The sequence below is a fragment of the Streptococcus sp. 517s genome (assembly GCF_054445985.1).
The window spans coordinates 1,242,606-1,300,276 of sequence record NZ_CM136847.1; the positions used below are offsets into that span (position 1 = coordinate 1,242,606).

The window sequence follows — 57,671 nt, forward strand, 5'->3', positions numbered from 1 at the left end:
GTGAACGTTGGGCAAAGGCCAGTAACACACCTATAATGGTCCCTAAGCAGACAACAAAGATGGAAATCAATACGGTAATCAGAGCACCATAGTTAAAATATGGTAAATACTTTGGTAAAAAAGAAAAATTCATATTCAATCAACTTTCTATGTATTGGATTGTATGATTATAACATGAATTGAATTAAAATGCAATCCTTTTTCTCTAATTTTAACAACTAACTTGATAGAATGGAGAAATAGAGAGAAATCACAGTTTTTTTCTAGTCAACTACCTCTTGTTTATGGTAAAATAGAAACGATAAGAAATGGAGGAGAATCAAAATGGAATCACATTTGGTTAGAATCATTAACCGCCTAGAAGCAATGACAAAAGATGGTGGAAATCTAAAACGTAATTTTGAACGTGAAGGTGTTGTTGTCGCAGAAGTTGCATACAGCCATGACGAAGAAAACGGATCACTCTTCACCCTTCGCGATGTAGAAGCTCGTGAAACTTATACCTTTGATAGCATTGATTTGATTGCAATGGAGATCTACGAACTTCTTTACTAATATAAAAACAACGGGCAGTAAGGCCCGATGAATGAGAATCCTTTTTGTCACCACAAATGGGATTTTTTCTTACCTTCAATGTCGCTTGATTCTCCATAAATCCTTCTTTTAAAAACGACCACTTCCCAATCTTTTTACTTGCTTTACACCTTAATCATGCTATAATGAGAGTATAAAACTTTGACTATTCTTGACCTTTTTCTTAGACCAAGAATAAGAATGAAATGAGGTAGATGTATGCTCTGTCAAAACTGTAAAATTAACGACTCAACAATTCATCTGTATACCAATATCAATGGACAGCAAAAGCAAATTGATCTCTGTCAAAACTGCTATAAAATTATCAAAACAGATCCAAATAATACCCTCTTTAAAGGAATGACTGACTTAAACAATCATGACTTTGATCCATTTGGCGACTTTTTCAATGATTTGAACAATTTCAGACCTTCTTCTAATAACATTCCTCCCACTCAATCAGGTGATGGTCACGGTGGAAATGGGGGTTATGGGCCTCAAAACCGTGGTCCACTTCAAACACCTCCTAGCCAAGAAAGAGGACTCCTAGAGGAATATGGTATCAACGTAACTGAGATTGCTCGTCGGGGAGATATTGACCCTGTTATCGGTCGAGATGAGGAGATTATCCGCGTTATCGAAATCCTCAACCGTCGAACCAAGAACAACCCTGTCCTTATCGGAGAACCTGGTGTTGGTAAAACAGCCGTTGTCGAAGGTTTAGCTCAGAAGATTGTCGATGGCGATGTTCCCCATAAACTCCAAGGCAAGCAAGTTATCCGTTTGGATGTGGTTAGTCTAGTTCAAGGAACAGGTATTCGAGGCCAATTTGAAGAACGTATGCAAAAACTCATGGAAGAAATCCGCAAACGAGAGGACATCATCCTCTTTATCGATGAAATCCATGAAATTGTTGGCGCAGGATCAGCAGGTGATGGCAATATGGATGCAGGCAATATCCTCAAACCTGCCCTTGCCCGTGGTGAATTGCAACTGGTCGGTGCCACTACTCTCAATGAATACCGTATCATTGAAAAAGATGCTGCTCTAGAGCGCCGTATGCAGCCTGTCAAGGTAGATGAACCAACTGTCGAAGAAACCATTACCATCCTCAAAGGGGTTCAAAAAAAATACGAAGACTACCATCATGTCAAGTACACAGACGCTGCTATCGAAGCTGCTGCCAATCTTTCCAACCGCTACATCCAAGACCGCTTCTTGCCTGACAAAGCTATTGACCTTTTAGACGAAGCTGGTTCAAAGATGAATCTGACACTGAACTTTGTTGATCCTAAAGTGATTGATCAGCGTTTGATTGAGGCTGAGAATCTCAAAGCTCAGGCTACACGAGAGGAAGACTTTGAAAAGGCTGCTTATTTCCGCGATCAGATTGCCAAGTACAAAGAAATGCAAAAGAACAAGGTGACCGATCAGGATACTCCAATTATCAGCGAGAAAACCATTGAACATATCATTGAGCAGAAAACCAATATTCCTGTTGGAGAACTCAAAGAAAAAGAACAGTCTCAGCTTATCCATCTAGCAGACGACCTCAAAGCTCATGTCATTGGTCAAGATGAAGCTGTCGATAAGATTGCCAAAGCCATCCGTCGTAATCGTGTTGGACTTGGTACTCCCAACCGCCCAATCGGAAGTTTCCTCTTTGTCGGACCAACTGGTGTCGGTAAGACAGAACTTTCCAAACAACTAGCCATTGAGCTCTTTGGTTCTGCTGACAGCATGATTCGCTTTGATATGAGTGAATACATGGAAAAACACAGTGTGGCTAAATTAGTCGGTGCTCCTCCAGGCTATGTAGGCTATGATGAAGCTGGTCAACTGACTGAAAAGGTTCGTCGCAATCCTTACTCACTCATCCTTCTCGATGAAGTTGAAAAAGCCCACCCAGATGTGATGCACATGTTCCTTCAAGTCTTGGACGATGGTCGTTTGACTGATGGGCAAGGACGCACAGTTAGCTTTAAGGATGCTATCATTATCATGACCTCAAATGCGGGTACCGGTAAGGCCGAAGCCAGCGTTGGTTTTGGAGCTGCTCGTGAAGGACGTACCAACTCTGTTCTCGGCGAACTCGGTAACTTCTTTAGCCCAGAGTTTATGAACCGTTTTGACGGCATCATCGAGTTCAAAGCTCTCAGCAAGGACAACCTTCTCCAAATCGTCGAACTCATGCTAGCGGATGTCAACAAACGCCTCTCCAGCAACAATATCCACCTCGATGTGACAGACAAGGTCAAGGAAAAATTGGTTGACTTAGGTTATGATCCAAAAATGGGGGCACGCCCACTCCGCCGTACCATTCAAGACCATATTGAGGATGCCATCACTGACTTCTACCTTGAAAATCCAAGTGAAAAAGACCTCAAAGCAGTTATGACAAGCAATGGTAAGATTCAAATCAAATCTGCCAAAAAAACTGAAAAAATCAAAGAGAATACTTCTGAAAGAGAAGATTAGAACTCATAAAAAAGAACAGGAAATCTTGTTTCCTGTTCTTTTTTAATTCTCTTCTTGAACTTGATAGCGAAGAATTGTTTTTAATTTGCTTGGCTCCGTTCGATGAAGGTTATTGAGATAAATTTCTCGGTGGACTTCCGAAGTTCTTTTGAGCTTATGAAGTTGACAAAAATGCTCCATCTCTGCAAAAGTCTCATTTTCAGTATCAAAAGGTCCTACATGAATCATAGCAAGGCTTTGGCCTTCTTCTATCTTTTCAAAACGAACAGCCTCATAGAGAGGATTTGGCTTCTTGATTTTGACCTCTTCCAGAGCTTCCTCAAATAGTTCTCTCGTAATAAAATCGGGTTGCCCAATCATAATGCTATAAGAAAGCTCACTTTTTACCAGCTCTCCTTTCTTCTCCTTTTTCCATACCCCTTCTAAAGGAAAGACAGTAAAATCAGTGTAAACCTCATCCAGAGGAGCTTTTTTATACTTCATCTTTATCGCATAGGCTAAGGCATATAAGGCCCCTACTCGTTCTGAAAAATCTTCTTGATTTGGATCGCCTTTACCATCAATCACGATATAGGATTGACCTGGCACCTGCAAGATGCTGGGCCTAGCCTTCACTTGATAAAGAGCTTTTGCTTCTTTTCTCCATTCGTATTTCATTTGGTTCTTCTCCTTTCTGTCTCTAGTATAACACCAAAACCCTGACATCTTTTGTCAAGGTTTGTAAAGTTTTTGGATTTTTTCTACTCTAGAAAGTAGTTCCTTCTTCACATAATCGGGTTCGAGTATTTCCACTCCATCTAAATAAGACAGGAGGTAAGTATACATGCTTTCGTGCTCTGGTAAGACTGTCTTGACATAGTAGTAGCCATCTTTCCCCAAGCTAATCGCATCTTCTGAAAAATCTTCATCAACCCGGAAAGCAAGCTTGGGACTAAACTTCAAGGAAACTTCGATTTGATGTGCCACTTGATCTGAACCATCAACCCAATCCTCCACATTTTTCTGCTTCACAGTTTCAGTTGTTAGGTGATAGTTCCTAATTCTGGATAATTTGAAAAAACGCCACTCTTCTTTCAAACAACAGTAGGCATGAAGATACCAATCTCTCTTTTTAAATATGAGTTTAAAAGGTTCAACTGTACGAACCGTTTTCTGACCACTCCCACCCAGATAAGTGACCACCAGTCGCCTCTTCTCTAGAATAGCTTGTTTGATGTTATCAAATAATTCTTTTTGACCTTCTCGCTTTCTCCAGTCAGTCAAGTCTACCTCTATCCAAGGGCTGGTAGAAACTTGAAAAATAGATTCCAATTTTTCAAGCAACAGGTCTTGCCTATCATTGGTCAGGGCTTGAAGCCCTTGCAAAGATGACAGAAGTTCTAATTTTTCATCCTCCGATACGAGAGTACGATCCAGAACAAAGTCTTTCATTAAAAAGATTCCGCCCGCCTTTCCAGGTACTGAATATAGAGGGATTCCCGCCATACTCAACCGCTCAATATCGCGATAAATCGTTCGTACAGATACTTCAAATAATCGGGCTAATTCAGGAGCCGTTGTACTGCCTTTTTCTAAAAGTAGGTATAGGATACGAAATAGTCTTGATTCTGCCATAAAATCACCTCTCTTTTATTATACCAGTTATAGTGCTAGGGTTGGAAAGTTTGACTAGACAAATACTAATCAAGACAAACTAGCTATTTCTGCACAAGTTCGTTGGTTTATTCTTGACAGCTAGCCCCTCGTCCATTATGATAATAATAAAGATACTAGAGAATGAGGAAAATGCAATGGCAAACCCAACTTTTGGTGAAAAAAAAGAGAATGTGACCTACCAGTCCCGCTATGGTGTGTACGCAGTTATTCCGGATGCGGAGAAAAAACAAATTGTCTTAGTCCAAGCTCCCAATGGGGCTTGGTTCTTGCCAGGTGGAGAGATTGAAGCAGGCGAAGATCATCAAGAAGCACTGAAGAGAGAACTAATCGAAGAACTTGGCTTTACAGCTGAGATTGGAACCTATTATGGACAAGCTGATGAGTATTTCTACTCTCGCCACCGTGATACCTACTACTACAATCCAGCTTATCTCTACGAAGCTATTTCTTTCCAAGAAGTACAAAACCCCTTAGAAGATTTTAATCATATTGCTTGGTTTCCTATTAATGAGGCAATTGAAAAACTCAAACGTGGTAGCCATAAATGGGGAATTGAAGCTTGGAAAATCCAGCATGGAATTGGCTAAAATACACGATTTTATCCAAAAAGTGCTATAATAGAGTTAGAAAATCGGAGGAACTGTTATGAAGCTTATCAACACGACTAATTCACACTCGCAACTTGTTAAAAGCCAATTAGAAAGTACTGACGCAACTCTTGTCGAGGTCTATTCGGCCGGAAATACAGATGTGGTTTTCACACAAGCCCCGCTTCACTATGAAATCCTCATTTCCAACAAACACCGTGCTATTCGTGAACCCGAAATTGAAACCATCCAAGACTTCTTCTTGAAACGTAAAATCGACAAGGGAAGCATCGATGAAGCCAATATCAAAACCCTCTATTCGGATAAATTGATTGAGATCTCAATCCCTATAAAATAAGGATACCAGCTTAAAAGCTGGTCTTCACTTACAAAAAAGATTGGTAGTTGTGTACTACCAATCTTTTAATTTTATTTCACAGCTTCTTTCAAAGCCTCTACCTTGTCTAAACGTTCCCATGGAAGGTCAATATCTGTACGTCCCATGTGTCCATAAGCCGCTGTTTGACGGTAAATTGGACGTTTAAGATCCAGCATTTGGATAATTCCTGCAGGGCGAAGATCAAAGATTTGACGCGCTGCTTTTTCAAGTTTGCTTTCAGCTACTGTTCCTGTACCAAAAGTATCGATACGAACAGAAACAGGCTGTGCCACACCGATGGCATAGGCCAATTGCACTTCTACTTTCTTAGCAAGACCTGCTGCAACGATATTCTTAGCAATGTAGCGAGCTGCATAAGAGGCTGAACGGTCCACCTTCGTCGCATCCTTACCAGAGAAGGCACCACCACCATGACGAGAGTAGCCACCATACGTATCCACGATAATCTTACGGCCAGTCAAACCTGAGTCTCCTTGAGGTCCACCGATTACAAAGCGGCCGGTCGGGTTGATGAAGAATTTTGTTTGCTCATCCAAGTAGGAAGCTGGAATAACTTCTTTGATAACCTTGTCAATCACATCTTGATGGATTTGTTCATTGCTAACTTCTGGATCGTGCTGAGTTGAAATAACGACTGTGTCCACACGTACCGGACGATCATTTTCATCATACTCAACTGTAACTTGTGATTTTGCGTCTGGGCGAAGATAGCTGATTTCACCAGACTTACGAAGTTCTGCCAAGCGACGAACCAGTTTGTGGCTGAGTGAAATTGGCAATGGCATGAGTTCTTCTGTCTCATCCACTGCAAATCCAAACATGAGACCTTGGTCACCAGCACCAATCAAGTCAAGCGGATCTTGATCTGCATTTCCACGGACTTCCAAGGCTTCGTTAACACCTTGGGCGATATCCGGTGACTGCTCAACAAGCGATGGATGAACTCCAACTGTTTCCGCAGAAAAACCATATTCTGCATTCGTATAACCAATCTCTGCAATGGTATCACGAACCACACGGTTGATATCCACATAGGCATTTGTAGAAATTTCACCAAAAACATGGACAGAACCAGTGTATACAGCTGTCTCAGCAGCAACGTGCGCCTCTGGATCCTTTGCTAAAATAGCATCCAAAATCGCATCTGAAATTTGGTCTGCAATCTTATCCGGATGCCCCTCAGATACAGATTCAGACGTGAATAATTTACGTTCTGACATAAAAATGTCCCCCCTTAAAAAATATTGTTATAGAGTTACAAAGTACTGATAGGTATTTCTATAGTCTAAGAGTTACGACGCGAAAGAAATAAAAACGATGTTTTTTTATTTCTGAAGCTAGTAAGGCGCATAGGGTGAACGCGTTATAGCGGCAACCGTAGAAGGACGAGCGACTTTGGAGCCATCATTCTTTGCGAGTTACAAAGTACTGATAGAAATTTCTACCATCTTATCGGGACTATATAACTTTATCATTATATCACTTTTTACTCATTTTTGCATTCTTTTCGAAAATTTATAAAACGAAGTTACAAAAAGGAGCCATTCAGCTCCAATTTTGTTCTTAAAATGTTTGGCGTTTGGCTTTCCGCTCTGCACGGCCACGTGCGCGATTTTCAGCACGCTTGGTTTTGCGGCGTTTTTCATCAACCGCCCATTTGATTTTCTTCTTATAACCCGGTTTAACTTTTTTCTTTTTCTTCTTGACCAAGCCAATCATTTCGATATCAAGCTTATCCTGCTTCTTTTCACGATTGGCACGACGATCACGGTCATAGGTGTCTTGAAACTCTCCATCTTTGACCATCTTAGGAGTAAACTTGATCCCTAATTTCTCCAACTCACGGATATCCGAGTCATCACTTGGTTGGTAAAGGGTAATCGCTGTACCAGGCAGACCGTTGCGCCCAGTACGTCCAACTCGGTGAACAAAGAAGGACAAGTCTTGCGGAATGGCGTCATTGATAACATGGCTGACCCCTTCAATGTCAATTCCACGCGCTGCCAAGTCTGTTGCAACAATGTACTCAAAATCCAGATTTTTCACCTGGTTCATGATCCGCTTGCGTTCACGAGGGGCAATATCCCCATGAATCTTTGCTACCTTCAATCCTTGGGCAGTCAAGTAGGCATGCAATTCATCAGCACGCGTTTTTGTGTTAACAAAGATCATTGCCAAATAAGGCTGCATCAACTGAGTCAACTGATAAATTTGAGCGTTCTTGTCACGGCCCTTGGTAGAAATCAACCAATTATCGATCGTATCTGAGATAACTGTCTTGGTCTTGATTTTCTCCATAACAGGATTTGACAAGTATTTTTTCAAGAATGGTTGTAATTTTTGTGGAATAGTTGCTGAAAAGACCATGAATTGCAAGTCTTTTGGAAGGCTCCCTGCAATCTTATCAACGGTTTCCAAGAATCCCATATCCAAGGTCATATCGGCTTCATCGACAACAAAAGTCTTAGCCTTGTGAATGGCCAAATCGCCAGATTTGACCAAGTCATAGATACGACCTGGAGTCCCGATGACAATATGGGGTTGGCTGCTGGCAAGTTTTTCAATCTGACGCGCCTTATCCGTACCACCCACATAATTAACCACACGAACTTCCACTTCAGAGTGGGCTGCAATCTGACGAGCTGCTTGGTAAATCTGAGTAGCTAACTCACGACTTGGAGCCGTAATCACTGCTTGCACACTATCGCTAGTTTCATCTAATTGCTGAAAAATTGGTAATAGGAAAGTATGAGTCTTTCCTGAACCTGTTTTTGACTCGCCCACTAAGTCACGACCTGCCAAGACAATAGGTATTAATTTTTCTTGTACCTCTGTAGGAGTCGTAAACTTCAACTCCTCCAATGCCTTTTCTATATAGTTTTTAAACTGAAATTTCGTAAATGACATACTATCCTCGATTCTATTCATCTAACCATTATACCATATTTTGAACATTTTCAGTAGTCCAACTCATCTGACCTATCACAAGGCTCTCAATTTCTCCAAGTACCACTCTTAGACTAGAAATGCAAAAAGAGAAGACCAAATTGGTCTTCTCTAAGCATTAAAGCTTGCGACCAAGAAGCAACGCTGCTAGACCTGCAAGAAGAGAGCTAGTCATTAGACCAGTGAGTGAAAGCGGTGCAGTGCTACCTGTATTTGGCAATGTAGCTTGTTTTTCCTTTTCTCCTGCTGGATTTTGAGCTGGTGGATTCTCTTCAGGTTTTCTTGGTTGAAGTCTATTTACCTGATTATTATCAGCCCCCTGCTCGTCCCCTGGCTTCACTGGTGGAACTGGATTGGGTTGAGGTACTGGTTGCGGAACCGGTTGTGGTTGTGGCGTTGGTGCAGGCTGTGGTTGTGGACTAGGATCTTGCTTCACTTCAAAGACCCACTTACCGACGAAGGTTGGATTTGCCCCCTCTTCCACTTCTTGGTAACCTAGGAATGTCCATGTACCATTTGCAACAGCAACTTCTACAGGCATCGGTGCTTCTGGAACAAAAGCAATCGCTGCAGAAGAACTTGTAGTATATGTTCCACTTTGTGGAAGTAAGCTCAATACTTCTGCTGGCAAGTTGTTGTCTGCGGTTGCACTCTCGAAGCGGTAAGTCACTTTATAGGTTTCAGTTACCGGTGCAGGCAAAACATTAACTGGTACAGGAACTTCAGTAGAAGAACCATCTGGATAATCAATACGTACTTTACCTGTGTAAGTTCCTGGTTTTGTTGTGTCAATTTGACCTGCAGGTGTAATATCAACTACCTTAGTGCCAGATGGAAGACTTGGCAAGTTCGTCACATTATCGGTCAAGTCAAGTGTTTGTCCAACCTTGATAGTTTCTTCCGTTACTTGAGGCGTATAAGTTTCAGCATTTGTCGGATTCGCCTTGAATTCCCATTTTCCTACAAATTCAACATTGGCCTTGTTGACTACAGCGCTAGCTGCGTCGTAACCCTTGAAGGTCCAAATGCCATCGTTCACAGTATCTGTGTATGTGGTTTGTGATGGTTGCTGAGCGGAAACAGAGGCACCATTCACATAAGTGGCACTGTCGCTTGGAGTCAATGCGGCGATGGCTGCTGGAAGAGCCTTACCTGCTGTTGCACTCTCGAAGCGGTAACTTGCTTGGTACTTATTAGCTTCAAAGGCCCATTTTCCTACAAACTCTACATTAGCTTTATTGACAACGGCGCTAGCTGCGTCATAACCCTTGAAGGTCCAAGTGCCGTCGTTCACTGCGTCGGTGTAAGTGGTTTGAGATGGTTGTTGAGCGGAAACAGTATCCCCATTCACATAAGTTGCACTGTCACTTGGAGTCAATGCGGCGATGGCTGCTGGAAGAGTTTTACCTGCTGTCTCACTCTCGAAGCGGTAAGTTGATTGATACTTGTTGGCTTCAAACTTCCACTTACCTGTGAAAGTCAAATCAGCTTTTTTCACAATCTTACTTTTGGCATCGTAACCAACGAAAGTCCAGGTACCATCGTTCATATCATCTTTGTAAGTCGTTTCAGTCAACTCTTCTGGTACAACTTTTTGCATGTTGTAATAGCTTGAGCTGTCTTTTGGTGCTTTCTTCTGGATAAATTCAGGTAAATCAACACCAGATGTAACACTTACAAAAGTATAGCTTACATGATGCGGTCTAGGCGTTACTTCCCAGATACCCGTAAATGTCACACGCTTGCCATTATACGTCGCATTCTTCTGATCATAACCTTTGAAGGTCCAGACATAGTCTTTTTCTTCTTCAACTACTGATTCTTCAGCAGGTTGTTTGGCTACAATGGTGTCACCAACATTGTAAGAAGCCTCATCATTTGGAAGCATTCCCAAAATACTTTGTGGTAATGGAACACCTGCTTTAGATGATTTGAATACATATTCTGGATTTGGAGTAGGCACCCAGCTTCCAAGGAAAGTCTGTCTGCCTTTTCCTACAACAATTTTTTCTTTATCGTATCCTGCAAATGTCCAAGTCACTTTATTCGCTGTATCAACATAAGTCGTTTCACTTGGTTGTTCAGCCAGAATTTCCTTAGGATATAACTTGTAATCATAAGGATTTTTCGGAGTCAACTTGGTGATATGATCTGGTAATGCGAAAGCAGGATTAGTTGATTGGAACTGATAATCTATACCATTTGGCGTAAAGCTCCAAGTTCCTGTGATGGTCTTCACTTTCGTACCTGCAATAGCTTTTCCGTATTTATCCGCATCAAAACCATGGAAAGTCCAAGTACCTGTCGGAACAGTTACTGTGGTGGTGTCAAGTTTGCTTGCATCTTTGTAATCATCAGCTCGCGCAACGAAATCAGTGCCAGTTGGAAGCATCTCGCGAATCTTATTTGGAAGAGGATACGCAGGAGTCGAGTTAGTAAATTTATACTCCACTCTGTAGATCGTATCAGACTGATCAGTAGGAACCAAAATCCATCTTCCTCTAAAGAGAACGTCTCCTGTCCCTACTGTTTTCACACGTGAGGAAATAGTCGTATTATCATCTTCATAGTAGTCATCAAATACCCAAGTCCCTCTGCCATCAGGATCCTCAAATCTTGTTTTAGATGGCATTTTAACGCGAGCTTTTTCACCCTTGACAAATTCTCTTTCATAAGTGATTAGATCATACAAAGTATGTGGTGGATAGATTAAATTACCAGAAGAATCTTTTGAATCTGTATAAAAGTCATAGTAGACACTATGCTTGGTCGGCTCAAAGACCCAGTGGAGAGTGTAAGTAGAGTCCTCATCATCAGTTGGCTTTTCTATCACCTCAGGAGCAATAAATTTCCATGTACCATCATTCTCTTCATCTGTGTATGTGTAAAAATTGCGAAGGACATTCTTGACATTATCAGAATAATCTTTTGGAGATGTCGTGATAGGAGCTGGAATTTGCGCCTTCAGATCATCTGGAATAGCCTTCCCTGGGGTATCACTGACAAAGTTAAAGGAAACAGTCTTATCTCTGTGTGGTGCGAAAGACCATTTACCTGTAAAGAGAACTTTATCTTGATTAACTACCTTGCTATTAGCGTCATAGCCATCAAATTTCCAAGTACCCTCGTTATCAAAGTCCATGTAGGTCGTCTCACGTGGATATTCCGCAAATACAGTTTCGCCATTATCGTAAGTATTTGTATTACTTGGCGTCAAGGCCTTAACTGCAGCTGGTAGAGTTCGACTAGGATCTGAGCTAACAAACTCATAGTTTTCTGAGTACTTATCCGCTACAAAAGTCCAAGTACCTGTAAACTTAAGGTTCCATCCTTTATGATCCCACTCACTTACTGGTTTTTTAGTAAAATCGTAGCCTGTAAAGGTCCAGGTACCCTTGTTAACTGCATCATAGTAGGACTCTTGAGTCGGTCTAACAGACTGAACCATCTCACCTTTCGGGTATTGCTTTCTCTTTGCATACTCCCATTCAGGCATATCTACCGGCTTCAGATTATTGATCTCAGCAGGTAATGCTTTGCCAGCAGTTCCACTGAGAAACTCGTAAGTCGGTTTCCGAGGAACCCCTTTAAATACAAACTCCAATGGTATTGTAACTTTTGGTATTTCCCCATATGTAGCCGCCCGCTCTAGTTCACGGCTGAAAGTTAAATCCACTACATCTTCCTCAAAGGTCCAATTTCCTTCATTTTCCGCATCATAAAAGGGTTTGTAGAGATTTTGGGCTTCATCGTAGCGAAGCAAAGCCGCTATCGTATCCAGTATATTTTTAGGTAAATGCTCATCACGTTTATCAAACTGATTGAGAGAAAGCTTGTAATCGTATAGCTTACTTTCGAGATCTTTTATCTCCTTAGGAAGAGGTAATTTATATTCGTCACGTGAAGTCTTGGGACTACTTGGTAAATTATAAAAATTCTCAAAATCGTGCTGGTTCATAGGTTTGTAGGATACAGTGACATCCTCAAAGTATTTCCAAGTTCCTACAAACTCCACATCGCCATTGTTTGTCACTTTACTTGGAGCATCAAAGCCAGTCAAAGCCCAATAGCCTGTTCTATTAGGATATTCTTCTCGATTGGAAAAAGCATATTCAAATTCTTTTGGTCTTACTAGTTCTCCATCTGCAAATCTTCTTTTATCTTCTGGACTCCAAGTTGCAAGATAAGATGGCAAAGTTTTTTCAGGTGATCCATTAACCGCTCTATAGGTAGCCTTGTATGGTGTCGGCGTAAATTCCCACTTACCCGTGAAGAAAACATCATCTTTGTCAATCACCTGGCTATCATAGTCATAGCCCTTAAAGGTCCATCTACCACTTCCATCATTCTCTACATAAGTTGTTTCAGTTGGCTGGATGGCCTTTACTTTATCGCCTTTGTGGTAAACGGTAGTGTCTTCTGGCTTTAAGTAGCTCAGTCCCCACGGAGCTGATTTTCCTGGTGTAGCACTTTCAAACTCATAAAGTGCTGTGTGAGGAGCCTTATCCTTTTCTGGGATGACTTTCGGATTTTTATCACGAAGACCTGAATTGACAAAATTCACTAGATTGCGATAAATTTTATCAATTTCTTCTTGCTTTGTTGCAGTTTGAAGCACACTATCAGCCACTGTCATCACGCCATTCAAGATTTCTAGACTATCGTCTGTCTTACTTGAAAAGTCCTTGCTACGCAACTCTTTGAGGTAGTTCTCCAAAGTGCTCTTATTGAGACTAGCATTTGCTGGAGTTGCTTGGGCAGTGCTCGTAGTTGGCTGAGCATTTCTAAAACCCGTAGATGCTATCGCTTCACTTGTCTCTGCTACCGCAGATTCAGAAGATTTCAAAGTAACTTGGTTTTCTTTCTGAGACTCTGCTTGCTCTATTGTAGAAGAGTCCACCGAGACCTGACTCTCTGCTTTATTCTCCACTTGTTCAGTAGCCGTAAGCTCATCAGCTTGAGCTACTTGAGCGGCTCCCATGACCGCAGGCGCAAACAAAAATCCAATCGCAAGTGACACAGTAGCAACTGACAATTTGCGGATTGAATATTTTATCTTTCTATCCTGAAAAAACATTCCACTCTCCCTTTTATTTCATAATTACCATTTTATCATAAATGGTTGATCTTATCGACTTTTTTGACCGTAAATTTTTAAAAACTTATTTGTGGGCGTTTTCTCATAATATACAAATATACAAAAAACTCCTTCTCCAAAATAGTAATTTTTGTTAAAAAAATGAAAGGAAACGTCTCCTTTCATTTTTAAATATTTATTTCCAGTTTAAAATAGCATTCAAACCATAGTGGTCACTGACTTGTGGACTATTTTGACCATCAAAAACTACATGCAAACTTTTTACTTCTAAGTCTTTTGTCGTAAAGACATAGTCGATTCGTAGTGGTTCTGTATTGCCTTTCCAGCCATCAATTTCTGGCGGAACGGTATAGCTACCACTTCTTTCTTTCGCAACTTCAAATGCGTCTTGTAATCCTAATGGGCTAGCTAAAATCGCTTGATAGCCTTCTTGACCAGCTGGATTATTAAAATCACCTGCTAAAATCAGAGGTTTGTTCAACTCTTTTAATACAGCCTCAAATCGTGCCCACTCTTCTTGGAAACCTTTATCCCACCAAGAGAGATGGACACTTGCAAGAGCAAGCTCCTTATCTTCAACTTCTGTCTCCGCCAAGGCAACACGGCGAGTATGGTAGTCCGTTGGATCATCTACATCTGACACTAAAATTTCACGCGCCTTAATCGGTGTTTTGGATAAGATAGCTACACCTTCATGGTAGCGGTCATAGCCGATATGATTGTAAGCCCAAGTCCAGTAGTAGTTTTTCCCTTTCTCAGCCAATTTTTCAACCAGGAGTCGTACATAGTGGTCCTGATGAATAGGTTCTGCTGATGGTAAAGCTTGATAGTGATTGTTAACCTCTACCTCAGGCGAACTCATTTCTTGATTAATTTCTTGAAAACAGATCAAATCATAATCTTTGTCAAGAATATCTTGGAGCAAGAGCTGGAATTTTTCCTCTGCTTCTTTTTCCATCCAACTATGAGTATTGAGTGTTAAAAATTTCATGCTTTTCTCCTAAAACAAGAGGTTGGAAAACAGCTTCCAACCTCGAGTATATTACAATTCTACTTTAGCAACTGCTGTTTTAGCTGCAAGAGAACCTGTTTGTTCTAATTTAACTGATTTGATAGCATCACCATTTGTAAAGACAACCACTGTTGATGTTTCACGACCTGCTGCACGGATAGCATCCAAGTCAGCTGTCACAAGAAGGTCACCAGCAGCCACTTTTTGTCCTTCAGAAACGTGAACAGTAAATGGTTTTCCTTCAAGACTTACAGTATCCAAACCAATATGAACAAGTACTTCAAGACCTGATTCAGTAACAAGCCCAAGTGCATGTTTTGTTGGGAAGATACTTGATACAGTACCTGTAACTGGAGATACAATGTTTCCATTTGCTGGTTCTACTGCAAAACCATCACCCATCATTTTTTGAGCAAAGACTGGATCTTTCACTTGTTCCAAGGCAATAACTTGACCATCAGCTACTGAGTAAACTTCCTCAGTTACACCTTTAAAGTGTACAGTATTCTTTTGAGCTTCTGTCATTTGGCTTGGAAGAGTTTCAGGAATTACTTCACCTGAGTCAAGGATATCTTGGATATCAGATTTCAATACGTCAGCTTTTGGTCCGTAGATAGCTTGGACACCTTGTCCTTTCATGACAAGACCCATAGCTCCTTCTGCTTTCCATTGTTCCTCAGTACCAACACGATCTGCATCCTTAACAGTTACACGAAGACGAGTCATACATGCATCTACATCTACGATGTTTGCACGACCACCAAGAAGGTTAATGATATTTACAGCTTGAGAAGCTGCTGCAACTTTTGTTTCTCCTGGAGCTGCATCTTCTGATGCTCCTTCAGCAGTTTCATAGTTCCCGTTACGTCCTGGAGTTGCATAGTTGAATTTCTTAATCATGAAGTTGGCAATGAAGTACATGATGACTGCAAAGAGGACAGTTACCCAGATAAAGTTGATGATATCCATACCAAGACCAGCGTTGATAGCTAGCGGAGTACGAGTCAAGAATTCAATTGAACCGAATGAGTGCATACGAAGGTGAACAATATCCGCCATAGCAAAGGCAGCACCTTGAACAAGAGCATACACTAGGTAAAGAGGTGTTGCGATAAACATAAACATATACTCGATAGGTTCAGTAACCCCTGTCAAGAATGTTGCAAGGGCTGTCGCAATCATCATACCCTTGTATTGGTGTTTCTTGTCAGCATCAACATTGCGGTAGATAGCAACGATGACACCCATCAAGATACCGAATGAACCGATCATTTGACCAACTTTGAAACGAGCTGGAGTGATAGTTGTAAGAAGGTGTTGGTATTGGTCAGCATTTGAACCTTTAAGGTTAACAAGGTCTGTTACCCAAGCAAGCCAAAGTGGGTCTTGACCAAATACTTGAGTTCCTTTAGCTGCACCAGTAAGGATTTCGTATGTTCCACCAAGAGCTGTATAGTTCATTGGGATTGTCAACATGTGGTGAAGACCAAATGGCAAGAGCAAACGTTCCAAAGTACCATACAAGAATGGTGCGAGAACTGGAGCAGTTTCTTGAGAGTTGGCAATCCAAATACCAAAGTTATTGATACCTGTTTGAACTACTGGCCAGAAAGCTGCAAGTACAATTGCTGCAATAGCTGAACGAAGGATGACAACGAATGGTACGAAGCGTTTCCCATTGAAGAATGAAAGCGCATCAGGAAGTTTACGGTAGTTGTAGTATTTGTTAAAGGCAGTTGCCCCTACAAAACCAGAGATAATCCCTACAAAAACACCCATGTTCAATGCTGGTGCTTCAAGAACACTGATGAAGTAATCAGAAACTTTGATTGAGCCTCCAAAGAGAGTAGTGACCATAGCCTCAGGGTTTTTCAGCATATCACTTGTAACTCCAAAGATAGTACCTGTGATACGGTTAATCAAGATAAAGGCAAGCCCGGCTGCAAATGCACCACCTGCACGTTCTTTTGCCCAGCTTCCCCCAATAGCGAGGGCAAACAAAATATGAAGGTTACCGATAACCCCCCAACCAATTTGCTCTAGTACGCCACCAGTAATCACTAGGGGAGCAAGGTTTGGGTCAATCATTGCAAGTGACTTACCGATTGAAATCATCAAACCAGCAGCCGGCATAACCGCGATAACCACCATCAAAGCCTTACCGAATTTTTGCCAAAATTCGAAAGACAAGACATTTTTGAATGTATCTTTCATCATTCAAATCTCCTTTATTTTTATTTAGGCAAACGTTTTACGAAAACGTTTGCACTTATTTATAATTCAATTATACCACTTTATTTTTTTTTGTAAAGGCTTTTATAAAAAAATTGTCTACTTTTTTTAATTTTTAAAAGGAAAAAGAGAAGTTTACGAAAACTTCTCTTTAAAAATGTTTTGTTTTTCTGTTTTTATCTCAATTTGCATTTATATCCAATTAGATTTTCAAGAATCGACGCATCGAAATTCCTGAACCAATTGAACCAATGAAAATTCCGATTACAAATAGTAGAACTGTCATCAAAGGGACAAACACATCTGGTGTAATCATTGACAAGTTTTGACCTACCAAGGATTTATTGACCGATTGATAAACGATATTGTAAACAAAGAATACAAGAACTGAAGGAATCGCTGCGCCAAGCAAGCCAATAAAAGCACCTTCTAGCAAGAATGGGCCACGGATATAGCCATTTCTCGCTCCTACAAGACGCATGATCTGAATCTCACGACTACGTGAAATAATGGTGATACGAATGGTATTGGAGATGAGGAAGACTGCGATAAAAATCAAGAGCCCTGCAATAACCAATCCCCAAACACGGATAAAGGAAGCTAGTTCAAAAAGTCGTTGAGTGTTGGCTCCACCATCTTGAACTTCTGATACTCCCTCAATTTTCTTTGCTTCTTCAGCTACTGTTTTAACATCACTCGGAGAATTTGTATCGACGATATAGGCATCATAGAGAGGGTTTGCATCCCCTTCAAAGACCTTCCAATCGTCACCCATTGTTTCCGTCAGTTTCTCGTATTGTTCTTCTTTACTTGAGAAGGTAACACTTTTTACAGCAGGCATAGCTTTCAAAGCGTCATAGACCTTGTGGTAGTCATTATTGGTAACTGTCTGACCTTCTTTTTCAATCGTTTCACTGTTATCCGCTACATCCTTACGAATGTAGACCATAACACGAACGTTGTTTTCAATATCGGTAGCCAGCTTTGCTGTATTAAAAATTACGGATGCAAACAGGGCAACGAGTGTCAAGGTAATCATAACCGAACTTACTGCTGCTACTGTCATCCAGCCATTTCGTTTTAAACTCTTTAATGATTCAAATAAATGGCGAAAAAATCTACTAATCATCGTATCCATATTCTCCTTTAGCTTCGTCACGAACGACACGGCCGTTTTCAATGGCAATGACACGGTGGCGCAAGGTATTTACGATCTGGCTGTTGTGGGTCGCCATCAAAACAGTTGTACCTTGAAGATTGATGCGTTCCAACAGATTCATAATTTCCCACGAATTATCTGGGTCCAAGTTTCCTGTTGGTTCATCAGCAATCAATACTTTAGGATTGTTGACAATCGCACGGGCAATCGCAATCCGTTGCTGTTCTCCACCTGAGAGTTCATTCGGGAAAGAACGAACCTTGTGTTTCAAACCTACTAGGTCCAACACTTCCATAACACGTTTTTTGATGTTACGGCGATTCTCTCCGATAACTTCCATTGCGTAGGCAATATTCTCATAAACCGTTTTCTTAGGCAAGAGTTTGTAATCTTGAAAGACAACCCCAACACTACGACGTAGAAGCGGGATATCTTTCTTCTTAATTTTAACTAAATTAAAGCCTGCAACTGATAGGCTTCCTTTTTCGATCTTTACTTCTCGGTATAAAGCTCGAATAAAGGTTGACTTACCTGCCCCAGAAGGTCCTACGATATAGGCAAACTCTCCTGGTTCAATGGTGACAGAGACACCACGCAGGGCAGTCGTTCCATTGTCATACTTTTTGACAACATCTCTCATTTCAATGATTGACATATGAGTTCCTTTCTTTCTTAGCTAATTCGCCACTTGAGATAGGCATCGATGAAACCATCAAGGTCTCCATCCATGACCTTATCTACTTGGGAAACTTCAAAGCTTGTACGGTGATCTTTTACCATAGTATAAGGTGTGAAGACATAAGAACGGATCTGACTTCCCCATGTGATTTCTTTTTTCTCACCTTTGAGGGAATCAACTTCCGCAGCTTTCTTTTCTTGCTCCATCTGATAGAGCTTAGCCTGCAACATCTTCATGGCACGATCTCTATTTCCATACTGGGTACGATCGACCGTTGACTGGACGACAGTTCCCGTAGGAATGTGTGTCAAACGCACACCTGTTGAAACTTTATTGACGTTCTGTCCACCAGCACCACCTGAACGGAAGGTATCCATTTTGATATCATCTTCACGAATCTCCACTTCGATGGTATCATCCAGCTCAGGCATAACCTCTACGGATGTAAATGAAGTATGGCGACGTTTGGCAGAGTCAAATGGTGAAATACGGACCAAACGGTGAACACCCATTTCTGACTTGAGAAGGCCGTAGGCATTTGGACCTTCAAAAGACAAGGTCACAGACTTGATACCCGCTTCATCACCAGCTTGGTAATCCAAGACCTCTACTTTAAAGCCTTTGGCATTTCCATAACGAGTGTACATACGGAGCAACATATCCCCCCAGTCCTGAGCCTCAGTACCACCAGATCCTGGATGAATTTCCAAGATGGCATTATTATGGTCATAAGGTTCTGACAAGAGAAGGGTCATCTCATAGTTGGTCATCATCTTATCCAACTCGGTTAGCTGCTCGACCAGTTCACCATGGACTGACTCGTCTTCTGCTAAAAAGTCCAATAAAATCTCAACTTCATCCTGCAACTCTTCCATTTTACGGAAGGTGTTGTAGGTGTTTTTTAATTCATTTAATTCTTGCGACGTTTTTTGGGCCGCGATATTATCGTTCCAAAAATCAGGTTCTGTCATCTTGTTTTCCAAGATGGCAATCTCTTCCTCTAAGCCTTCGAGGTCAAAGAGACCCCCTGAAAGAAGCTAATTTTTCACGATTTGCATCAATTTTTTGACGAATTTCTGAAATGTCCATAGATACTCCTTTTCATATCGTTTTATTATACCATAATCTCTTATTTCTTTCCATATTTTGCTTTTCATCGCTTTTTGTGGCAGAAGAAAAGAGGCCCGAAAGCCTCTGGTTTAAAGGACTTTGGCAGAGGTCTGAGTGATTTCCTCCACTTGAATTCCTTCTTTTTCAAACTTATCCTTTAATGAAGTCAAATCGATTTTTCCATCAATTTGCACTTCGATGACGACCTTGCCATCCTTACGTGGAATGTTAACTGTGTGCGAGATATTTAGATTTTCTTCTACGATTAGAGTTACAATTTTTCCCAGCACACCGACTTCATTTTCTGTGATAAAACGAACGCGGATCCCCTCTTCTCCGTATCCGGCAATTTCCAAGAATGCCCGAAAGACATCACGATCTGTAATTACGCCATAAACTTGATGGTTGTCTACGACTGGTAATATTCCAATTTTATTTTTCAGCATCAGATAGGTCGCATCTTCTAGACTAGCATATCCAGAAACAGTCACGACATCTCGAATCATCACATCTTTTACTTTGGTTTTATTCAAAAGATAATTCATCTCATAGATAGAGAGACTTGTTGCTTTAGATGGGCTGGCTTCCGCAATGGTTCCTTCTGTTACCAATCCGACTAATTGATCATTTTCGATAACAGGTAAACGGTGCAGGCCTTGCTCACGCATCAAATCTGCTGCGTGTGCTACAGTCGTATCTGGACTGATATAAACTACCTTACGGGTCATGAAATCTTTAACTGCCATGAGACTTCTCCTTCTATATTGCTACTATAATTATACACTTTCTTACAAAAACTATCAAACGCTTTCATCTCTTTTTCAAGATTTTGTAACATTCAATCACAAAAAAAGAGAGAAATAGCCTTCTCTCTTAAACTTAAATCGTAACGGAATCTCTATCCTTAATCATATAGCGTTTTAAAGAAGTTAAGCTAGCTAGCCAGTACAATAGACCACCAAAGATCGCAGTAAAACCACTACCAGTTGTAAGCAGGAACATAGGACTCTGGATGTGCTTTGTTATAGGGTTGTAAACAAATAGTACTGCAACTAACAAAGAAATGATTACACAAGATAATCCTACCAGATTAAAGCCATTTGTAAACTCATAAGCTTTATGTCCTTCAAGGAAATAGGCTGACCGCAAGTCGAGTTTTCGTTTTCTTAAGATAAAGTAGTCAACAACAATCATTCCGATAATGGGGCCTTGAATATAGGCAGCCAGCGAGATAAAGGAACCGAAGTATTCATCCACTCCTCCCCAGATGGTGAGTAGGCTCACGTAAACCATGGCAATCCAAACCATTAGTTTATAGCTTACTTTGGGCATCCCGCTTTTTACAATCATACAGTTCACGTACGATCCTGTACCCTGGGTTCCAATATTAGCAAAAGCTACCAATAGTAAACTTAAAAGGGCAAAGGCTGGTGTGCTTAGAGTTGAAAGCATGGTTGTTGGATCACTTTCATAGACACCTGTTTTGACAAACATAGCCAAAGCCATCACCCCACCTGTCGCAGCAAAGAATGGCGCAACAACCCCGTATGACAAGGCTGTAGCCCAATAGCCACTACGTTCTGATTTTGCCAAACGTGGTAAGACAAATGCTTGTGTAGACCAAGAAAAGGCTACGGCCACATTTCCTTCCCCTGACATCATAAAACGTTCAATCGGTGTTAAATTTTCTTGAATGGCAGGTTGGACATTCATAATATCCCTAATCGGAACCGCAACAAAACAGATCCCAACGATGATTAGCCCGACAAATAACAAGGCTACCACTAGAAAGCGATTAGTTCCTTTAATCACCTCTGGACCCCCAAGAGCAATCAGCGTTCCAAGGAGAACACAGAGGGTGCCTAGAATCGGTGCCCATACTCCCTTGTCTAAACCAAGTCCAAAATTATTTGCCAAATGAATCATGGAGCTGGCAAAAAGATTGGCGGTAACGGCGTACCAACCAAAATTTGCCAGACTAATCACGGTTGATAGAACGGCCACCCCTTTTCTACCTAGAACGGCTCTCAACCAAATCCACAAATCAATTCCATATTTAACAGCAAACAAGATTGGGAGACATTCGATAAAAACCCAGATAATGTTGAAACTAAAAATATTAATCAACATTTGATTAAAGGTCAAATATTGAGCCACATAGGCTCCTTGGGTATAACACCAAGTTGCGATGGCAAAACCACTGGTCGATAAGAAGAGATCCCAGAAAGAGTATTGGCGATCCTTGTTGGTCATGGGAACGATTCCCGTTATGGTCTCCTGTTGAATGAAGTCATTCATCTTGGACATTTTATTGAATACCTCCTGTCATGGCTAGGATAATCAGAATATGATTGACTAGAATCATATCAATTACTTATGTAAAATAAACTTTTAAGAAAGAGGGGATAAATACACATAGATTAAGGCTTTCATTTTTCTAGTCATTTTTTAGTTTCACCTACAACTAATTGTTCAAGTTCAATACCAATTCTCATTTTGTCAGTCCTCCGACTAAAAATTAATTTTAGTTGACCATACTGCCCACTATAGTGGTACCAAATATAGAAAAACTCCGCTAATAGATTTACAGACACTCTCCTGAAATAATCCTCACAAAGGAGTAATAGTATGATGCCCCAAACACTTGAGCTAGATAGCTGTATTTCGTTTTCACATTTGAAATTTCTTCTATAAAAATTTTAAGTACCTGTTCAGCCTATTTTCTACCGTATCAATAAAGATTTTCTAAAGCCTCCATCAGGGGGCATACTCGAGTACTTCTAATCAATCCTCTATCCTTAAATCGTAACGGAATCTCGATCCTTGATCATATAGCGTTTTAAAGGAGTTAAGCTAGCTAGCCAGTACAATAACCCACCAAAAATCGCAGTAAAGCCACTACCCGTTGTGACTAAAAAGATTGAACTTTGAATTTGTGCAGTTACAGGGTTGTAAACAAATAGTACCGCAACTAACAAAGAAATGATTACACAAGATAATCCTACCAGATTAAAGCCATTTGTAAACTCATAAGCTTTATGTCCTTCAAGGAAATAGGCTGACCGCAAGTCGAGTTTTCGTTTTCTTAAGATAAAATAGTCAACAACAATCATACCAATAATTGGCCCCTGAATATAAGCGGCTAGTGAGATGAAGGAACCGAAGTACTCTTCCACTCCCCCCCAGATTGTAAGTAGGCTCACGTATACCATGGCAATCCAAACCATTAGTTTATAGCTTACTTTGGGCATCCCACTTTTGACAATCATACAGTTCACATACGATCCTGTCCCTTGGGTTCCAATATTGGCAAAGGCTACTAGTAGTAGACTTAAGAGAGCAAAGGCAGGTGTGCTTAGAGTTGATAGCATGGTTGTTGGATCACTTTCATAAACACCTGTTTTAACAAACATGGCCAAAGCCATCACTCCACCTGTCGCAACGAAGAAGGGCGCAACAACTCCGTATGATAAGGCTGTAGCCCAATAGCCACTACGTTCTGATTTTGCCAAACGTGGCAAGACCAATGCTTGTGTAGACCAAGAGAAGGCAAAGGCAACATTTCCTTCTCCAGAGAGCATAAAGCGTTCTAAAGGCGTTAAATCTCCTTGAGTTGCTGGTTGAATGTTCATAATGTCAGTGATAGGCACGGCTACAAAACAGATTCCAACAATAATCAGACCGACAATCAGCAGGGCGATGACCAAGAATCGATTGGTCCATTTAATCACTTCTGGACCTCCAAGAGCAATCAGCGTTCCAAGGAGAACACAGAGGGTGCCTAGAATCGGTGCCCATACTCCCTTGTCTAAACCAAGTCCAAAATTGTTTGCCAAATGAATCATGGAGCTGGCAAAAAGATTAGCTGCAACGGCGTACCAGCCAAAGTTAGCCAAGCTAATAATGGTTGATAGCAAGGCCACCCCTTTTCTACCTAGAACGGCTCTCAACCAAATCCACAAATCAATTCCATATTTAACAGCAAACAAGATTGGGAGACATTCGATAAAAACCCAGATAATGTTGAAACTAAAAATATTAATCAACATTTGATTAAAGGTCAAATATTGAGCCACATAGGCTCCTTGGGTATAACACCAAGTTGCGATGGCAAAACCACTGGTCGACAGGAAGAGATCCCAGAAAGAATACTGACGATCCCTGTTGGTCATGGGAACTATTCCCGTTATGGTCTCCTGTTGAATGAAGTCATTCATCTTGGACATTTTATTGAATACCTCCTGTCATGGCTAGAATAATCAGAATAAGGTTAATTAGAACTAAGACGATGACTATAGTAAAATCACTTTTTAGAAATGGCTGAGCAAACACATAGTTTGGTGATTCCATTTCTTCTAGCCTTCTTTTCGTTTCATTTGCTATTAATTCTTCAATTTCAGATGTCGGCTTCATCTCAATTCTCCTCCAAATATAAATCTAATGCAAGTTTTCCATACTGCTTGGTATAACGATACCAGATATAAAGAAATTCGCCTACTGGTTTTCCAACGCTTTCTTGGAATAGGGCCCACAAGAACCAATAATATGAAGTCACTGATACATAGGCAAAATAGTGACGTTTGGTTTTCTTATCTGGAACCTCTTGTAGATAGATTTCAAGTACCTTTTCGGCTTCTTCTACTGTATAATTTGAACATCCAATAAAGGTCCCTAAATCTCCTGCTGGATCTCCCATACCAGAATATTCCCAATCAATCAAGCTCATTTCGCCAGCTTCATTCAACAAGAAATTCGGGCTATAAGAATCTCCGTGGCAGAGAACCTTTTTCGCTTGATCTTCTTGTAGAAACTTCTCAAGAACTGAGACATTCTGATCCAACTCTTCAAGCCCATCAAATTCAAAACGATTGCTAGCCTTTAATTTTTGTCTAAAATCATCAATTCCCTCAAATTGGTCAAAGGAATGTCCCGTTTTTTCTCCAGATTGGTGCAAGCGTCTCAAGAATTCCATTGCTTTTGCTACATCATCCCAATTATCATAATCTAGTTGCTTGGCGTTAGGGATAAATTCTGAAATTTTCCAGCCCTCATCCTTGTTCATGGCAACAAAGGTACGGTCAATCTTCAATTTTGCAGCAATTTCCATGGAAGCCGCTTCACTAGCACGATCGATATAATTCTCCGTTCCTCTACCTGGATGACGGTAAACATATTTCTTCCCTAGGCAGTCAAATGAAAACGAAGTGTTGGTTAAACCGTCTTTTAGAGGTTTGATATTGACAATATCTGAAGCTACACATCCCAATGTCTTACAGATGTTATCAATGATTTCCGAATTAGTATTCACCAAATAGTGTTCATCAAACTGACGCAACTCATCTAGTGAATCAAACTCCTTAACAATGTCTGCTGAATAATGCCGAGCTTCCAAAGGAAGTTCCTTGACGTGACGACTATAATAATCTTCCCAGAGCTGTTCGCGATATGGTTCATGCTTAAATTCAGTTTCTAAAATATCTACGAATTTTTCACTAAATGCACGATCAAAATAAACATGCCCTACCATAGCCCAAGTATTCGTCCCACCGATTTGAATATCGATAATCGTGTGATTGGAGTCTTCCTTAGAGCAGTATTCGTCTGTGTCCCCTTCTGCAAATATAGTCGAATAATAACCTCTGTAAATGTATCGCTCAAACGGATTTTCCACAAAATAATTATCCGAAGAGCAAATATAAGTGTTAGAAAGTTGATCTCTGACTAGCATGAGAGAAGAACAGTTGTTGTACTTGTAGTAATCATTATTCACAACAATTTTAACGCCAAACTTTTCTGCCAGATAGAACATTTTTTCTTGCAGATATCCTACAATAACTGTAATGTCCTCTATCCCAGCTTCTTGCAATTGCTTGATTTCTCTCTCAATCAAACGCTCACCTTTGACTTGAAGCAATCCTTTAGGTAGCTCATAAGACAAAGGAGCAAAGCGGCTACTCATACCTGCAGCCATGATAATGGCATTCTTCACCTGATACGGAGTTAAAGCCTCCTCACCTAAGTCAGTTAAGTGATTTTCCTCACTGATCCACTTCTCTTCTTTACATTCCTTGAGAAGATTATTTACTGTCCCCAAAGCGATATCTAGCTGTTCAGCCAATTGTCTCTGAGTAAAGTTTTCATCTTTGTGAGTCAACAAAAAACGTAAAAGTTTAAATTGTTTTTCTGATAGCATATTCTCAGCCTCTTTTGTTCAATATTTTTGTTTATTTAATTATATGATGAACACATGTTTTTGTCAAGTTAGATTCTATATTAAGAAAACGGATGCTCAAATCAGGTTCATCAAAATAGTAAGCAAACGAAGAAAGAGCCCCAAATTTGGAGCTCTTCAAATTCATCTACAAAACAATCCACTGGATCGGATGATTACTTACGTAATCCTTATCTGCCGACTAAAAAGGTCCCCCGGACTATGGGGAAATTGCTTGCGCAATCCTTATCTGCCGACTAAAAAGGTCCCCCGGACCTTTTTAGCCACCTAGATATGCTTTTCTGACTTCATCTGATGCTGCGAGTTCTTTTCCTGTTCCTGATAGGACAATCTTTCCTGTTTCAAGTACATAGCCACGGTCAGAGATAGCAAGGGCCTTGTTCGCGTTCTGTTCAATTAGGAGAACTGTTGTTCCTTGCTTCTGAATATCTTGAATGATATCAAAAATTTCTTGGATAAAGATCGGGGCAAGTCCCATTGACGGCTCATCCAAGAGAAGGAGCTTAGGTGTAGACATGAGAGCGCGTCCCATAGCCAGCATCTGCTGTTCACCACCTGAAAGAGTTGCCGCATCTTGGTTTTTGCGTTCTTCCAGACGAGGGAAACGTGAAAAGACTTTTTTCAAGTTGGCTTGATTTTCTTCACGATTCTTCTTTAAAAAGGCTCCCATTTCCAAGTTTTCCATAACAGTCAAACCTGGGAAAACATGGCGTCCCTCAGGAACTTGTGAAAGGCCACCTGCCACGATTTTTTGCGCTGGCAACTTTTGAATTTCTTTTCCTAAAAACTGAATTTTACCAGCACTTGGGCGAACCAAACCTGAAAGGGTACGAAGAATGGTTGTTTTACCAGCACCATTGGCACCGATAAGGGAAACAACTTCTCCTTCATTAACCTCGAAACTCACATCACGAACTGCTTGGATCATACCATAATGTACAGAGAGGTTTTCAACTTTTAACATAGGCATTAGGCTTCACCTCCTAGATAAGCTTCGATAACGCGTTTATTCGTCTTAATTTCGTCAGGAGTTCCCTGAGCAATCAAGCGACCATATTCCAGAACATAGATACGCTCAGTGACTTCCATAACCAAATTCATGTCGTGTTCGATGAGCATGATAGTAATTTTAAATTCATCTTTGATACGACGGATCAGTTCTGTCAATTCAGCCGTTTCTTGTGGATTCATCCCAGCTGCCGGTTCATCCAAAAAGAGGATTTTAGGTTCAGTTGCCAGAGCACGAACGATTTCTAATCGACGTTGTTGACCATAGGCAAGATTCTTAGCAAGAGTATCTGCGTCACAATCCAAATCAAAGATCTTCAGCAAGTCCAAAGCTTTACTTTTTAATTCTTCCTCATTCTTATAAAAAGCTGGCAGACGTAGAAAGCTCGCAAGGACATGCTGTTTATGATGATTGCTAAATGCGATCAAAACATTTTCCAAAACTGTCAAGTCCTTGAACAAACGAATATTTTGGAAGGTACGACTGAGACCAAGTGAGGCAATCTTGTAGGGAGTTTTCCCATTTAGGAGGTGACCATCTAGTGTCACAGTACCTTCGCTTGGTTCATAAACGCCGGTCAAGAGATTGAAAAGGGTTGTTTTACCAGCCCCGTTTGGTCCAATTAGACCAACCAACTCTCCCTCGTTCAATTCAAGAGTGACATCTCCAACAGCTGTTAGACCGCCAAAATGTTTGGTTAATTGTTTAACTTCAAGTAGTGCCATTAGTTTTGTCCCTCCTTCTTAGATTTTTTAAAGAAACGTGATAGACTCAATTCCCATGTCCCAAGAAGTCCACCTGGTCTGAAAATCATGACCAATACAAGAGCCAAGGCGTAGATAATCATACGTACGCTAGCAACATCTTGAAGGAGCATATTTAAAATTCCTAAAACAATCGCTGAAACGATGGTACCAGTAATAGAGCCAAGTCCACCAAAGACAACGATAATCAACACATTGATGGAATTAATAAAGGTGTAATCTTTTGGCACAACAGATCCGATAAAACCAGCCTGAAGTGAACCAGCAATACTTGCTGTAATAGCACCAAAGACAAAAGCGATAATCTTTATTTTTGTAGTGTTTACCCCAACGGACTCTGCAGCAATCTCATCCTCACGAACAGATAGAGTAGAGCGTCCAATTGGACTACGTAAGAAGTTGAGAGTTGCAATAGTTGTGATCACCACAAAAAGATAAACCATTTGCCAGTTGGTAAAGTTTGGAATACCCAAGATACCAGCAGCACCGTTGGTCAAACTTCCACCATTAATGATAAAGATACGGATGATTTCCGAAACACCTAGTGTCGCAACAGCTAGGTAGTCACCCTTCAAGCGGAGTGTTGGAATCCCAACGAGCAAAGCGACTGCACCAGAAATCAAGGCTCCCAAAATCATTGCTCCAAAGAAGGCACCATAGGTTGGTGATTTTGAACCAATAATCGCTGCTGCATAAGCCCCAATCGCCATAAAACCTGCATGACCGAGTGAGAATTGTCCTGAAAAACCAACGATTAAGTTCAGACCTACTGCAAGGATGATATTAATCCCAATTTGTTCTAAAATTTGGACATGGAATAGATTGAGAACACCAGCAGAAACCAATACGCTAATCAATCCATAACCCGCTAACAGAAGGAATAACCAGAGAATATTTACTTTAAGATTTGTCTTCATTGTTTACACCTTCTCTTTCACATTTTTACCAAGGATACCTGCAGGACGAATAATCAGAATTAAAAGCAAGATTCCATATACGATAGCATCACGGAAATCAGACATACCGAAGGCAGTTGCAAAAGTTTCCAACAAGCCAATCACAAATCCCCCTAGAGCTGCACCAGGAATAATCCCGATACCACCAAGTACGGCTGCAACGAATGATTTTAGACCTGGAGTCACGCCCATCAAAGGTTCAAGAGAGTTGTAGTAAAGAGCAATGAGGACACCTGCCGCGCCAGCAAGGGCTGAACCCAAAGCAAAGGTAAAGCTGATTGTACGATTTACATTAATTCCCATCAATTGAGCTGCGTCACTATCAACTGATACCGCACGCATGGCTTTCCCCATTTTTGTTTTTTGGACGATCAATTGCAATAAAACCATCAAGAGTACAGAAACTGCTAAAATCATCAATTGAACATTTGTCAAGCTAATTGGCCCCAAGTCAAAGCGGACTGTTTCAATTGCTTGAGGGAAGGCACGAGTATTGGCACCCACGAGATAAACCATTCCATATTCCAGTAGGAAAGACACCCCAATGGCAGTAATCAATACGGCAATACGTGTAGAGTGTCGCAAAGGACGGTAGGCAAGAAATTCAATCACAACACCAAGTAGTGCAGTTCCTGCCATTGAAATAATCAAAGCTAAAAAGAAATCCATTTGGAAGGAATTGATCAAAAAGTAACCAATAAAGGCACCTATCATATAAATATCACCGTGGGCGAAGTTGATGAGTTTGATAATTCCATAAACCATGGTATAACCCAAGGCCAAAAGTGCATAAACACTACCCAGAATTAAACCATTCACAAGTTGTTGGAGCATAGCATTCACTCTTTTCTATCGTTATTTTTTAGAAAATTTCATCATTTTCACAAGTTCATAAACACCGAAACAGGGAGTGAGTCAAAGGCTCATTCCCTATTTCAACTACTATTCTAATGTTATGGTTTTACAACTTCTGCTGCTTCTACTTTACCATTGTTCATGGTCATCATGTAAGCAGTTTTCACTGTATTGTGGTCAGCATCAAAGCTCGTTTGACCAGTTACACCATCAAAATCTTTTGTTTTAGCAAGGTTGTCCTTGATTTCACCTGAGTTTTTAGCACCTTTTGCAGCATTGGCTACTAGGTAAACTGAGTCATAAGCCAAGGCTGAGAAGGTTGAAGGTTCTTCATTGTATTTAGCACGGTATGCTTCAAGGAAGGCTTTAGCTTTTTTAGAAACATCAACTGTAGTTGAGAATCCTGAGATGAAGTAAATGTTTGATGCTTTTTCAGCTGTTGCTTGTTGAACAAATTCTTCACCGTTAAATCCATCACCACCAACGATTGGTTTATCAATTCCCATACCACGGGCTTGGTTTACAATTTTACCTGCTTCTGTGTAGTAGCCTGGAACAACGATAGCGTCAAACTCTTTCCCTTTCATTTTAGTAAGGGCTGCTTGGAAGTCTGTATCACCTGCTACAAACGTTTCATCTGCTACAATCTCACCCTTGTAGGTTTCGCGGAAAGATTTAGCAATACCTTTAGCATAGTCACTAGCATTGTCAGTATAAAGAACAACCTTCTTAGCATTCAATTTGTTTGTTACATAGTTAGAAATAATCTTCCCTTGGAAGCTATCTTGGAATGTTCCGATAAATAGGTAATCTTGACCTTTAGTCAAACCGTCTTGAGTAGCACTTGGTGAAATCAATGGCACTCCAGCTTTGGTAGCGTTAGCTACAGCTGCAGCAGTTGCACCAGATGTCGCAGGCCCTACGATAGCTGTAACTTTTGATTGGGTCACTAGGTTAGTTGTAACAGAGGCAGCCTCAGCAGTTTCAGATTTGTTATCTTTATCCACAACTTCGATTTGTTTTCCATCGATACCACCTGCAGCATTGATTTCATCAACAGCAAGTTGAGCACCTTTTTGTTCAGATGTTCCATAGGCTGCTACGGCACCTGTTTCTTCAAAGTTAAATCCGATTTTAATTGTCTTTTCATCGACTGAGTTACCAGCAGCGTTTGAGGCTCCTGATTTGACCTCTCCACAGGCAGCGAGAAGGGCTACGCTAGCAAGGGCCACAAAAGATAGGGCAAATTTTTTCTTCATTTTTTATCTCCTTATAATATTGTTCCAAAATAGTATGTTAAGAATATACCGAATTATCAGAAAATTGTCAACCTTTTTATTCACTTTTTTAAATGATAACGTTTTCTTCGTTTCGATAGAGATTGCCAACAAAGGGAGTTTCTAACTCTTGAATGTGACACCGTCTAATTTTCTTGATAAATCTTTCCTTACCTAATCTCTCTACTAAGTCATCTAACTCCTCAGTTGGAACATAGAGCTGCAAGTAACGATGCTTCTTAGAATGGTAACAGATGTCACCGTATTCCTGAAGTTTCTTTGCATCCCGATTATAGTAAAGATAGATGATTAATCCTGATCGATTGACCTTTTCAAACATGATAAATCCTCTTTCTAAGAAATCTTCTCCTATTATATCAAAAAAAGCAAACCCCGTCGAGTTTGCTTTTTAAGTTGGTTAGCTCAAAGAATTGTTGGCCATGATTTCATCAATAAAGCCATATTCAAGTGTTTCTTGGGCGCTCATCCAGTAATCACGTTCAGCATCAGCATGAATTTGCTCAACTGTTTTACCAGAGTTATCTGCAAGAATTTGCTCCAAAGTCTTACGAGTTTTGAGTAAATGTTCTGCAGCGATTGCCATATCTGTTTGTTGGGTACCACCGCCTGTACCACCCATTGGTTGGTGAATCATGTACTCTGCATTTGGAAGCATAAAGCGTTTTCCTTTCGCTCCACTTGATGCAATGATAGTCCCCATTGAGGCTGCCATCCCCATCACGATGGTTTGGACATCTGCCTTGATAAAGTTCATGGTATCAACGATTGCCAAACCAGCTGAAACAGAGCCTCCAGGTGTGTTGACATAAAGGTAAATATCTTTTGTACTGTCTTGGGCATCCAAGAAGAGCAATTGGGCAATAACGGAGTTGGCCATGTTGTCTTCAACTGGTCCAGTCAACATGATGATACGATCTTTTAGTAGACGTGAGTAAATATCATATGAACGTTCTCCACGGCTTGTTTGTTCAATAACTACAGGAATCATTCATTTCTCCTTTTAATGTTAAATTTTCTTAGTCATACGACTCAATACAGAACTATTATATCTTTTTGGTCAAAAAAGGTCAAATTTTTGCTCTATTCTCTAAACAGAAACAAAAACTCAACCTCCTTTCAAGTTAAAAACGAACTTCTAGTTTCAATATTTACTTTGGAATTTTATTTGGTACCGAACAAGCGGTCTCCAGCATCTCCAAGACCTGGAACGATATAACCGTGTTCGTTCAAGCGTTCATCCAAAGCCGCTGTAAAGATCTCTACATCTGGGTGTGCTTCTTGAAGAGCTTTCACTCCTTCTGGAGCAGATACTAGGCAGACAAACTTGATATTTGAAGCGCCTCGTTTTTTAAGCGAATCTACAGCCAAGATTGCTGAGCCACCTGTTGCCAACATTGGATCAACGACAAAGATTTGACGTTGGTCAATATCCTCAGGCAATTTCACCAAGTATTCAACTGGTTGAAGGGTTTCTTCATCACGGTACATACCGATGTGTCCAACTTTTGCTGCTGGAACTAGATTCAAGAGGCCATCTACCATCCCGATACCTGCACGCAAGATTGGGACAATCGCCAATTTTTTACCAGCCAATTGTTTTTGAACGGTCTTTGTGATAGGTGTTTCGATTTCCACATCTTCAAGTGGAAGATCACGAAGTACTTCATATCCCATCAACATTGCAATCTCATCTACTAGTTCACGAAAAGCTTTTGTAGAAGTGTCTGTACGACGCAAGATTGACAATTTGTGTTGAATGAGTGGATGATTAATGACTTCAATTTTTCCCATTTTCTGAGTTCCTTCTTTCAATTTATTCTTCTTATTATATCAAAAAACGGTTTAAAAAGCTTTCTAAACCATTTATTTTTATTAATTTTTAGATCAAATCTGCCTCTTGGAGAGCTGTCTGAACAGTCTCTAATGGTAAATGGGTTAACTCGGTGCCTTTTTCATGATAAAGGTACTGGGCATAGTCATCCATTCGGTACTGGTTGATATAAACCACGCGCTTACAACCAACTTGAAGCAGTTGTTTGGTGCAGTTCAGGCACGGAAAATGGGTCACATAGGCTGTAAATCCTCTGGGAACCCCTCGCTCAGCCCCTTGGAGAATAGCATTAACCTCGGCGTGAAGGGTTCGGACACAGTGTCCTTCAATGACTAGACATTCGTGGTCAATACAGTGCTCCGTTCCAGATACAGAACCATTGTAACCTGTTGAAATGACCTTATTATCCTTGACTAGGACAGCTCCCACCTTGGCACGTTTACAGGTCGAACGATTGGCAATCAGTAAAGCCTGGGCTGCAAAGTACTCATCCCAAGCCAGTCTTTTTTCTGTCATAAGTCTTCTCCTTATCCCCTATTTTTTGAAAAATGGCAAGCGTAAATCTGCAATCTTTTCAGCTGGAACCTTCATGCCATCCTTGATCCATTTGAGCAGTACCGATACGATGGCAGAACTCCAAAAGGAATGAAGGTAGCTACTAACGCCTTTTGAATTTCCGTGGTATTTTTCCAGAAATTCCTGCATGGCTTGGACGAAAATCTTCTCCAAGTGGTAGTCCAGAGCAAGTTGGATAACCTTGGCTTCTTTCTTGGCTGCCCGGAAAAGGTGAACCCAGACTAGATAAAGGTCTGTTTTGACATCGTAATGGCTCAACTGTTCCATAATATTGTGGACACTGCGTTTAAAGACGCCTTCTAAAATCTCTTCTTTGGAGTCATAGTTACGATAGAAGGCAGCGCGTGAGACACCCGCCCGCTTGACCAACTCTGATATACTAATCTTAGCCAAGTCTTTTTTCTCCAGAAGTTGCAAAAGAGCAGTCTCAATCGCTTCTCTAGTTAAAAAATTGGATTCTTGATTTGATTTTCTGAGATTTTCAAGAGATTTTTTAGATATTTTACGTTCAGACATAACAATTTCTTTCTACTTGTGACAACAGAGAGGTAGTACTTTTGTTTCAAGGGCTTTCATGATATAATTGTAAAAAAAGACAGAACCTTTGTCAATGTATAAGTGACAAAGATGGAGAATTTCTATGACTTGGAAGATTGTAGCTGACTCTGGTTGTGATTATCGTCAACTGGCAACTCCTGCTATTGATACTGAATTTGTTAGTGTTCCTTTAACCATTCAAGTAGCTGATCAGGTCTTTATCGATGATGCCAAACTTAACATTGACCACATGATGGAAACCATGTATGCGACTTCTGAGGCTTCAAAATCAGCTTGTCCTAGCCCCGATGATTACTTGCGTGCATTTGAAGGTGCTAAGCATATCTTTGTCGTTACTATCACCGGTACTCTTTCAGGTAGCCATAATAGTGCTCAGCTCGCTAAGAATATCTACCTTGAAGAACACCCTGACACTCAGATTCATGTAATCGATACATTGTCTGCAGGTGGTGAGGTTGACTTGATTGTCGAAAAAATCAATGACTTGATTGATCAAGGACTTTCTTTTGAAGAAATTGTTGAAGCTATTACAGCCTACCAAGAAAAAACGAAGTTGCTCTTTGTTCTTGCTAAAGTTGATAACTTGGTCAAAAATGGCCGTTTGAGTAAGCTTATCGGTGCAGTTGTTGGCCTTCTCAACATCCGTATGGTTGGGGAAGCAAGTGAAACTGGAACCCTAGAACTACTCCAAAAAGCGCGTGGACCCAAAAAATCTCTTCAAGCAGCCTATGAAGAACTCATCAAAGCTGGCTATGCTGGTGGTCGAATTGTCATGGCTCATCGCAGTAATGAAAAATTCTGTCAGCAATTGTCAGAACGCTTGCTAGAAACCTTCCCACAAGCCAATATCAAAATCATCCCGACGTCTGGTCTCTGCAGTTTCTATGCAGAAGATGGCGGTTTGTTGATGGGATATGAAATTAACTAAGATTATGAGCAACAAGAGATGCCAAGCATCTCTTGTTTTTTGTGGTACAATAGAGCTATGAAACATTTTGATACTATTGTCATCGGTGGTGGACCTGCTGGCATGATGGCTACAATTTCCAGTAGCTTTTATGGTCAGAAAACTCTTCTCATCGAAAAAAATCGAAAACTTGGCAAAAAATTAGCTGGAACAGGCGGTGGTCGTTGTAATGTAACCAACAATGGAACTTTAGATGACCTAATGGCTGGAATTCCTGGTAACGGGCGCTTTCTATACAGTGTCTTCTCTCAGTTCGATAACCATGATATTATCAACTTTTTTACGGAAAATGGAGTCAAACTTAAGGTCGAGGACCACGGACGCGTCTTTCCTTCTAGTGACAAATCTCGGACCATTATCGAGGCGCTAGAAAAGAAAATCACTGAACTCGGTGGTCAAGTTGCTACTCAAACGGAGATTGTTTCGGTTAAAAAGATAGACGACCAGTTTGTCCTCAAGTCCGCATACCAAAGCTTCACTTGTGATAAACTCATTGTCACAACAGGTGGTAAATCCTATCCTTCCACTGGTTCGACTGGTTTCGGTCACGAGATTGCCCGCCATTTTAAGCACACCATTACCGAGCTTGAAGCCGCTGAAAGTCCTTTGTTGACCGATTTTCCACACAAAATGCTTCAGGGGATTTCGCTTGACGATGTGACCTTAAGCTATGGCAAATATGTCATCACCCACGATCTGCTCTTTACCCACTTTGGTCTATCCGGTCCTGCTGCTCTGCGTATGTCTAGTTTTGTCAAGGGTGGGGAAGTTCTTTCACTGGATGTTTTGCCTCAACTTTCTGAGAGCGACTTGGTGGCATTTCTAGAAGAAAATCGGGAAAAATCCTTGAAAAATGCTTTAAGAACCTTATTGCCAGAACGCTTGGCAGAATTTCTTGTGCAAGGCTATCCTGAAAAAGTCAAACAACTGACTGAAAAGGAACGCGAACAACTTCTCCAGTCCATCAAGACCCTCAAAATCCCTGTGACTGGCAAAATGTCTCTTGCCAAGTCCTTTGTCACCAAAGGCGGTGTCAGCCTTAAGGAAATCAATCCCAAAACCCTGGAAAGTAAGCTCGTTCCCGGCCTCCACTTTGCTGGCGAAGTCATGGATATCAATGCCCACACGGGTGGCTTTAACATCACTTCTGCCCTCTGTACTGGCTGGGTGGCAGGAAGTCTGCATTATGATTAAAGATAAAAGGTTGTGAAAAATGAACAGAAAAGAAACAGTCGAATTTGTCAATATGTGTATGATAAAAAACGGAGATAAGGTTCTGGTTCAAGATCGAGTTAATCCTGACTGGCCTGGCATTACTTTTCCTGGTGGTCATGTTGAACGTGGCGAATCCTTTGTCGATGCTGTCATTCGTGAAGTGAAAGAAGAAACTGGTCTGACCATTTCCAAACCCCAACTCTGTGGTATCAAAAACTGGTACGATGACAAGGATTATCGTTATGTAGTCCTCTTTTACAAAACAGAACACTTTTCTGGTGAACTCCAGTCTTCAGACGAAGGGAAGGTTTGGTGGGAAGATTTTGACAATCTATCTCATCTAAAACTTGCAACCGATGATATGTCCGATATGCTTCGTGTTTTTTTAGAAGACGATTTAAGTGAATTCTTTTACTACAAAGACGGTGACGACTGGCTTTATGAACTAAAATAAAAATCGGAAAGATTTCCTTCCGATTTTTATTTTGTCTGAGTTCGTACATAGTGGACAATGACATCTGATGTGTACTGGGCTGTCCCAGATCCAAATTTGTCAATGTTTTCCTTAAACTCTGGGTTATAGACGTAGCCTTTACCGATATGACCGAACACCTCAATAGAGCAGTCGAATCCATAAGTTCGAATGGCTTGCAAGAGCTTAGCTGCTTGCTCTTGGTTTTCAGCTGCTGTTGCAGGTAAACCAGCTTGAAGATTTTGTCCCAAAGTTTGAAAGACTTGGTTAAAGGCGGCCGTAGACTCATCTTCACGACCCTTTTGTCGCTCGAGGGCTTGATCCATGACTTCTTGTCCATATTTCTCTACCGCCTCTTGGTGGTATTTTTGATTGTCTTGATAGCTAAATCCAGTGAATTTTTCCTCAATCGTCATTTTTCTTTCTCCTTTTTGTTCTTGAATAGTTTTTTGCAAGGTGGAAATCAAGGTATCCAGATGTTGCCTTTCTCGAGTTAGATAGTCCAACTGCCTAGTCAAATGGGGCAATAAATCTGTCCTTTCTTCCTTTAATAGCTCTGCTATTTTTTCTAAAGAAAAGCCTAGGTATTTATAATACAGAATGACCTGAAGACGTTCCAAATCCTCCTGACTGTAGGTTCGATAGCCGTTTTCCGACTTTAAGGGAACCAAGAGCCCTATCTTATCGTAGTGATGCAGGGTCTTAACAGAGACACCTGAAAGCTGCGCAGCTTCTTTTATATGGTACATGATTTCCTCCTTACAAGAAATAGTATAACCCCTCCCCTTAGGTCAGAGTCAAGCGTTTTTGCGAAAATTTTTTAACTTTTTGAGAAAGGTGTGAAAACTTGAAAATGGTTTTCTTGACAGACCTTAGAAAACATGATAGGATAGTCAAGTCTATCAATCAAACAGAAGGCTCATAAAGAGCCATTGAGAGAGGGCTATTTGACAACTCAAGTAGCCTTTTCTTATTTTAAAAAACGAGATTGGAGTTTCAACTATGTCAGAAAAATCGCAATGGGGATCGAAACTGGGCTTTATCCTAGCATCTGCTGGTTCAGCCATCGGACTTGGAGCCGTTTGGAAATTTCCCTACATGACTGCTGCTAATGGTGGGGGAGGCTTTTTACTAGTCTTTCTCATTTCCACCATTTTAATCGGTTTCCCGCTCCTGCTGGCTGAATTTGCCCTTGGCCGTAGTGCTGGCGTTTCCGCTATCAAAACCTTTGGAAAACTGGGCAACAATAACAAGTACAACTTTATCGGTTGGATTGGTGCCTTTGCCCTCTTTATCCTCCTCTCCTTTTACAGTGTTATCGGTGGATGGATTCTAGTCTATTTGGGCATTGAGTTTGGGAAATTGTTCCAACTTGGCGGAACGGGTGATTATGCTCAGTTATTTACTTCAATCATCTCAAATCCAGCTATTGCCCTAGGAGCTCAAGCCGCCTTTATCTTATTGAATATCTTTATTGTATCACGTGGGGTTCAAAAAGGGATTGAAAGAGCCTCAAAGGTCATGATGCCCCTGCTCTTTATCATCTTTGTCGTGATCATTGGGCGCTCTCTCAGCTTGCCAAATGCCATGGAAGGGGTTCTCTACTTCCTCAAACCAGACTTTACAAAACTAACTAGCGCTGGTCTCCTCTATGCTCTGGGTCAATCTTTCTTTGCCCTCTCACTAGGGGTGACAGCTATGCTGACCTATGCTTCCTACTTGGACAAGAAAACCAATCTGGTCCAGTCAGGGATTTCCATCGTAGCCATGAACATCTCGGTATCTATCATGGCAGGTCTAGCCATTTTCCCAGCCATGTCATCCTTCAATATCCAGTCTGAAGGGGGACCAATCCTGCTCTTTATCGTCCTGCCACAACTCTTTGACAAGATGCCTTTTGGAACTATTTTCTACATCCTCTTCCTCTTACTCTTCCTCTTTGCGACGGTTACTTCTTCTGTCGTGATGCTGGAAATCAATGTGGGCAATATCACTAATCAGGACAACCGCAAGCGTGGCAAATGGAGTGCTATTTTAGGGATTTTAACCTTTATCTTCGGGATTCCTTCAGCCCTATCTTACGGTGTCATGGCGGATGTTCACATCTTTGGGAAAACTTTCTTTGATGCTATGGATTTCTTGGTTTCCAATCTCCTCATGCCCTTTGGAGCCCTCTGCCTTTCTCTCTTTACAGGCTATATCTTTAAAAAGGCTCTTGCTATGGAGGAACTCCATCTTGATGAAAGAGCCTGGAAACAAGGACTTTTCCAAGTCTGGCTCTTCCTTCTTCGTTTTATCATTCCAATCATCATCATTGTGGTTTTTATTGCCCAATTTATGTAATCAAAAAGGACTTGAGTAGTGAACTCAGGCCCTTTCTTTTTTATGGATGACTAACAATCAATTCCAAGCCTTGCCCTTCCAAGGTCCAAGATTCAACATCACTTGGTAGGATAAAGTGGCTACCTTTTTGGATTGGATAGTTTTTCCCGTCAACAGTCAGGTGACCTTGACCAGATAAGACACTCAACAGGCTATAGTCAGCTGTCTTTTCAAAGTCAACTTTTCCAGTAATTTCCCACTTGTAAACTGCGAAGAACTCGCTAGAAACGAGGAGTGTAGAACGCAGGTCATCAGCTTTGACAGTCACAGGACGGCTATTTGCAGGCTCGCCAATGTTCAAAACATCGATGGATTTTTCAAGGTGAAGTTCACGCAAGTTGCCATTGTCGTCCTTGCGGTCAAAGTCATAGACACGGTAGGTGGTGTCACTAGACTGCTGGGTTTCAAGAATCAAGATGCCTGCACCGATAGCGTGCATGGTACCACTTGGCACATAGAAGAAATCTCCAGCCTTAACTGGCACTTTTGTCAGTAAGGCATCCCAGTTCTTGTCTTCGATTTGCTGGCGGAGTTCTTCTTTTGATTTGGCATTGTGACCGTAGATAATCTCTGATCCTTCATCCGCTGCGATAATGTACCAACACTCTGTTTTCCCTAGCTCGCCTTCATGCTCTAGTCCATAAGCATCATCTGGGTGAACTTGGACACTGAGCCAGTCGTTGGCATCCAGAATCTTGGTCAACAGCGGAAATACAGGTTCTGGACGATTGCCAAACAACTCACGATGCTCTGCATACAAAGTAGCTAGGTCTGTTCCCTCGTAGCGACCATTGGCAACCTTTGAAACCCCATTTGGGTGGGCTGAAATAGCCCAGTATTCTCCGATTTTTTCACTTGGGATATCGTAGCCAAACTCATCACGTAGCTTGGTTCCACCCCAGATTTTTTCTTGCATAACTGATTGTAAAAATAATGGTTCTGACATCTTATTCTCCTGTCTATGTTTCTCACTTCATTATAGCAAAAAGCTTGATCTAATTGAACTCTTTTTCCTATCTTATAAAGTAGGGAGAAGATTTTGTAAAAATAGTGAACAAATGTGCTCTACTTAATACTTGCACCATTGCTGGTAATGACATTCTTGTACCAGTAAAAGGATTTCTTCTTGCTCCGTTTGAAACTTCCTTGACCTGCATTATCACGATCCACATAGATAAAACCATAGCGCTTGTTCATCTCGCCTGTTCCAGCTGAAACTAGATCTATACAACCCCAAGTCGTATAACCAAGCAATTCAACGCCATCTTGGTAAATAGCATCTCGCATAGCCTTGATGTGGGCTTCTAGATAAGCAATCCGATAGTCGTCCGCTACATAGCTATTTTCATCCGGCGTGTCCATAGCACCGAGTCCATTTTCTACGATGAACATAGGCTTTTGATAACGATCCCAGATGGCATTGAGAGTGATACGAAGCCCCAGTGGGTCAATCTGCCAACCCCATTCAGAAGATTCCAGATAGGGATTTTTGATAGAAGCAAAGACATTTCCAGCTGTCAGATCCCTCACTTCTGGATCGCCTGAAGCCACTCGGCTCGCATAATAAGAGAAGGAAACAAAATCAACAGTGTGATTCTTTAACAAGTCCAAATCTTCTGTCGACATTTCAATCTTAATTCCCTCACGCTCCCACTGCTTCTTGGCATAGTTTGGGTATTCCCCACGCGCTTGAACATCAATGAAAAAGTAACCCTTACGGTCTTCTTCCATGGCTGCCCAGTAGTCTCTCGGATGGGCAGTGTTAGGATAATATTGCCCTGCTGCCAACATACATCCCACCTTGTTTTCTGGGTCAATTTCGTGGGCAATTTTAGTCGCCATAGCCGAGGCTACCAGCTCATGGTGAGCTGCTTGGTATTTGACTTGCTCTTGATTTTCCCCCTCTTCAAAACAGATCCCGGCTCCTAAAAAGGGGGCATGCAGAATCATATTGATTTCGTTGAAGGTGAGCCAGTACTTGACCAAGCCCTTGTAACGGGTAAAGAGGGTGCGACAGAGATTTGCGTAAAAGTCCAACATGCGACAATTGCGCCAACCACCGTACTCCCTGATTAAGTGCATGGGGCAGTCGAAATGCGTGATGGTCACCAGAGGTTCAATTCCATACTTGTGGCATTCCTTAAATAAATCCTCATAAAAAGCTAGACCAGCTTCATTTGGCTCTGCTTCGTCACCTTGAGGAAAAATCCGAGTCCAAGCAATGGAAAGTCGATAGGTTTTAAAGCCCATTTCTGCAAAAAGCGCAATATCTTCCTTATAATGATGGTACATATCAATGGCTTCCTTTGCTGGGTAAAAATAGCCCTCCTCAAAAGAAAACATCTTTTTCTGACCTGTGATAATGGCTTCACGGTCAGATCCAATCGGTACCACATCAACATTAGCAAGACCACGGCCATCTTGATTATAAGCCCCCTCACATTGATTAGCTGCCGTTGCACCACCCCAGAGGAATCCTTCTGGAAATTGTAGTATTTCTGTCATCACTTTACCTCGCTTGATTTGCTAATTCTAGTATACCATGAAAAGGAGTGAAAGTTTGGAACTCTCTGGATAATGAGAGCACTAAACTTACTTTTATATATACGAAAAAAAGACTGAAACCAGTCTTCTTTTTAAATCAAAGCTGTGATAGCCGTTACTAGGCCAAAAACGATACCTGGCGCATTAGCAGCCGCAAGGGGAATATCTCTTTCTTTCTTGAAAAGACCGTAACAAACCCATAGACTACAGTTGATAGCTGCGACCAAGGGTTGGATGAAGTTTCCTTTTTGACCAGACAGGTTGTTCATGATTTGTGGGAAGTAAGAGACATACATCATAACGGACATGAAGGTCGCTACCCAACCCAAAATTTTCATTTGTTTTTCAGACATTTTCAAAACCTCTTTTATCTTTACTGAATCTTATTTTATAATCTTCTCACAAAACTATCAAGTTTTTTAACCTTTTATTAGAATAATGTAAACTATCGCAGTCTGGTGATAAGAAAAAGACCGGATTGCTCCGATCTTTCAATAATTCACATCCTCAATTTCTGTTTTAAAAATAGCTAAGGTTAACGTCAAATGACTACGCGCCCTACTTCATACGATAAAAATCAATCACTAAACCAGCAGGGCCTTTAACTAGTAGCGATTCCGTTCCCCAATCAGTTACAGCTGGACCGTATAAAATGTCGGCACCAAGCTCTTTCAACCGTTGATAATTCTGGTCTACATCCTCAACCTCGATGTGAAGAATGATTCCTGACTGAAAGTTTTTCAAAGGAATCAAATGACTTTGTGACAACATGAGACAGTGACTGCCAATCGTAAACTGAGCAAAACTGTCATCAACATAATCGGCTTTTTTATCCAAAATACGCTCCAAGTCAGCACAGACTTGAGGAACATCTGAAACGATGATATCTAATTGATTTAAATTCATTTACTATCCTCCATAAAAAGACCGGATTGCTCCGATCTTTTCAAGTTCGACTCTAGAAAATCAAAGAATAAAATCTACAAAGTTTACATTTGATTTTCGACGAGAGGAATTATTTGATTGCGCGTGATTGCAATCCTTCTTCTTCCAAGAAGAGGCGGAATGGTACGAGTTCTTCTGCTTCGTATTTTTCCTTGAAGGCTTTGATTGCTTCTTCTGAGTGAAGTTTTGGATCCAACTCAAGTACTTCTACTGGAAGTGGACGGTGTTGCGTGATGCGAGCATCGATAACAACAGTTTTACCTTCTTTGTTCAATTTAACAGCTTCTGCAACAACTGCATCGATGTCTTCGATACGGTCAACTGTAAATCCAACAGCTCCTTGCGCTTCAGCGATTTTCGCGTAGTCCGCGTTAGGGAAGTCACAACCAAACAAGTGTTTGTTTGTGTCTTCGTATTTGTCCTTGATGAAGGCATATTTACCATTTGAGAAGACAACGTTGATAACTGGAAGGTCGTATTGAACGTTTGTGATAACGTCTGGGTAGCACATGTTGAATGCACCGTCACCCATGATGTTCCATACTTGGCGATCTGGATTGTCTTTCTTAGCAGCGATACCACCAGGAAGGGCAATACCCATTGTCGCAAAGAGTGGAGATGTACGCCACATGTTCTTAGGTGTCATGTGAAGGTGACGAGTAGATGTTTGAGTAGTGTCACCTACGTCGATTGAGTAGATAGCGTCTTGGTCAGCATGTTTGTTGATTGCATTGTAAACTTGGTACAATTGCAATTCACCCTCAGTTTTACCTTCGAGTTTGTTCATGTAATCACGCCAGTTTTGGTTGTTCTTAACGTTTGCACGCCACCATGGAGTAGACTCAACTGGGTTTACTTTATCAAGGATAGCTTTCGCTGCTTGACCTGCGTCACCAAGGATTGAAGCGTCAAGGGCATGACGTTTACCAAGTTTGTAAGGGTCAATATCGACTTGGATGAATTTTTCAGTGTTCTTGAAGGCTTCGTAAACTTCAGCAAATGGGAAGTTTGAACCAAGGAAAAGAACTGTGTCTGCTTCAAAGACCACTTCGTTGGCTGGTTTCCAACCAACACGGTAAGCAGAACCTGTCAAACCTTCATAGTTCCATTCAAAGGCTTCAAAGTTTTTACCAGTTGTGATGATTGGTGCTTTGATTTTACGTGACAATTCAGTAATCACTTCACCTGCTTTAACACCACCGTAACCAGCGTAGATAACTGGGCGTTCAGCATTGTTCAAGATTTCAACTGCTTTGTCAATTTCAACTTCGTTCAAGGCAGGAGCGATGAATGAGCGTTCGTATGAACCTGAACCGTAGTATGAGTTTTCGTCGATTTCTTGGAAACCAAAGTTTACTGGGATTTCAACAACAGCTGGACCTTTTTTAGAAACTGCAGCACGGCAAGCTTCGTCGATTACTTTTGGCAATTGCTCAGCGTAAGCGACACGTTTGTTGTATACAGCGATACCGTTGTACATTGGGTTTTGGTTAAGCTCTTGGAAGGCATCCAGGTTGAGTTCGTTAACTGGACGTGATCCAAGGATAGCAAGGAATGGAGTGTTATCCATAGCTGCATCGTAAACACCGTTAATCAAGTGAGTCGCACCTGGACCACCTGAACCAACTGCAACCCCGATTGAGCCGCCAAATTTAGCTTGCATAACCGCTGCAAGAGCACCTGTTTCTTCGTGGCGAACTTGCAAGAAGCGGATATCTTTGTCTTCAGCCAAAGCGTCCATCAATGAGCTGAGTGTTCCTGATGGGATACCGTAGATTGTGTCTACGCCCCATGTTTTCAATACGTTGAGCATTGCTGCAGATGCAGTAATTTTCCCTTGAGTCATAATGATAACTCTCCTTCAAATATTTTTAAAATTTGATAAATCCGTTTTCATATACTAATTGGAAACGTTTCAGCAAATTTTTACTCTACTACTTTACCACATTTGTTTTTGGTCTCCTAAGAATGTGCTCAGAAGTTTTTAGTCTCTATTACAGTACAGTTTGAAAACGTTTTTAGTCTCTGTTTTATAATAAGAATCAATGAAAATCAAAGAGCAAACTAGGATACTAGCCGCAGGCTGCTCAAAGCACGGCTTTGAGGTTGTAGATAAAGCTGACGTGGTTTGAAGAGATTTTCGAAGAGTATAAAAAGCGAGCAAGCTCGCTTTTAGTCTATTTTACTAAAGTTTAGCATGAGTGAACTGGTTAAAACAGATACAGAACTAAAGGCCATAGCTAGACCTGCCAGTTCTGGATTGAGGGCCAATCCAATTCCTGAAAAGACTCCTGCTGCAATCGGAATTCCGATGACATTGTAGATAAAGGCCCAGAAGAGGTTGAGCAAGATACGATTGAAGGTTTTCTTGCTCATATCAAAGGCACGAACCACTCCTGTCAAATCATTGTGAGTAAGAATAATCCCTGCCGACTCAATGGCAATATCGGTTCCTGCGCCCATGGCAATCCCGACATCTGCTACACTGAGAGCTGGCGCATCATTGATACCATCTCCGATAAAGGCTACTTTACCAGCCTGTTGCAGTTGATGGATTTCATGCGCTTTTTCTTCTGGCAAAACACCAGCAATGACCTCTTCGATACCGATCTGATCTGCAATAGCACGCGCCACGCCTGCATTATCTCCTGTTAGCATGACTGTTCGGAGACCACGTTTTTTCAGCTGACTGATGGCGAGCTTGGCATTTCCCTTTGGAATATCTTGTAGGGCAAGCAAGCCTTTTATCTCATTGTCAACAGCCAAGAAAACAACTGTCTTAGCTTCTTTTTCCAGTTCCTCTAGTTTTTCTTGATAAGTGCTCGAAATATCCATGCCATCTAGCATTTTAGCATTTCCAAGCAAGACTTGTTTCCCATTGATTTGCCCTGAAACACCTTTTCCATGCAAGGCTTGGAAATTTTCTACAGTATGAAGCTCAAGTCCTGCTTCAGTCGCTCGCTTGACAATGGCTTGAGCCAATGGATGCTGAGAGGCGTCTTCTAAAGAGGCAGCTAAGCCGAGCACTTCTATCTCGTCGCCAATGATATCAGTGACCACTGGTTTTCCTTCCGTCAATGTCCCTGTTTTATCAAAGACGAGAGTTTGCACTTTCTGAATTTCTTGTAAAACCGTTCCATTCTTGAGGAGAACGCCCATTTTGGCACTCCGCCCTGTTCCCACCATGAGGGCCGTTGGTGTTGCAAGACCTAGGGCACAAGGGCAGGCGATAATCAAAACTGCCACCCCATAAAGTAGAGAGGTCACAAAGCTAGCCCCAAGCAAGACAAACCAAACCCAAAAAGTCAGAATCGCTAAGATGACAACTGCTGGGACAAAAATCCCTGAAATTTTATCCGTCAAGTCCTGAATCGGTGCTCGGCTGGTCTGAGCTTTCTTCACAAAATCCACAATCTGTGCCAAGACCGTCTCTGAACCAACCTTTTCTGCTTTAAAAACAAGAGTGCCACTGTTATTGATGGTGGAGCCAATGACGGTATCTCCAACTGTTTTGTCCACTGGCAGGCTCTCACCTGTAACAATAGATTCGTCAATACTGGACACACCTTCGACTACAACACCATCAACCGCAATCTTTTCTCCAGGACGCACCCGAATCAGGTCTCCTACCTTGACTTGGTCCAAGGGAACTTGGACATAGCGATCCTCACGCAAGACTTCTGCTGTTTTAGCTTGCAAATCCAGTAATTTCTCCACAGCTTGGGAAGTGTTTTTTCGCATTTTCTCCTCAAAAACTGCCCCCAAAAGAACGAAGAAGAGGATAAATCCAGCACTTTCAAAGTAAACAGGGAGACCAGCAAAGAGAGCAACTAGACTATAAAGATAGGCTACTAGAGTTCCCAGTGCCACCAAGGTATCCATGTTGGCATTGTGCTTTTTAAAGCTGGCCCAAGCACTCTGAATATAAGAACCACCTGCTACCAGCATAATAGGCGTTGTGGCTAAAAAGGTGCCCCAATGCATGACTGGGTGACTGATAGTCCCTGTCAACATCCCAAGCATGAGGAAAACAAGAGGCAGGGTAAAGATGCTAGTAATCCAAAAACGTTGCAAAAGTGACAAAGATTTTCGCGTCTTCTCAACTACGGTATAGCTTCCCTTTTGCATCTTCATCCCACATGAAAATTCATGTTGACCTAATTCTTGAGGTGTAAAACGAATTGTCTTCTCCTCGTCCACACCGATTGGTTCTAGAATACCTTCTTCTTCAAAAAGAATTTCCTTGTAACAGTTTGAAGGAGTGGCACGATGAAAGGTAATCTCAGCCGGAATCCCTTTTTGGAGCTGGATATGGGCTGGATGATAACCTTTTTCAGCTGTGATACGGATTTTTTGAATGCCATTTTCTAGGCTTGCTTTCACAATTTCTGTCATCATTTCCTCCTACTCTACAATCATCTTACCGTGCATCATGTTCATACCACATGCAAAGCCAAACTCTCCAGCCTGCTCAGGCGTGATTTCCACTACATACTCTTCACCCATTGGAAGATCCGCATGCACACCAAAGTCTGGAAAGACGATCTGATCTAGACAGGGTGACGGGTCCTTACGATCAAAGACAATGCGGGCTGGCACTGATTTTTTAAGAATAATCAACTCAGGCGTATAGCCCCCCATGACCTCCACTCGAATCTCTTGGTAGCCCTTTTTTTGCTGGGCCTTTTGTCCAGACTTTTCAGGCTTTTTGAAAAACCAAAACAAGATAAACGCGATAAGGGCAATACAAATAATGGTTACAATACTATTTAACATGACGTCTCCTTTATATGCAATTACATTTTACTTCAGCAACTGCGCTAGCTTTTTTCTCAGAAATCACAGCTTCCAAGTCTTCCAAGTCAGCCAAAGTGAAATCACATTCCACAATCAAATCAGCCAACAAGTTCTTAATCCTACGAGAACAAACCTTGTCTTTGATATCTTGGACAAGCAAGTCTCGACTTTGATCCAGAGTTAAAAGGGCTGAATAAATAAAGGACTTGCCCTCTTTTTTCCTGGTCAAGCACTCTTTCTCAACCAGACGAGCCAAAAGGGTCTGAACCGTGGACTTGGACCAGTCAAACCGCTCTGCCAGAACCCTGATTAAATCCGTACTGGTCTGTTCCCCCTGCATCCAAACAATCTTCATAACTTGCCATTCTGCATCTGAAATCTGCATTAGCATCCCTCCAAAATCTACATTTGTCAATTACTATTATCAGTATACCCCAAAAATCTACATTTGTCAACTATAAAAATTGATTTTTATATAACACTAGAAATGTTAAACACATTCCAAAACATCAAAAACCTCCACATAAGGTGGAGGCCGTCTTCATTATCAATACAATTTTTAAGTCACGAGGGTAAACGGGGAAGGTTGGGTTGTATGGGTTATGACGGAGTTTGAAGTGTTTGACATCCTCAATAGTCTGAGTTCCAGATAATTGCATGACCGTCTTCAATTCTGCATTTAAGTGCTCAAAGACTTGACGCACACCAACACTACCGCCGAGAGCCAAGCCATAGATAACCGGGCGGCCAATAGCTACCAAGTCTGCTCCTGAAGCCAAGGCTTTAAAGACGTGCTGACCACGACGAACACCAGAGTCAAAGACAATTGGCACACGTTTATCAACTGCTTCAGCCACTTCTTGAAGCGAGTCAAAGGATGCCGGTCCACCGTCGATTTGGCGGCCACCGTGGTTGGTTACCCAGATACCAGAAGCACCTGCGGCAAGCGAACGTTCAACGTCTTCACGGCATTGTGGCCCCTTGACATACACAGGAAGACCTGAGTATGTAGCGATAAATTCGACATCGCGTGGAGACAAGCGTTGTTTGGCTGATTTGTAAACAAAGTCCATTGATTTTCCAGCACCTTCTGGCAGGTATTCTTCAACAATTGGCATACCAACGGGGAAGACAAAACCATTGCGCTTGTCGACCTCACGATTGCCCCCTACAGTTGCATCTGCCGTCAAGACAATCGCTTTGTAGCCTTCAGCCTTCACACGGTCCATGATATGGCGGTTGATACCGTCATCCTTACTAAAGTAAAATTGGAACCAATGAGGTGTCCCTTGAAGGGCTTCTGTAATTTCTGGAAGGTCAACGGTAGAGTAGGAACTAGTTGTATAGAGAGAACCAAATTCATGCACACCACGCGCAGTAGCTACTTCCCCCTGCTCATTTGCCAATTTATGAGCCGCAACAGGCGCCATAATGATTGGTGAAGATAATTTTTCACCTGCAAATTCAATCTCTGTACTTGGATTTTCAACATCACAAAGTGTATGTGGAACAATAAGTTTGTGGTTAAAGGCACGGATGTTCTCGCGTACAGTGAAAGTATCCTCTGCTCCACTAGCGATATAACCAAAGGCAGCTTTAGGAATGACTTGTTGCGCCATTGGCTCCAAATCATAAGTGTTAATAAAATCTACAGGTCCTTCTGCATTGCTTGTTTTATATGACATAAAGTGTCCTCCTTATTAAGTAAGCGTTTACTTTTTTCTTACATAAATATCTTAACCCTTTTTCAGATTCCTTTCAAAAAATTTGTCTGGAAATTTCAAACTGATTATCTGAATATGCCCCAAAAAAGAGAGGACTCTCATTCTACCATTATCCTATATTCTTCTTTACCCTTAGGAACCTTTGTTTTATTGCCCACATATAAAAAATCAGGTAATCCTAGTGACTACCTGATTTTCTATGTTTTAAGCGTTTTGCCAATTTTCTTGGTCTTCTTTAAAGCGTTTTAGGAGAGCGAGTCCTTCTGGTGTGATGTAACCTTCTTCTTGTGCTAGGTGGATGAGCTCACTGTAGTTAGAAAGTGTCACCAATTTAACACCAGCGTCTGCGAAGTTCTTATCTGCTTTTGGCAATTGATAACTGAAAATCGCTACGACACCAAGAACATCCGCCCCTTCACGTTTGGCAGCTGCCACAGCTTCAAGAACAGAACCACCAGTTGAAATGAGGTCTTCAACAACAACCATCTTTTGACCTTGAGCTACACGGCCTTCGATTTGGTTGCCTGCTCCATGGTCTTTTGGTTTGCTGCGGATGTAGGCAAAAGGCAAGTTCATCTTGTCAGCGATGATAGCTCCGTGTGGAATTCCTGCTGTCGCAGTTCCTGCAACCACTTCTACTTCTGGAAATTCTGCTTTAATAGCTTCCACAAAACCATTTTCAATTAGGGTACGAGTCTCTGGATAGGCTAGCGTCACACGGTTATCAGTATAAATCGGCGATTTGATACCAGATGCCCAAGTGAAAGGCTCTTCTGGTTTGAGGTAAACGGCTTGGATTTTCAAGAGGTGGCTAGCAATATCTTTAGCAAGTGTCATAATATTCTCCTTTTGTTTTTATAATCTATTTCTTTAATTTCAGTCTTGATTCCATTCATCCTTGATAGCATGATAAGCTGCAACAGGATCCTCAGCTTGGGTAATGGGACGTCCTACTACGATATAGTCACTACCGATTTGATAAGCATCCGCTGGCGTCATGACGCGTTTTTGGTCTCCAACCGCAGCTCCCGCTGGACGAATTCCCGGTGTCAGACAGATAAAATCTGGATTGGTGGCTTCTTTGATGAGTTGCACTTCCTGAGCCGAGCAAACGACACCGTCCAAGCCCGCTTCAGCTGTCTTCTTAGCATAGTGAATCACAGACTCTTGCAGACTGGTTTGGATATTTTGAAAATCCTGCATCTGGCTTTCCGACGTTGATGTAAGCTGGGTCACAGCGATCAATTTAGCTTGTGTCCCAAGACCTTCACGCGCAGCCTTCATCATCTCTACACCACCAGCAGCATGAACATTTGTCATGTCCACACCAAGCTGAGACAAGACCCTCATAGCAGATTTGACTGTATTGGGAATGTCATGTAGCTTGAGGTCCAGAAAGACACTATGCCCCAGTGACTTCAAATAACGGACAACTTCTGGACCTTCCGCATAATAAAGCTCCATCCCTACTTTTAGATAAAGACTTTCTTCTGCTGGGAAAAGAGATAAAAATTCCTTGACCGCCTCAAAACTAGGAAAATCAAGAGCAATAACTGGACGATGTTCACGCATACTTTTCTCCTTTTACCTTTGCAAGCAAGAGAGTATGGTCAAAAACAAACCACGAAAAAAGGAACCTGCCAACAGCAAGGTTCCACGAAAAATGGGTAGCCTCCACCCTTTCACCGTCTAACCTTAGCTGCCTCTCTGGACTGCTTTAAAGGTTTTTTTCTATTCTATTATTTATAGTAGGACTTGTCAAGCAAAAACTTGAAACTGGACTTCTATACCATTCAAAAATCAAGGGGAAAAGTTAGTCTACCGACTCTGTGATTGCTGGCTCGTTTGACTTGGACTTCCCTGTTCTTCTTGTTTTTTCTTTTCTTCTTCCTGTTTTTTCTTCTCAGCTTCCTTTGCCTCTTGCTTGGCTTTTTCTTCCGCTTCTTCTATCAGCTTATCCGCTATGGTATAGCTGTATGCCCCAGCCTCCATATCGACCACACTCGGTTCTGTCAATTGTGGCTTGATTTTGCTGTAATAAGGCAATTTCTTGCTCAATTCTGACAAGGGAACCAAAATCTCATCTGTATCTAGCATAGTAATTTTCAAAAGATCTGCAGTTGCCTTACTTGGGGCTAGTTCGATCTTCTGGATCTGACTCTTTATGCCCTCACCGATGCTAGAAAGACCCGTCATCAAATCCTTCACCTGCTGCTCATCGTTAAAGGTAACTGTTAGGTAGGTCTCAGGCAGGTTCAAAAGGTTGACAGGGCTTGAGTCAATTGTTCCACTAGATAGGATTGGATAGTGGTCTTCACCTGTCACATAGTAGCCAACAATCTCAAACTCTTTGACTTCAATCGTAAAGTTTGTCGGAAATTTGTAGTCAATCTTTGCTGACTCTATCCAGTGATTAGACTTGATCTTCTCAGCGTGCTTCTCCTTGTTCAACAACAAAGCCAGAGTATAATCACTATCCTGAATCCCAGAAATCTGTTTAATGTCATCCGCTTGGGTCTGGACATTTCCCTTAACCTCGATATGCTTGATAGTCGAAAGAGGGGTCAAGAGATAGATAGAAAGGAGGAGAACCAGAACACTCGGTACCAAGATACTCATAGCTCGCCAAATATGAACAGGTGCAATTTTAGGTTTGGCTGGTTTCTCTGGTTTTTCTTTTTTCTTCTTTTCTTCTTTGACTTTAGGATCATCCTTTTTAGATTTTTCTTCTTTTTCGGATGGTTCCTCGTCTGGAACAGTTTCGTTCTGGTCGGAATCACTTGATGACTTCTTACTTCCCTCTAACGACTTAGAGTTTTTCCCCATTCGAGCTTGTTTTTCCTTTTCCTTCTCCTCAGCTAGGGCAGCTTCTTCCTCAGCCTTTTTTTTCAGGTATTCCTGGTTCCGTTTCTGCCATTCAGACAATTCTTTCTTAGGGCTTGATTCTTTTTTCTTATCCTTTGACATTGATATTCCTTATGATAGGTCTTTTCTTAGTAAATCGTAAAAATCCGCAAGAGATTTCAATTCAGTCGAAGCTTTCATGCTAGCTTGGTACTGATCCTTGTGACTAAGCAAGTGGCTGAGTTTCTCCTCCAAGCTTTCCAAAGTCAAGTCACTTTCTTGAAGTTCTTCTGCGTAGCCTTTCTTAACAAAGTAGGCTGCATTTTCAATCTGGTCTCCTCGACTTGCTTCACGACCCAATGGTACGATGAGATGGAGTTTCGCCATGGCCAAGAGTTCGAAAATCGTATTGGCACCACCACGCGTCACCACAACATCTGCCATCTCCATCAAAGGTTGATAGAGATCCGTCACATAATCAACACGAAAGAGATTTTGACTCAACTCATTGAGGCTTGAATCTCCAGTGAGATTGATAATATTGTAGCGCTCTGTCAGTTCTTGCTTATGATCTGTCACCAATTGGTTAAAGACACGAGCTCCTGCAGAACCACCGACAAACAATACCGTTGGCAATTTAGGATCAAAGTGGGTTTGGATATCTACCAATTCATCTGGTTCTGGAGTTTTTTGGTCCGAAACCTTGGTGACAGCTCCCACATGCTCAACTTTTACGAGACCAGCAGCCTGTTCAAATGTTGAATACATCTTGGTCGCAAATTTATAGGCGATTTTATTGGCCAAGCCCATAGACAGGTCAGATTCGTGAATAAAGACTGGCACTCCTGACACCCGCGCTGCTATAACCGGCGGTACAGAGACAAATCCTCCCTTAGAAAAAAGAGCCTGTGGACGCAGTCGTAACATGATAAAGAGCGATTGGACAATTCCCCAACCAACTTTAAACACGTCCAGCATATTTTGCCAAGAGAAATAGCGACGCAACTTCCCAGTCGCAATAGAATGGAAGGTAACATTTAAGCCTGATTTGAGGATTTCTTGGTGTTCGATTCCATGTTTATCACCAATATAGTGAACTTCCCAGCCGTCTTCGATGAACTTAGGCATTAACAAAAGGTTGAGGGTAACATGTCCAACCGTTCCCCCACCTGTAAAGACAATTTTTTTCATATTATTCCTTTAACTCCGCTACTGTGTCGATGAAAAGATCTCCACGTACTTCAAAGTTAGCATACATATCCCAGCTAGCATTGGCAGGACTGAGAAGAACCACGTCTCCTTGAGTCGCGAGCTCATAGGCCTTGCGGGTCGCATCTGCAATATCTGTCGCATCCACATAAGCCACACCAGCCTTATCTGCTGCCCGTTTGACACGTTCTGCAGACTGACCGAGGATGACCATCTTCTTGAGCCCAGTAATATCTGGAACCAATTCATCAAACTCATTGCCACGGTCCAAACCACCTGCAATTAAGATAACCTTGCTGTTGTCAAATCCTGACAAGGCTTTTTGAGTGGCCAGGATATTGGTTGATTTGCTATCGTTATAGAATTTGACCCCCTTGATTTCATCCACAAATTGGAGACGGTGTTTGACACCACCAAAGGATGAAAGAGTTTCTTTGATGGTTTGGTTGTCTACACCACGGAGCTTGGCTACTGCAATGGTCGCAAGGGCATTTTCTACATTGTGGCTACCTGGAACTCCGATTTCACTAGCTGCCATGACCACTTCCCCACGGAAGCAGAGTTGACCATCTTCCAGATAAGCCCCATCAACCTTTTTCAATGTTGAAAATGGAACAACAGTGGCTTGTGTTTTGCTAGCCAATTCTTTTGCCAAATCTTGATTAAAGTTCAAGACAAGGAAATCATCCGCTGTCATCTTGTTCTGGATATTCCACTTAGCCGCCACATACTCCTCAAAAGAACCATGATAGTCAATATGAGTTGGCATGAGGTTGGTAATAACCGCAATCTCAGGATGGAATTCTTGAACACCCATCAGCTGGAAAGAAGAAAGTTCCATGACGAGCGTGTCCTTGGCTGTCGCAGTTTGAGCCACTTGACTGGCAGGATAGCCGATGTTCCCTGACAAGAGACCGCGTTGACCAGCAGCAGTCAAAACTTCCCCAATCATCGTCGTTGTGGTTGTTTTCCCATTTGAACCAGTGATACCGATAATTGGCGCTTCCGAGATCAAGTAAGCCAACTCCACCTCAGTCAAGACTGGAATTCCCTTTGCCAGAGCCTTCTCAATCATCGGATTGCTATAAGGGATACCTGGATTTTTCACCATCAGAGCGAAATCTTCATCCAATAATTCCAAAGGATGGCCACCAGTGACAACCTTGATTCCCTCTTCTAGCAAACTTTGAGCAGCAGGATTTTCCTCAAAAGGCTTGCCGTCATTTACTGTCACAATGGCACCCAGCTTGTCTAGCAAACGGGCCGCAGACTCACCAGACTTGGCCAAACCTAAAACAAGTACTTTCTTATTTTTAAATTGATCGATTAGTTTCATGTCTCAAACTCCATTTCTACTCCTACTATTTTACCATTTTTATGGAAATAATACTAAGCGAAAATGCTCTAGTCCTCATTCTGACATCGAAAAAGAGAGCCGTAGCTCTCTTTCTATTTATCTTCTTTTGTTCTTTTTTACTGGCATGAGCGTAATGTCTCTCAAGCTAAAGTAAGCTAGTGCCAACATGGCGATTGTGACAAAGAATTCTGTCGGTAATTGGAAGATTTGCAAGATGGACAACATCAGCAAAATCAAGAGTGCAACAACTACAAAAACCAAGATAACGATGTTGACTGTTCCTTTGATACTTTGGGGTGTCGCAAATACATAGAGTAGTAATAAGAGTATCCCTATGATTAAATAGACCATCTTTATCTCTTTCTAGCTCTTATTCAGCTGATTTTTTCTTCTTATTGGCTTTTTCACGTTCCGCTTTGTTGAGGATTTGCTTACGCAGGCGGATTGATTCTGGCGTTACTTCCATGTACTCATCGTCATTCAAGAACTCAAGAGACTCTTCAAGTGTCAAGATACGAGGTGTCTTGATAACCGCTGTTTGGTCCTTAGTAGCTGAACGGACGTTGGTCATTTGTTTGGCCTTAGTGATGTTAACTGTCAAGTCATTTTCACGAGAGTTTTCACCAATGATCATTCCTTCGTAAACTTCAGTACCTGGGTTGACAAAGATTGTACCACGCTCTTCGATAGACATGATTGAGTATGTTGTAGCCTTACCAGCATCGATGGAAACAAGGGCACCACGGTGACGACCACCGATTTCACCTGGAATCAATGGCAAGTATTGGTCAAAGGTATGGTTCATGATACCGTAACCACGAGTCATTGACAAGAACTCAGTTGAGTATCCAATCAAACCACGCGCTGGAACAAGGAAGACCAAACGAGTTTGACCATTACCAGTTGAAATCATATCCAACATTTCACCCTTACGTTCAGAAAGGCTTTGGATAACAGATCCTTGGTATTCTTCTGGAGTGTCGATTTGAACACGTTCAAATGGCTCACATTTAACACCATCGATTTCTTTTACGATAACTTCTGGACGAGATACTTGAAGCTCATAACCCTCACGACGCATGGTTTCGATCAGGATTGACAAGTGCAATTCTCCACGACCTGAAACAGTCCATTTATCTGGTGAGTCCGTTGGGTCAACACGAAGGGAAACGTCTGTTTGCAATTCTGCTTGCAAGCGTTCTTCTACCTTACGAGAAGTCACCCATTTCCCTTCACGACCTGCAAATGGTGAATTATTTACCAAGAAGGTCATTTGAAGAGTTGGTTCATCGATATGTAGGATTGGAAGAGGTTCAATGGCATCCGTCGGAGTAATAGTTTCACCAACAAAGATATCTTCCATACCGGATACGGCAATCAAGTCACCTGCTTTGGCTTCTTGGATTTCACGACGTTCCAAACCAAAGAAACCGAAGAGTTTTGTTACACGGAAGTTCTTCGTTGTGCCATCTAGTTTAGAAAGAGTAACTTGGTCCCCAACTTTCACACTACCACGGAAGACACGACCGATACCGATACGACCTACGAAGTCATTGTAGTCTAAAAGTGACACTTGGAACTGCAAAGGCTCATCTGAGTTGTCTACTGGAGCTGGGATATGGTCAATAATCGTGTCAAAGATTGGTGCCATTGTTTTTTCTTGATCAGCTGGATCGTCTGACAATGAAGATGTTCCGTTAATCGCTGAAGCATAAACAACTGGGAAATCAAGCTGGTCATCATCTGCACCAAGCTCGATGAAGAGTTCCAAGACTTCGTCCACTACTTCTGCTGGACGAGCTGATGGTTTGTCGATTTTGTTGACAACCACGATTGGGACAAGGTCTTGTTCCAAGGCTTTTTTCAATACGAAACGAGTCTGTGGCATGGTTCCTTCGTAGGCATCTACGACTAAGACAACACCGTCAACCATTTTCATGATACGCTCAACTTCTCCACCGAAGTCCGCGTGTCCTGGTGTGTCCATGATATTAATACGAGTTCCGTTGTAGGCAACGGCTGTATTTTTAGCAAGGATGGTAATTCCACGCTCTTTCTCGATATCATTTGAGTCCATAGCGCGCTCTGCCAATTCAGTACGTGCATCAAGAGTTTCAGATTGTTTCAATAATTCGTCAACGAGGGTTGTTTTCCCGTGGTCAACGTGGGCGATAATCGCAATGTTACGGATATCTTCTCTTAATTTTGTCATGATTTCCTCTATAATATTCAAAATTTATTTTCTAACTGAGCAATTATACCATATTTTCAAGTAAATAACATAATTCAAGCAAGTGTAAATGTTTTCACTCCGCTTTTATAGTCAAGGCAACTCTTTTCAAAGTCAGAGACTTATGATAAGATAAGCTGGTATGCGTTTAGATAGATTATTAGCCCAAGAAAAGATCAGTCGCAAGGCTATGAAACAGGCACTTCTGAAAAAAGAAATCCTAGTGGATGAGTGTCCAGCTCGCTTCCTCTCTCAAAATGTCGACACTGGATTACAGAAATTAGTCTTTCAAGGACGGCAGATTCAAGGATACGAGCACAACTACCTCATGCTTCATAAGCCAAACGGAGTCGTTACAGCTAGCAGGGATAAGAACCTACCAACCGTCATGGACCTCCTTTCACCTGACATTCAGTCTGACCAGATCTATGCTATCGGCAGATTAGACCGCGATACGACGGGACTGCTGCTTTTGACAGACAATGGACCTTTAGGATTCCAACTCCTCCATCCCCAGTACCATGTCGATAAATCCTATCAAGTGGTGGTAAACGGACCGCTCACCCCAGACCATATCCAGCGGTTTAAGGAAGGAATCGTCTTTTTAGACGGAACCACTTGTAAACCTGCAACGCTAGAAATTCTGTCCTCAAGTCCTTCCTCTAGTCAAGCCACCATCACCATTTCAGAAGGAAAATTTCATCAGGTGAAAAAAATGTTTTTCTCGGTTGGTGTCAAAGTTGTCTCTCTCAAACGAGTTCAGTTCGGTGATTTTACGTTAGATTCAGAGCTTGCAGAAGGGCAATACCGATTCTTAAACCAAGAAGAATTAGAAATTATTAAAATCTATTTAGAGATGAGTCGATAAAACAAAAAAAGCTTTATGTTTAAAGCTTTTTGTTTATTGCTTATCTTAAAATTAAAAATACTGCGACGGTTACAATCCAGTTAAGTACAGAAACCACAAGTCCTACAA

53 protein-coding genes (2 of these 53 cut by a window edge) are annotated in these 57,671 nt (G+C 41.5%); 9 read left to right on the forward strand and 44 right to left on the reverse strand.

Annotation, left to right across the window (positions count from 1 at the left end):
* On the reverse strand, positions 1–133 hold the beginning of the coding sequence (locus ACVX3R_RS06370) for an amino acid ABC transporter permease (RefSeq protein ID WP_002875953.1). It extends 551 nt beyond the left edge of the window; the window shows 133 of its 684 coding nt (coding positions 1–133); it begins with the start codon at positions 131–133; its stop codon lies beyond the left edge, outside the window.
* 191 nt (positions 134–324) lie between these two features.
* Here ACVX3R_RS06370 and ACVX3R_RS06375 point away from each other — a divergent pair, with 191 nt between their 5' ends.
* Positions 325–555, forward strand: coding sequence for a DUF1797 family protein (locus ACVX3R_RS06375; RefSeq protein WP_000443577.1), 231 nt, complete (start codon positions 325–327; stop codon positions 553–555).
* Between the two features lie 237 nt (positions 556–792).
* A complete protein-coding gene (locus tag ACVX3R_RS06380; RefSeq protein WP_458794599.1) occupies positions 793–3,051 on the forward strand; it encodes an ATP-dependent Clp protease ATP-binding subunit in 2,259 nt (752 codons plus the stop codon).
* A 42-nt stretch (positions 3,052–3,093) separates the two neighbouring features.
* Here ACVX3R_RS06380 and ACVX3R_RS06385 read toward each other — a convergent pair whose 3' ends face one another.
* Positions 3,094–3,708, reverse strand: coding sequence for a GyrI-like domain-containing protein (locus tag ACVX3R_RS06385; protein WP_458794600.1), 615 nt, complete (start codon positions 3,706–3,708; stop codon positions 3,094–3,096).
* A gap of 54 nt (positions 3,709–3,762) precedes the next feature.
* Positions 3,763–4,665 carry a helix-turn-helix transcriptional regulator gene (locus ACVX3R_RS06390; protein ID WP_458794601.1) on the reverse strand — a complete coding sequence of 301 codons (903 nt, stop codon included), beginning with the start codon at positions 4,663–4,665 and terminating at the stop codon, positions 3,763–3,765.
* 176 nt (positions 4,666–4,841) lie between these two features.
* On the opposite strand from ACVX3R_RS06390, the gene ACVX3R_RS06395 reads away from it, so the two are divergent.
* Both ACVX3R_RS06395 and ACVX3R_RS06400 read left to right on the forward strand, forming a co-directional pair.
* Entirely contained in the window at positions 4,842–5,294 is a 453-nt protein-coding gene (locus ACVX3R_RS06395; protein ID WP_458794602.1) for an NUDIX hydrolase, read from the forward strand.
* Positions 5,295–5,352: 58 nt separating this feature from the next.
* Complete coding sequence (locus ACVX3R_RS06400; protein WP_000767205.1) at positions 5,353–5,652, forward strand: DUF1827 family protein; 300 nt, start codon at positions 5,353–5,355, stop codon at positions 5,650–5,652.
* Between the two features lie 71 nt (positions 5,653–5,723).
* Here ACVX3R_RS06400 and metK read toward each other — a convergent pair whose 3' ends face one another.
* The 23 genes from metK to ACVX3R_RS06515 form a co-directional block, all read right to left on the reverse strand.
* The gene (gene metK / locus ACVX3R_RS06405; protein WP_084868471.1) at positions 5,724–6,914 is read right to left on the reverse strand and encodes a methionine adenosyltransferase; all 1,191 of its coding nucleotides are present in this window, start codon (positions 6,912–6,914) and stop codon (positions 5,724–5,726) included.
* Between the two features lie 343 nt (positions 6,915–7,257).
* The gene (locus tag ACVX3R_RS06410; protein WP_458795682.1) at positions 7,258–8,601 is read right to left on the reverse strand and encodes a DEAD/DEAH box helicase; all 1,344 of its coding nucleotides are present in this window, start codon (positions 8,599–8,601) and stop codon (positions 7,258–7,260) included.
* 157 nt (positions 8,602–8,758) lie between these two features.
* Complete coding sequence (locus ACVX3R_RS06415) at positions 8,759–13,717, reverse strand: SHIRT domain-containing protein (protein ID WP_458794603.1); 4,959 nt, start codon at positions 13,715–13,717, stop codon at positions 8,759–8,761.
* A gap of 196 nt (positions 13,718–13,913) precedes the next feature.
* A complete protein-coding gene (locus tag ACVX3R_RS06420) occupies positions 13,914–14,729 on the reverse strand; it encodes an endonuclease/exonuclease/phosphatase family protein (protein ID WP_458794604.1) in 816 nt (271 codons plus the stop codon).
* 51 nt (positions 14,730–14,780) lie between these two features.
* The gene (locus ACVX3R_RS06425) at positions 14,781–16,967 is read right to left on the reverse strand and encodes a PTS transporter subunit IIBC (RefSeq protein WP_458794605.1); all 2,187 of its coding nucleotides are present in this window, start codon (positions 16,965–16,967) and stop codon (positions 14,781–14,783) included.
* 217 nt (positions 16,968–17,184) lie between these two features.
* On the reverse strand, positions 17,185–18,111 hold the full coding sequence (gene ftsX / locus ACVX3R_RS06430) for a permease-like cell division protein FtsX (protein ID WP_000625557.1): 927 nt from the start codon (positions 18,109–18,111) through the stop codon (positions 17,185–17,187).
* Positions 18,104–18,796: a cell division ATP-binding protein FtsE gene (gene ftsE / locus ACVX3R_RS06435; RefSeq protein WP_000022271.1), complete on the reverse strand. Its 693-nt coding sequence runs from the start codon at positions 18,794–18,796 to the stop codon at positions 18,104–18,106. Before ftsE ends, ftsX begins: the two co-directional genes overlap by 8 nt.
* A 17-nt stretch (positions 18,797–18,813) precedes the next feature.
* Positions 18,814–19,909, reverse strand: a protein-coding gene (gene prfB / locus ACVX3R_RS06440; protein ID WP_458794606.1) for a peptide chain release factor 2 whose coding sequence is annotated in 2 segments (ribosomal slippage) — positions 18,814–19,836 and positions 19,838–19,909 — 1,095 coding nt in all. Because the reading frame shifts where the segments join, the coding sequence is not laid out codon by codon here.
* A 110-nt stretch (positions 19,910–20,019) separates the two neighbouring features.
* On the reverse strand, positions 20,020–20,676 hold the full coding sequence (locus ACVX3R_RS06445) for a CBS domain-containing protein (RefSeq protein ID WP_458794607.1): 657 nt from the start codon (positions 20,674–20,676) through the stop codon (positions 20,020–20,022).
* A gap of 133 nt (positions 20,677–20,809) precedes the next feature.
* Positions 20,810–22,237 (reverse strand): cytosine permease, encoded by a 1,428-nt coding sequence (locus ACVX3R_RS06450; RefSeq protein WP_458794608.1) that lies wholly within the window; start codon positions 22,235–22,237, stop codon positions 20,810–20,812.
* 491 nt (positions 22,238–22,728) lie between these two features.
* On the reverse strand, positions 22,729–24,156 hold the full coding sequence (locus ACVX3R_RS06455; protein WP_458794609.1) for a cytosine permease: 1,428 nt from the start codon (positions 24,154–24,156) through the stop codon (positions 22,729–22,731).
* 1 nt (position 24,157) lies between these two features.
* Positions 24,158–24,343, reverse strand: coding sequence for a hypothetical protein (locus ACVX3R_RS06460; protein ID WP_060805305.1), 186 nt, complete (start codon positions 24,341–24,343; stop codon positions 24,158–24,160).
* 1 nt (position 24,344) lies between these two features.
* Positions 24,345–26,123, reverse strand: coding sequence for a phosphotransferase (locus ACVX3R_RS06465; protein ID WP_458794610.1), 1,779 nt, complete (start codon positions 26,121–26,123; stop codon positions 24,345–24,347).
* Positions 26,124–26,421: 298 nt separating this feature from the next.
* Positions 26,422–27,132: an ABC transporter ATP-binding protein gene (locus ACVX3R_RS06470; RefSeq protein WP_458794611.1), complete on the reverse strand. Its 711-nt coding sequence runs from the start codon at positions 27,130–27,132 to the stop codon at positions 26,422–26,424.
* Positions 27,132–27,896, reverse strand: a complete 765-nt coding sequence (locus tag ACVX3R_RS06475) for an ABC transporter ATP-binding protein (protein ID WP_458794612.1) — start codon at positions 27,894–27,896, stop codon at positions 27,132–27,134. The genes ACVX3R_RS06470 and ACVX3R_RS06475 overlap by 1 nt, the downstream gene beginning before the upstream one ends.
* The gene (locus ACVX3R_RS06480; RefSeq protein ID WP_458794613.1) at positions 27,896–28,852 is read right to left on the reverse strand and encodes a branched-chain amino acid ABC transporter permease; all 957 of its coding nucleotides are present in this window, start codon (positions 28,850–28,852) and stop codon (positions 27,896–27,898) included. Before ACVX3R_RS06480 ends, ACVX3R_RS06475 begins: the two co-directional genes overlap by 1 nt.
* A gap of 3 nt (positions 28,853–28,855) precedes the next feature.
* A complete protein-coding gene (locus ACVX3R_RS06485) occupies positions 28,856–29,725 on the reverse strand; it encodes a branched-chain amino acid ABC transporter permease (RefSeq protein WP_007517552.1) in 870 nt (289 codons plus the stop codon).
* 119 nt (positions 29,726–29,844) lie between these two features.
* A complete protein-coding gene (locus tag ACVX3R_RS06490) occupies positions 29,845–31,005 on the reverse strand; it encodes an ABC transporter substrate-binding protein (RefSeq protein WP_458794614.1) in 1,161 nt (386 codons plus the stop codon).
* A gap of 88 nt (positions 31,006–31,093) precedes the next feature.
* Positions 31,094–31,363 carry a YlbG family protein gene (locus tag ACVX3R_RS06495; protein WP_000462130.1) on the reverse strand — a complete coding sequence of 90 codons (270 nt, stop codon included), beginning with the start codon at positions 31,361–31,363 and terminating at the stop codon, positions 31,094–31,096.
* A 78-nt stretch (positions 31,364–31,441) separates the two neighbouring features.
* Positions 31,442–32,032, reverse strand: a complete 591-nt coding sequence (gene clpP, locus ACVX3R_RS06500) for an ATP-dependent Clp protease proteolytic subunit ClpP (protein ID WP_458794615.1) — start codon at positions 32,030–32,032, stop codon at positions 31,442–31,444.
* Positions 32,033–32,205: 173 nt separating this feature from the next.
* On the reverse strand, positions 32,206–32,835 hold the full coding sequence (gene upp / locus ACVX3R_RS06505; RefSeq protein ID WP_000515972.1) for a uracil phosphoribosyltransferase: 630 nt from the start codon (positions 32,833–32,835) through the stop codon (positions 32,206–32,208).
* An 88-nt stretch (positions 32,836–32,923) separates the two neighbouring features.
* Complete coding sequence (locus ACVX3R_RS06510) at positions 32,924–33,391, reverse strand: deoxycytidylate deaminase (RefSeq protein ID WP_000136990.1); 468 nt, start codon at positions 33,389–33,391, stop codon at positions 32,924–32,926.
* Between the two features lie 18 nt (positions 33,392–33,409).
* Positions 33,410–33,967 (reverse strand): TetR/AcrR family transcriptional regulator, encoded by a 558-nt coding sequence (locus ACVX3R_RS06515; protein WP_458794616.1) that lies wholly within the window; start codon positions 33,965–33,967, stop codon positions 33,410–33,412.
* Between the two features lie 124 nt (positions 33,968–34,091).
* Here ACVX3R_RS06515 and ACVX3R_RS06520 point away from each other — a divergent pair, with 124 nt between their 5' ends.
* The 3 genes from ACVX3R_RS06520 to ACVX3R_RS06530 are packed head-to-tail and all read left to right on the forward strand — an operon-like array spanning position 34,092 to position 36,645.
* Positions 34,092–34,937 carry a DegV family protein gene (locus ACVX3R_RS06520; protein WP_458794617.1) on the forward strand — a complete coding sequence of 282 codons (846 nt, stop codon included), beginning with the start codon at positions 34,092–34,094 and terminating at the stop codon, positions 34,935–34,937.
* 57 nt (positions 34,938–34,994) lie between these two features.
* On the forward strand, positions 34,995–36,170 hold the full coding sequence (locus tag ACVX3R_RS06525) for a BaiN/RdsA family NAD(P)/FAD-dependent oxidoreductase (protein ID WP_458794618.1): 1,176 nt from the start codon (positions 34,995–34,997) through the stop codon (positions 36,168–36,170).
* Between the two features lie 19 nt (positions 36,171–36,189).
* Complete coding sequence (locus ACVX3R_RS06530; protein ID WP_458794619.1) at positions 36,190–36,645, forward strand: NUDIX domain-containing protein; 456 nt, start codon at positions 36,190–36,192, stop codon at positions 36,643–36,645.
* Between the two features lie 26 nt (positions 36,646–36,671).
* Here the strand turns inward: ACVX3R_RS06530 and ACVX3R_RS06535 are convergent, their stop codons facing one another.
* A complete protein-coding gene (locus ACVX3R_RS06535) occupies positions 36,672–37,412 on the reverse strand; it encodes a MerR family transcriptional regulator (protein WP_458794620.1) in 741 nt (246 codons plus the stop codon).
* Positions 37,413–37,665: 253 nt separating this feature from the next.
* Between ACVX3R_RS06535 and ACVX3R_RS06540 the strand changes: the two genes are divergently transcribed.
* Positions 37,666–39,006, forward strand: coding sequence for a sodium-dependent transporter (locus ACVX3R_RS06540; protein WP_458794621.1), 1,341 nt, complete (start codon positions 37,666–37,668; stop codon positions 39,004–39,006).
* 40 nt (positions 39,007–39,046) lie between these two features.
* Here ACVX3R_RS06540 and manA read toward each other — a convergent pair whose 3' ends face one another.
* The 16 genes from manA to typA form a co-directional block, all read right to left on the reverse strand.
* Positions 39,047–39,991, reverse strand: coding sequence for a mannose-6-phosphate isomerase, class I (gene manA, locus ACVX3R_RS06545; protein WP_458794622.1), 945 nt, complete (start codon positions 39,989–39,991; stop codon positions 39,047–39,049).
* A gap of 119 nt (positions 39,992–40,110) precedes the next feature.
* A complete protein-coding gene (locus tag ACVX3R_RS06550) occupies positions 40,111–41,550 on the reverse strand; it encodes a 6-phospho-beta-glucosidase (protein ID WP_458794623.1) in 1,440 nt (479 codons plus the stop codon).
* A 131-nt stretch (positions 41,551–41,681) separates the two neighbouring features.
* The gene (locus ACVX3R_RS06555) at positions 41,682–41,942 is read right to left on the reverse strand and encodes a SemiSWEET family transporter (protein ID WP_458794624.1); all 261 of its coding nucleotides are present in this window, start codon (positions 41,940–41,942) and stop codon (positions 41,682–41,684) included.
* Positions 41,943–42,147: 205 nt separating this feature from the next.
* Entirely contained in the window at positions 42,148–42,495 is a 348-nt protein-coding gene (locus ACVX3R_RS06560) for a VOC family protein (protein WP_458794625.1), read from the reverse strand.
* Positions 42,496–42,604: 109 nt separating this feature from the next.
* Positions 42,605–44,380 carry a pyruvate oxidase gene (gene spxB, locus ACVX3R_RS06565; protein WP_458794626.1) on the reverse strand — a complete coding sequence of 592 codons (1,776 nt, stop codon included), beginning with the start codon at positions 44,378–44,380 and terminating at the stop codon, positions 42,605–42,607.
* Between the two features lie 326 nt (positions 44,381–44,706).
* Positions 44,707–46,929, reverse strand: coding sequence for a heavy metal translocating P-type ATPase (locus ACVX3R_RS06570; protein WP_458794627.1), 2,223 nt, complete (start codon positions 46,927–46,929; stop codon positions 44,707–44,709).
* 9 nt (positions 46,930–46,938) lie between these two features.
* Positions 46,939–47,310 (reverse strand): cupredoxin domain-containing protein, encoded by a 372-nt coding sequence (locus ACVX3R_RS06575; RefSeq protein WP_049511580.1) that lies wholly within the window; start codon positions 47,308–47,310, stop codon positions 46,939–46,941.
* Between the two features lie 10 nt (positions 47,311–47,320).
* Positions 47,321–47,716: a CopY/TcrY family copper transport repressor gene (locus ACVX3R_RS06580; protein WP_458794628.1), complete on the reverse strand. Its 396-nt coding sequence runs from the start codon at positions 47,714–47,716 to the stop codon at positions 47,321–47,323.
* Positions 47,717–47,840: 124 nt separating this feature from the next.
* On the reverse strand, positions 47,841–49,016 hold the full coding sequence (gene lctO / locus ACVX3R_RS06585; protein WP_458794629.1) for an L-lactate oxidase: 1,176 nt from the start codon (positions 49,014–49,016) through the stop codon (positions 47,841–47,843).
* A 243-nt stretch (positions 49,017–49,259) separates the two neighbouring features.
* On the reverse strand, positions 49,260–49,892 hold the full coding sequence (gene pyrE / locus ACVX3R_RS06590) for an orotate phosphoribosyltransferase (RefSeq protein ID WP_268716481.1): 633 nt from the start codon (positions 49,890–49,892) through the stop codon (positions 49,260–49,262).
* 39 nt (positions 49,893–49,931) lie between these two features.
* On the reverse strand, positions 49,932–50,627 hold the full coding sequence (gene pyrF, locus ACVX3R_RS06595; RefSeq protein ID WP_458794630.1) for an orotidine-5'-phosphate decarboxylase: 696 nt from the start codon (positions 50,625–50,627) through the stop codon (positions 49,932–49,934).
* A gap of 246 nt (positions 50,628–50,873) precedes the next feature.
* Positions 50,874–52,022, reverse strand: a complete 1,149-nt coding sequence (locus ACVX3R_RS06600) for a cell division protein FtsQ/DivIB (RefSeq protein WP_458794631.1) — start codon at positions 52,020–52,022, stop codon at positions 50,874–50,876.
* Positions 52,023–52,031: 9 nt separating this feature from the next.
* Positions 52,032–53,090 (reverse strand): UDP-N-acetylglucosamine--N-acetylmuramyl-(pentapeptide) pyrophosphoryl-undecaprenol N-acetylglucosamine transferase, encoded by a 1,059-nt coding sequence (locus tag ACVX3R_RS06605; RefSeq protein ID WP_458794632.1) that lies wholly within the window; start codon positions 53,088–53,090, stop codon positions 52,032–52,034.
* Position 53,091: 1 nt separating this feature from the next.
* Complete coding sequence (gene murD, locus ACVX3R_RS06610; protein ID WP_458794633.1) at positions 53,092–54,444, reverse strand: UDP-N-acetylmuramoyl-L-alanine--D-glutamate ligase; 1,353 nt, start codon at positions 54,442–54,444, stop codon at positions 53,092–53,094.
* Positions 54,445–54,561: 117 nt separating this feature from the next.
* Positions 54,562–54,816 (reverse strand): DUF3165 family protein, encoded by a 255-nt coding sequence (locus ACVX3R_RS06615; RefSeq protein WP_458794634.1) that lies wholly within the window; start codon positions 54,814–54,816, stop codon positions 54,562–54,564.
* A 19-nt stretch (positions 54,817–54,835) separates the two neighbouring features.
* On the reverse strand, positions 54,836–56,677 hold the full coding sequence (gene typA, locus ACVX3R_RS06620; RefSeq protein ID WP_000164116.1) for a translational GTPase TypA: 1,842 nt from the start codon (positions 56,675–56,677) through the stop codon (positions 54,836–54,838).
* A 160-nt stretch (positions 56,678–56,837) separates the two neighbouring features.
* Between typA and ACVX3R_RS06625 the strand changes: the two genes are divergently transcribed.
* Positions 56,838–57,563: a 16S rRNA pseudouridine(516) synthase gene (locus tag ACVX3R_RS06625; RefSeq protein ID WP_001235071.1), complete on the forward strand. Its 726-nt coding sequence runs from the start codon at positions 56,838–56,840 to the stop codon at positions 57,561–57,563.
* A gap of 40 nt (positions 57,564–57,603) precedes the next feature.
* Here ACVX3R_RS06625 and ACVX3R_RS06630 read toward each other — a convergent pair whose 3' ends face one another.
* A protein-coding gene (locus ACVX3R_RS06630) for a DUF4190 domain-containing protein (RefSeq protein ID WP_458794635.1) crosses the window boundary here: on the reverse strand, positions 57,604–57,671 show its 3' end. 166 nt of this gene lie beyond the right edge of the window; the window shows 68 of its 234 coding nt (coding positions 167–234); the start codon falls outside the window, past its right edge — the gene reads right to left on this strand; the stop codon is at positions 57,604–57,606.

What these genes read in the sequence shown, in the direction of transcription:
- ftsX (WP_000625557.1), bottom strand. Translation starts at nt 18,111, where the DNA reads ATGATTAGTAGATTTTTTCGCCATTTATTTGAATCATTAAAGAGTTTA.
- pyrF (WP_458794630.1), bottom strand. Translation starts at nt 50,627, where the DNA reads ATGCGTGAACATCGTCCAGTTATTGCTCTTGATTTTCCTAGTTTTGAG.
- ACVX3R_RS06385 (WP_458794600.1), bottom strand. Translation starts at nt 3,708, where the DNA reads ATGAAATACGAATGGAGAAAAGAAGCAAAAGCTCTTTATCAAGTGAAG.
- ACVX3R_RS06380 (WP_458794599.1), top strand. Translation starts at nt 793, where the DNA reads ATGCTCTGTCAAAACTGTAAAATTAACGACTCAACAATTCATCTGTAT.
- ACVX3R_RS06530 (WP_458794619.1), top strand. Translation starts at nt 36,190, where the DNA reads ATGAACAGAAAAGAAACAGTCGAATTTGTCAATATGTGTATGATAAAA.
- ACVX3R_RS06480 (WP_458794613.1), bottom strand. Translation starts at nt 28,852, where the DNA reads ATGAAGACAAATCTTAAAGTAAATATTCTCTGGTTATTCCTTCTGTTA.
- ACVX3R_RS06450 (WP_458794608.1), bottom strand. Translation starts at nt 22,237, where the DNA reads ATGTCCAAGATGAATGACTTCATTCAACAGGAGACCATAACGGGAATC.
- ACVX3R_RS06605 (WP_458794632.1), bottom strand. Translation starts at nt 53,090, where the DNA reads ATGAAAAAAATTGTCTTTACAGGTGGGGGAACGGTTGGACATGTTACC.
- manA (WP_458794622.1), bottom strand. Translation starts at nt 39,991, where the DNA reads ATGTCAGAACCATTATTTTTACAATCAGTTATGCAAGAAAAAATCTGG.
- ACVX3R_RS06575 (WP_049511580.1), bottom strand. Translation starts at nt 47,310, where the DNA reads ATGTTAAATAGTATTGTAACCATTATTTGTATTGCCCTTATCGCGTTT.
- ACVX3R_RS06375 (WP_000443577.1), top strand. Translation starts at nt 325, where the DNA reads ATGGAATCACATTTGGTTAGAATCATTAACCGCCTAGAAGCAATGACA.
- ACVX3R_RS06580 (WP_458794628.1), bottom strand. Translation starts at nt 47,716, where the DNA reads ATGCAGATTTCAGATGCAGAATGGCAAGTTATGAAGATTGTTTGGATG.
- murD (WP_458794633.1), bottom strand. Translation starts at nt 54,444, where the DNA reads ATGAAACTAATCGATCAATTTAAAAATAAGAAAGTACTTGTTTTAGGT.
- ACVX3R_RS06475 (WP_458794612.1), bottom strand. Translation starts at nt 27,896, where the DNA reads ATGGCACTACTTGAAGTTAAACAATTAACCAAACATTTTGGCGGTCTA.
- ACVX3R_RS06510 (WP_000136990.1), bottom strand. Translation starts at nt 33,391, where the DNA reads ATGACAGAAAAAAGACTGGCTTGGGATGAGTACTTTGCAGCCCAGGCT.
- clpP (WP_458794615.1), bottom strand. Translation starts at nt 32,032, where the DNA reads ATGATTCCTGTAGTTATTGAACAAACAAGCCGTGGAGAACGTTCATAT.
- ACVX3R_RS06470 (WP_458794611.1), bottom strand. Translation starts at nt 27,132, where the DNA reads ATGCCTATGTTAAAAGTTGAAAACCTCTCTGTACATTATGGTATGATC.
- ACVX3R_RS06390 (WP_458794601.1), bottom strand. Translation starts at nt 4,665, where the DNA reads ATGGCAGAATCAAGACTATTTCGTATCCTATACCTACTTTTAGAAAAA.
- ACVX3R_RS06550 (WP_458794623.1), bottom strand. Translation starts at nt 41,550, where the DNA reads ATGACAGAAATACTACAATTTCCAGAAGGATTCCTCTGGGGTGGTGCA.
- ACVX3R_RS06560 (WP_458794625.1), bottom strand. Translation starts at nt 42,495, where the DNA reads ATGAATTTAAATCAATTAGATATCATCGTTTCAGATGTTCCTCAAGTC.
- ACVX3R_RS06540 (WP_458794621.1), top strand. Translation starts at nt 37,666, where the DNA reads ATGTCAGAAAAATCGCAATGGGGATCGAAACTGGGCTTTATCCTAGCA.
- ACVX3R_RS06535 (WP_458794620.1), bottom strand. Translation starts at nt 37,412, where the DNA reads ATGTACCATATAAAAGAAGCTGCGCAGCTTTCAGGTGTCTCTGTTAAG.
- ACVX3R_RS06410 (WP_458795682.1), bottom strand. Translation starts at nt 8,601, where the DNA reads ATGTCATTTACGAAATTTCAGTTTAAAAACTATATAGAAAAGGCATTG.
- ACVX3R_RS06495 (WP_000462130.1), bottom strand. Translation starts at nt 31,363, where the DNA reads ATGTTTGAAAAGGTCAATCGATCAGGATTAATCATCTATCTTTACTAT.
- ACVX3R_RS06400 (WP_000767205.1), top strand. Translation starts at nt 5,353, where the DNA reads ATGAAGCTTATCAACACGACTAATTCACACTCGCAACTTGTTAAAAGC.
- ACVX3R_RS06525 (WP_458794618.1), top strand. Translation starts at nt 34,995, where the DNA reads ATGAAACATTTTGATACTATTGTCATCGGTGGTGGACCTGCTGGCATG.
- ACVX3R_RS06460 (WP_060805305.1), bottom strand. Translation starts at nt 24,343, where the DNA reads ATGAAGCCGACATCTGAAATTGAAGAATTAATAGCAAATGAAACGAAA.
- spxB (WP_458794626.1), bottom strand. Translation starts at nt 44,380, where the DNA reads ATGACTCAAGGGAAAATTACTGCATCTGCAGCAATGCTCAACGTATTG.
- metK (WP_084868471.1), bottom strand. Translation starts at nt 6,914, where the DNA reads ATGTCAGAACGTAAATTATTCACGTCTGAATCTGTATCTGAGGGGCAT.
- ACVX3R_RS06445 (WP_458794607.1), bottom strand. Translation starts at nt 20,676, where the DNA reads ATGGCAGTTAAAGATTTCATGACCCGTAAGGTAGTTTATATCAGTCCA.
- ACVX3R_RS06465 (WP_458794610.1), bottom strand. Translation starts at nt 26,123, where the DNA reads ATGCTATCAGAAAAACAATTTAAACTTTTACGTTTTTTGTTGACTCAC.
- ACVX3R_RS06455 (WP_458794609.1), bottom strand. Translation starts at nt 24,156, where the DNA reads ATGTCCAAGATGAATGACTTCATTCAACAGGAGACCATAACGGGAATA.
- ftsE (WP_000022271.1), bottom strand. Translation starts at nt 18,796, where the DNA reads ATGTCAATCATTGAAATGAGAGATGTTGTCAAAAAGTATGACAATGGA.
- typA (WP_000164116.1), bottom strand. Translation starts at nt 56,677, where the DNA reads ATGACAAAATTAAGAGAAGATATCCGTAACATTGCGATTATCGCCCAC.
- ACVX3R_RS06420 (WP_458794604.1), bottom strand. Translation starts at nt 14,729, where the DNA reads ATGAAATTTTTAACACTCAATACTCATAGTTGGATGGAAAAAGAAGCA.
- ACVX3R_RS06615 (WP_458794634.1), bottom strand. Translation starts at nt 54,816, where the DNA reads ATGGTCTATTTAATCATAGGGATACTCTTATTACTACTCTATGTATTT.
- ACVX3R_RS06515 (WP_458794616.1), bottom strand. Translation starts at nt 33,967, where the DNA reads ATGTCTGAACGTAAAATATCTAAAAAATCTCTTGAAAATCTCAGAAAA.
- ACVX3R_RS06490 (WP_458794614.1), bottom strand. Translation starts at nt 31,005, where the DNA reads ATGAAGAAAAAATTTGCCCTATCTTTTGTGGCCCTTGCTAGCGTAGCC.
- ACVX3R_RS06625 (WP_001235071.1), top strand. Translation starts at nt 56,838, where the DNA reads ATGCGTTTAGATAGATTATTAGCCCAAGAAAAGATCAGTCGCAAGGCT.
- ACVX3R_RS06600 (WP_458794631.1), bottom strand. Translation starts at nt 52,022, where the DNA reads ATGTCAAAGGATAAGAAAAAAGAATCAAGCCCTAAGAAAGAATTGTCT.
- ACVX3R_RS06520 (WP_458794617.1), top strand. Translation starts at nt 34,092, where the DNA reads ATGACTTGGAAGATTGTAGCTGACTCTGGTTGTGATTATCGTCAACTG.
- upp (WP_000515972.1), bottom strand. Translation starts at nt 32,835, where the DNA reads ATGGGAAAAATTGAAGTCATTAATCATCCACTCATTCAACACAAATTG.
- pyrE (WP_268716481.1), bottom strand. Translation starts at nt 49,892, where the DNA reads ATGACACTTGCTAAAGATATTGCTAGCCACCTCTTGAAAATCCAAGCC.
- ACVX3R_RS06555 (WP_458794624.1), bottom strand. Translation starts at nt 41,942, where the DNA reads ATGTCTGAAAAACAAATGAAAATTTTGGGTTGGGTAGCGACCTTCATG.
- ACVX3R_RS06425 (WP_458794605.1), bottom strand. Translation starts at nt 16,967, where the DNA reads ATGATGAAAGATACATTCAAAAATGTCTTGTCTTTCGAATTTTGGCAA.
- lctO (WP_458794629.1), bottom strand. Translation starts at nt 49,016, where the DNA reads ATGTCATATAAAACAAGCAATGCAGAAGGACCTGTAGATTTTATTAAC.
- ACVX3R_RS06485 (WP_007517552.1), bottom strand. Translation starts at nt 29,725, where the DNA reads ATGCTCCAACAACTTGTGAATGGTTTAATTCTGGGTAGTGTTTATGCA.
- ACVX3R_RS06570 (WP_458794627.1), bottom strand. Translation starts at nt 46,929, where the DNA reads ATGACAGAAATTGTGAAAGCAAGCCTAGAAAATGGCATTCAAAAAATC.
- ACVX3R_RS06395 (WP_458794602.1), top strand. Translation starts at nt 4,842, where the DNA reads ATGGCAAACCCAACTTTTGGTGAAAAAAAAGAGAATGTGACCTACCAG.
- ACVX3R_RS06415 (WP_458794603.1), bottom strand. Translation starts at nt 13,717, where the DNA reads ATGTTTTTTCAGGATAGAAAGATAAAATATTCAATCCGCAAATTGTCA.